63 protein-coding genes and 1 pseudogene (1 of these 64 cut by a window edge) are annotated in these 54,157 nt (G+C 71.9%); 29 read left to right on the top strand and 35 right to left on the bottom strand.

Features of this window, described 5'->3' with window-relative positions:
• From PH203_RS46940 to PH203_RS46905, 8 genes are all read right to left on the bottom strand, one after another.
• Positions 1–363: the 5' portion of a pyridoxamine 5'-phosphate oxidase family protein gene (locus tag PH203_RS46940; protein WP_289928831.1), read on the bottom strand. It extends 75 nt beyond the left edge of the window; the window shows 363 of its 438 coding nt (coding positions 1–363); the start codon lies at positions 361–363; its stop codon lies off the left edge, out of view.
• A 113-nt stretch (positions 364–476) separates the two neighbouring features.
• Positions 477–1,694, bottom strand: a complete 1,218-nt coding sequence (locus tag PH203_RS46935) for a beta-ketoacyl-[acyl-carrier-protein] synthase family protein (protein ID WP_289928830.1) — start codon at positions 1,692–1,694, stop codon at positions 477–479.
• Positions 1,694–1,960: an acyl carrier protein gene (locus tag PH203_RS46930; protein ID WP_289928829.1), complete on the bottom strand. Its 267-nt coding sequence runs from the start codon at positions 1,958–1,960 to the stop codon at positions 1,694–1,696. Before PH203_RS46930 ends, PH203_RS46935 begins: the two co-directional genes overlap by 1 nt.
• Positions 1,921–3,069 carry a beta-ketoacyl-ACP synthase III gene (locus PH203_RS46925; RefSeq protein WP_289928827.1) on the bottom strand — a complete coding sequence of 383 codons (1,149 nt, stop codon included), beginning with the start codon at positions 3,067–3,069 and terminating at the stop codon, positions 1,921–1,923. The genes PH203_RS46930 and PH203_RS46925 overlap by 40 nt, the downstream gene beginning before the upstream one ends.
• A 10-nt stretch (positions 3,070–3,079) precedes the next feature.
• Positions 3,080–3,922 carry an SDR family NAD(P)-dependent oxidoreductase gene (locus PH203_RS46920; protein WP_289928826.1) on the bottom strand — a complete coding sequence of 281 codons (843 nt, stop codon included), beginning with the start codon at positions 3,920–3,922 and terminating at the stop codon, positions 3,080–3,082.
• Positions 3,919–4,992, bottom strand: coding sequence for a ketoacyl-ACP synthase III (locus PH203_RS46915; RefSeq protein WP_289928843.1), 1,074 nt, complete (start codon positions 4,990–4,992; stop codon positions 3,919–3,921). Before PH203_RS46915 ends, PH203_RS46920 begins: the two co-directional genes overlap by 4 nt.
• Positions 4,989–6,824: an acyl-CoA dehydrogenase gene (locus PH203_RS46910; RefSeq protein WP_289928824.1), complete on the bottom strand. Its 1,836-nt coding sequence runs from the start codon at positions 6,822–6,824 to the stop codon at positions 4,989–4,991. Before PH203_RS46910 ends, PH203_RS46915 begins: the two co-directional genes overlap by 4 nt.
• A 25-nt stretch (positions 6,825–6,849) precedes the next feature.
• Positions 6,850–7,782 carry an acyltransferase domain-containing protein gene (locus PH203_RS46905; protein WP_289928822.1) on the bottom strand — a complete coding sequence of 311 codons (933 nt, stop codon included), beginning with the start codon at positions 7,780–7,782 and terminating at the stop codon, positions 6,850–6,852.
• 283 nt (positions 7,783–8,065) lie between these two features.
• On the opposite strand from PH203_RS46905, the gene PH203_RS46900 reads away from it, so the two are divergent.
• Both PH203_RS46900 and PH203_RS46895 read left to right on the top strand, forming a co-directional pair.
• Positions 8,066–9,430 carry a hypothetical protein gene (locus PH203_RS46900; RefSeq protein WP_289928821.1) on the top strand — a complete coding sequence of 455 codons (1,365 nt, stop codon included), beginning with the start codon at positions 8,066–8,068 and terminating at the stop codon, positions 9,428–9,430.
• A gap of 97 nt (positions 9,431–9,527) precedes the next feature.
• Positions 9,528–10,712 (top strand): 4-hydroxy-3-methylbut-2-enyl diphosphate reductase, encoded by a 1,185-nt coding sequence (locus PH203_RS46895; RefSeq protein WP_289928820.1) that lies wholly within the window; start codon positions 9,528–9,530, stop codon positions 10,710–10,712.
• A gap of 37 nt (positions 10,713–10,749) precedes the next feature.
• Here the strand turns inward: PH203_RS46895 and PH203_RS46890 are convergent, their stop codons facing one another.
• On the bottom strand, positions 10,750–11,325 hold the full coding sequence (locus tag PH203_RS46890; protein WP_289928818.1) for a DM13 domain-containing protein: 576 nt from the start codon (positions 11,323–11,325) through the stop codon (positions 10,750–10,752).
• A gap of 257 nt (positions 11,326–11,582) precedes the next feature.
• On the opposite strand from PH203_RS46890, the gene PH203_RS46885 reads away from it, so the two are divergent.
• Entirely contained in the window at positions 11,583–11,975 is a 393-nt protein-coding gene (locus PH203_RS46885; protein WP_289928817.1) for an STAS domain-containing protein, read from the top strand.
• Positions 11,976–11,994: 19 nt separating this feature from the next.
• On the opposite strand, the gene PH203_RS46880 is transcribed toward PH203_RS46885, so the two are convergent.
• Positions 11,995–12,996 carry a nitroreductase family protein gene (locus tag PH203_RS46880; RefSeq protein WP_289928816.1) on the bottom strand — a complete coding sequence of 334 codons (1,002 nt, stop codon included), beginning with the start codon at positions 12,994–12,996 and terminating at the stop codon, positions 11,995–11,997.
• Between the two features lie 307 nt (positions 12,997–13,303).
• Between PH203_RS46880 and PH203_RS46875 the strand changes: the two genes are divergently transcribed.
• The 3 genes from PH203_RS46875 (at position 13,304) to PH203_RS46865 (ending at position 15,845) form a co-directional block, all read left to right on the top strand.
• Entirely contained in the window at positions 13,304–13,873 is a 570-nt protein-coding gene (locus PH203_RS46875) for a hypothetical protein (RefSeq protein WP_289928815.1), read from the top strand.
• A 71-nt stretch (positions 13,874–13,944) separates the two neighbouring features.
• Complete coding sequence (locus tag PH203_RS46870; RefSeq protein WP_289928814.1) at positions 13,945–14,367, top strand: pyridoxamine 5'-phosphate oxidase family protein; 423 nt, start codon at positions 13,945–13,947, stop codon at positions 14,365–14,367.
• A 272-nt stretch (positions 14,368–14,639) separates the two neighbouring features.
• Positions 14,640–15,845 carry a globin domain-containing protein gene (locus PH203_RS46865; protein ID WP_289928813.1) on the top strand — a complete coding sequence of 402 codons (1,206 nt, stop codon included), beginning with the start codon at positions 14,640–14,642 and terminating at the stop codon, positions 15,843–15,845.
• A gap of 43 nt (positions 15,846–15,888) precedes the next feature.
• Here the strand turns inward: PH203_RS46865 and PH203_RS46860 are convergent, their stop codons facing one another.
• From PH203_RS46860 to PH203_RS46845, 4 genes are all read right to left on the bottom strand, one after another.
• Entirely contained in the window at positions 15,889–16,470 is a 582-nt protein-coding gene (locus PH203_RS46860; protein WP_289928811.1) for a hypothetical protein, read from the bottom strand.
• A 69-nt stretch (positions 16,471–16,539) separates the two neighbouring features.
• Positions 16,540–17,199, bottom strand: coding sequence for a YceI family protein (locus PH203_RS46855; protein ID WP_289928809.1), 660 nt, complete (start codon positions 17,197–17,199; stop codon positions 16,540–16,542).
• A gap of 82 nt (positions 17,200–17,281) precedes the next feature.
• Positions 17,282–18,886, bottom strand: a complete 1,605-nt coding sequence (locus PH203_RS46850; protein WP_289928807.1) for a cation acetate symporter — start codon at positions 18,884–18,886, stop codon at positions 17,282–17,284.
• Positions 18,880–19,287, bottom strand: a complete 408-nt coding sequence (locus PH203_RS46845) for a DUF485 domain-containing protein (RefSeq protein ID WP_289928841.1) — start codon at positions 19,285–19,287, stop codon at positions 18,880–18,882. Before PH203_RS46845 ends, PH203_RS46850 begins: the two co-directional genes overlap by 7 nt.
• A gap of 460 nt (positions 19,288–19,747) precedes the next feature.
• On the opposite strand from PH203_RS46845, the gene PH203_RS46840 reads away from it, so the two are divergent.
• Positions 19,748–20,473, top strand: a complete 726-nt coding sequence (locus PH203_RS46840; RefSeq protein WP_289928806.1) for a carbonic anhydrase — start codon at positions 19,748–19,750, stop codon at positions 20,471–20,473.
• 84 nt (positions 20,474–20,557) lie between these two features.
• On the opposite strand, the gene PH203_RS46835 is transcribed toward PH203_RS46840, so the two are convergent.
• The 7 genes from PH203_RS46835 to PH203_RS46805 are packed head-to-tail and all read right to left on the bottom strand — an operon-like array spanning position 20,558 to position 27,900.
• Positions 20,558–21,514 carry a sugar phosphate isomerase/epimerase gene (locus PH203_RS46835; RefSeq protein WP_289928804.1) on the bottom strand — a complete coding sequence of 319 codons (957 nt, stop codon included), beginning with the start codon at positions 21,512–21,514 and terminating at the stop codon, positions 20,558–20,560.
• Complete coding sequence (locus tag PH203_RS46830) at positions 21,511–22,119, bottom strand: nucleoside deaminase (RefSeq protein ID WP_289928803.1); 609 nt, start codon at positions 22,117–22,119, stop codon at positions 21,511–21,513. The genes PH203_RS46835 and PH203_RS46830 overlap by 4 nt, the downstream gene beginning before the upstream one ends.
• 17 nt (positions 22,120–22,136) lie before the next feature.
• Positions 22,137–23,657, bottom strand: coding sequence for a GMC oxidoreductase (locus PH203_RS46825; protein WP_289928802.1), 1,521 nt, complete (start codon positions 23,655–23,657; stop codon positions 22,137–22,139).
• A 2-nt stretch (positions 23,658–23,659) separates the two neighbouring features.
• The gene (locus PH203_RS46820) at positions 23,660–24,829 is read right to left on the bottom strand and encodes an ROK family transcriptional regulator (protein WP_289928801.1); all 1,170 of its coding nucleotides are present in this window, start codon (positions 24,827–24,829) and stop codon (positions 23,660–23,662) included.
• Positions 24,830–24,834: 5 nt separating this feature from the next.
• Entirely contained in the window at positions 24,835–25,656 is an 822-nt protein-coding gene (locus PH203_RS46815; protein WP_289928800.1) for a carbohydrate ABC transporter permease, read from the bottom strand.
• Positions 25,653–26,594, bottom strand: a complete 942-nt coding sequence (locus tag PH203_RS46810; protein WP_289928799.1) for a sugar ABC transporter permease — start codon at positions 26,592–26,594, stop codon at positions 25,653–25,655. Before PH203_RS46810 ends, PH203_RS46815 begins: the two co-directional genes overlap by 4 nt.
• Positions 26,595–26,601: 7 nt before the next feature.
• Entirely contained in the window at positions 26,602–27,900 is a 1,299-nt protein-coding gene (locus tag PH203_RS46805; RefSeq protein WP_289928797.1) for an extracellular solute-binding protein, read from the bottom strand.
• A gap of 267 nt (positions 27,901–28,167) precedes the next feature.
• On the opposite strand from PH203_RS46805, the gene PH203_RS46800 reads away from it, so the two are divergent.
• The 3 genes from PH203_RS46800 (at position 28,168) to PH203_RS46790 (ending at position 30,849) form a co-directional block, all read left to right on the top strand.
• Positions 28,168–28,794, top strand: coding sequence for a hypothetical protein (locus tag PH203_RS46800; protein WP_289928796.1), 627 nt, complete (start codon positions 28,168–28,170; stop codon positions 28,792–28,794).
• Between the two features lie 57 nt (positions 28,795–28,851).
• Positions 28,852–29,577: a DUF1775 domain-containing protein gene (locus tag PH203_RS46795; protein WP_289928795.1), complete on the top strand. Its 726-nt coding sequence runs from the start codon at positions 28,852–28,854 to the stop codon at positions 29,575–29,577.
• A 300-nt stretch (positions 29,578–29,877) separates the two neighbouring features.
• A complete protein-coding gene (locus tag PH203_RS46790; protein WP_289928793.1) occupies positions 29,878–30,849 on the top strand; it encodes an NAD(P)-dependent alcohol dehydrogenase in 972 nt (323 codons plus the stop codon).
• A gap of 31 nt (positions 30,850–30,880) precedes the next feature.
• Here PH203_RS46790 and PH203_RS46785 read toward each other — a convergent pair whose 3' ends face one another.
• On the bottom strand, positions 30,881–31,396 hold the full coding sequence (locus PH203_RS46785) for a MarR family transcriptional regulator (protein WP_289928792.1): 516 nt from the start codon (positions 31,394–31,396) through the stop codon (positions 30,881–30,883).
• A gap of 39 nt (positions 31,397–31,435) precedes the next feature.
• Between PH203_RS46785 and PH203_RS46780 the strand changes: the two genes are divergently transcribed.
• The 4 genes from PH203_RS46780 (at position 31,436) to PH203_RS46765 (ending at position 35,142) form a co-directional block, all read left to right on the top strand.
• Positions 31,436–32,350, top strand: a complete 915-nt coding sequence (locus PH203_RS46780; RefSeq protein WP_289928791.1) for an EamA family transporter — start codon at positions 31,436–31,438, stop codon at positions 32,348–32,350.
• Between the two features lie 20 nt (positions 32,351–32,370).
• Complete coding sequence (locus PH203_RS46775) at positions 32,371–33,174, top strand: class I SAM-dependent methyltransferase (protein ID WP_289928790.1); 804 nt, start codon at positions 32,371–32,373, stop codon at positions 33,172–33,174.
• A 108-nt stretch (positions 33,175–33,282) separates the two neighbouring features.
• A complete protein-coding gene (locus PH203_RS46770) occupies positions 33,283–34,392 on the top strand; it encodes a serine hydrolase domain-containing protein (protein ID WP_289928789.1) in 1,110 nt (369 codons plus the stop codon).
• A gap of 150 nt (positions 34,393–34,542) precedes the next feature.
• A complete protein-coding gene (locus PH203_RS46765) occupies positions 34,543–35,142 on the top strand; it encodes a DUF6058 family natural product biosynthesis protein (RefSeq protein ID WP_289928838.1) in 600 nt (199 codons plus the stop codon).
• Positions 35,143–35,338: 196 nt separating this feature from the next.
• On the opposite strand, the gene PH203_RS46760 is transcribed toward PH203_RS46765, so the two are convergent.
• Entirely contained in the window at positions 35,339–35,704 is a 366-nt protein-coding gene (locus PH203_RS46760) for a hypothetical protein (RefSeq protein ID WP_289928788.1), read from the bottom strand.
• On the bottom strand, positions 35,692–35,883 hold the full coding sequence (locus PH203_RS46755) for a response regulator (protein WP_289928787.1): 192 nt from the start codon (positions 35,881–35,883) through the stop codon (positions 35,692–35,694). Before PH203_RS46755 ends, PH203_RS46760 begins: the two co-directional genes overlap by 13 nt.
• Positions 35,884–36,080: 197 nt before the next feature.
• On the opposite strand from PH203_RS46755, the gene chrA reads away from it, so the two are divergent.
• From chrA to fetB, 3 genes are all read left to right on the top strand, one after another.
• Complete coding sequence (chrA, locus tag PH203_RS46750; RefSeq protein ID WP_289928786.1) at positions 36,081–37,289, top strand: chromate efflux transporter; 1,209 nt, start codon at positions 36,081–36,083, stop codon at positions 37,287–37,289.
• Between the two features lie 108 nt (positions 37,290–37,397).
• Positions 37,398–38,084: a phosphate ABC transporter ATP-binding protein gene (locus tag PH203_RS46745; protein WP_289928785.1), complete on the top strand. Its 687-nt coding sequence runs from the start codon at positions 37,398–37,400 to the stop codon at positions 38,082–38,084.
• Entirely contained in the window at positions 38,081–38,869 is a 789-nt protein-coding gene (gene fetB, locus PH203_RS46740; RefSeq protein ID WP_289928784.1) for an iron export ABC transporter permease subunit FetB, read from the top strand. Before PH203_RS46745 ends, fetB begins: the two co-directional genes overlap by 4 nt.
• 126 nt (positions 38,870–38,995) lie before the next feature.
• Here fetB and PH203_RS46735 read toward each other — a convergent pair whose 3' ends face one another.
• The 5 genes and pseudogenes from PH203_RS46735 to arsM all read right to left on the bottom strand — a co-directional run bounded on the left by PH203_RS46735 (position 38,996) and on the right by arsM (position 41,597).
• On the bottom strand, positions 38,996–39,154 hold the full coding sequence (locus PH203_RS46735) for a hypothetical protein (protein WP_289928783.1): 159 nt from the start codon (positions 39,152–39,154) through the stop codon (positions 38,996–38,998).
• A 176-nt stretch (positions 39,155–39,330) separates the two neighbouring features.
• Positions 39,331–39,732 (bottom strand): hypothetical protein, encoded by a 402-nt coding sequence (locus PH203_RS46730; RefSeq protein ID WP_289928781.1) that lies wholly within the window; start codon positions 39,730–39,732, stop codon positions 39,331–39,333.
• A gap of 21 nt (positions 39,733–39,753) precedes the next feature.
• On the bottom strand, positions 39,754–40,266 hold the full coding sequence (locus PH203_RS46725) for a hypothetical protein (RefSeq protein WP_289928780.1): 513 nt from the start codon (positions 40,264–40,266) through the stop codon (positions 39,754–39,756).
• 193 nt (positions 40,267–40,459) lie between these two features.
• Positions 40,460–40,618: pseudogene (locus PH203_RS49880) on the bottom strand (hypothetical protein); the annotation flags it as partial.
• 187 nt (positions 40,619–40,805) lie between these two features.
• The gene (gene arsM, locus PH203_RS46720; protein ID WP_289928779.1) at positions 40,806–41,597 is read right to left on the bottom strand and encodes an arsenite methyltransferase; all 792 of its coding nucleotides are present in this window, start codon (positions 41,595–41,597) and stop codon (positions 40,806–40,808) included.
• A gap of 106 nt (positions 41,598–41,703) precedes the next feature.
• Here arsM and PH203_RS46715 point away from each other — a divergent pair, with 106 nt between their 5' ends.
• From PH203_RS46715 to PH203_RS46700, 4 genes are all read left to right on the top strand, one after another.
• Positions 41,704–42,078, top strand: a complete 375-nt coding sequence (locus PH203_RS46715) for a metalloregulator ArsR/SmtB family transcription factor (RefSeq protein ID WP_289928778.1) — start codon at positions 41,704–41,706, stop codon at positions 42,076–42,078.
• Entirely contained in the window at positions 42,075–42,809 is a 735-nt protein-coding gene (locus PH203_RS46710; protein ID WP_289928777.1) for an aquaporin, read from the top strand. The genes PH203_RS46715 and PH203_RS46710 overlap by 4 nt, the downstream gene beginning before the upstream one ends.
• A gap of 31 nt (positions 42,810–42,840) precedes the next feature.
• Entirely contained in the window at positions 42,841–43,257 is a 417-nt protein-coding gene (locus tag PH203_RS46705; protein WP_289928776.1) for an arsenate reductase ArsC, read from the top strand.
• A gap of 71 nt (positions 43,258–43,328) precedes the next feature.
• Entirely contained in the window at positions 43,329–43,784 is a 456-nt protein-coding gene (locus PH203_RS46700) for a hypothetical protein (protein WP_354671323.1), read from the top strand.
• A gap of 36 nt (positions 43,785–43,820) precedes the next feature.
• Here the strand turns inward: PH203_RS46700 and PH203_RS46695 are convergent, their stop codons facing one another.
• The 3 genes from PH203_RS46695 to PH203_RS46685 form a co-directional block, all read right to left on the bottom strand.
• Positions 43,821–44,126, bottom strand: a complete 306-nt coding sequence (locus tag PH203_RS46695) for a PadR family transcriptional regulator (RefSeq protein ID WP_289928775.1) — start codon at positions 44,124–44,126, stop codon at positions 43,821–43,823.
• Positions 44,127–44,460: 334 nt separating this feature from the next.
• Positions 44,461–44,622, bottom strand: coding sequence for a hypothetical protein (locus PH203_RS46690; protein ID WP_289928774.1), 162 nt, complete (start codon positions 44,620–44,622; stop codon positions 44,461–44,463).
• A gap of 125 nt (positions 44,623–44,747) precedes the next feature.
• A complete protein-coding gene (locus PH203_RS46685; protein WP_289928773.1) occupies positions 44,748–44,972 on the bottom strand; it encodes a hypothetical protein in 225 nt (74 codons plus the stop codon).
• Positions 44,973–45,226: 254 nt separating this feature from the next.
• Between PH203_RS46685 and PH203_RS46680 the strand changes: the two genes are divergently transcribed.
• The 8 genes from PH203_RS46680 (at position 45,227) to PH203_RS46645 (ending at position 51,916) form a co-directional block, all read left to right on the top strand.
• The gene (locus PH203_RS46680; protein WP_289928771.1) at positions 45,227–45,556 is read left to right on the top strand and encodes a hypothetical protein; all 330 of its coding nucleotides are present in this window, start codon (positions 45,227–45,229) and stop codon (positions 45,554–45,556) included.
• Positions 45,557–45,742: 186 nt separating this feature from the next.
• On the top strand, positions 45,743–46,468 hold the full coding sequence (locus tag PH203_RS46675; RefSeq protein WP_289928770.1) for a DUF4142 domain-containing protein: 726 nt from the start codon (positions 45,743–45,745) through the stop codon (positions 46,466–46,468).
• Between the two features lie 354 nt (positions 46,469–46,822).
• Positions 46,823–47,683, top strand: coding sequence for a universal stress protein (locus PH203_RS46670; protein ID WP_289928769.1), 861 nt, complete (start codon positions 46,823–46,825; stop codon positions 47,681–47,683).
• 660 nt (positions 47,684–48,343) lie between these two features.
• Complete coding sequence (locus PH203_RS46665; protein WP_289928768.1) at positions 48,344–48,718, top strand: BlaI/MecI/CopY family transcriptional regulator; 375 nt, start codon at positions 48,344–48,346, stop codon at positions 48,716–48,718.
• Positions 48,715–49,626, top strand: a complete 912-nt coding sequence (locus tag PH203_RS46660) for a M56 family metallopeptidase (RefSeq protein ID WP_289928767.1) — start codon at positions 48,715–48,717, stop codon at positions 49,624–49,626. The genes PH203_RS46665 and PH203_RS46660 overlap by 4 nt, the downstream gene beginning before the upstream one ends.
• A gap of 156 nt (positions 49,627–49,782) precedes the next feature.
• Complete coding sequence (locus PH203_RS46655) at positions 49,783–50,808, top strand: C40 family peptidase (RefSeq protein WP_289928766.1); 1,026 nt, start codon at positions 49,783–49,785, stop codon at positions 50,806–50,808.
• A 51-nt stretch (positions 50,809–50,859) separates the two neighbouring features.
• Entirely contained in the window at positions 50,860–51,459 is a 600-nt protein-coding gene (locus PH203_RS46650; protein ID WP_289928765.1) for a TnsA-like heteromeric transposase endonuclease subunit, read from the top strand.
• Between the two features lie 94 nt (positions 51,460–51,553).
• Positions 51,554–51,916, top strand: a complete 363-nt coding sequence (locus PH203_RS46645; RefSeq protein ID WP_289928764.1) for a hypothetical protein — start codon at positions 51,554–51,556, stop codon at positions 51,914–51,916.
• Positions 51,917–52,067: 151 nt separating this feature from the next.
• Here PH203_RS46645 and PH203_RS46640 read toward each other — a convergent pair whose 3' ends face one another.
• From PH203_RS46640 to PH203_RS46630, 3 genes are all read right to left on the bottom strand, one after another.
• On the bottom strand, positions 52,068–52,661 hold the full coding sequence (locus tag PH203_RS46640) for a hypothetical protein (RefSeq protein WP_289928762.1): 594 nt from the start codon (positions 52,659–52,661) through the stop codon (positions 52,068–52,070).
• Between the two features lie 244 nt (positions 52,662–52,905).
• Entirely contained in the window at positions 52,906–53,412 is a 507-nt protein-coding gene (locus tag PH203_RS46635; RefSeq protein WP_289928761.1) for an NUDIX domain-containing protein, read from the bottom strand.
• 9 nt (positions 53,413–53,421) lie between these two features.
• Positions 53,422–53,967 carry an AAA family ATPase gene (locus PH203_RS46630; protein ID WP_289928759.1) on the bottom strand — a complete coding sequence of 182 codons (546 nt, stop codon included), beginning with the start codon at positions 53,965–53,967 and terminating at the stop codon, positions 53,422–53,424.
• Positions 53,968–54,157 lie beyond the last annotated feature (190 nt).

The following is a 54,157-nucleotide window of genomic DNA, read 5'->3' as shown; positions in this document are numbered from 1 at the left end:
GCGCACGAAGACCTCCATGGGTGAGGGCGCCCAGGAGCGCGGTCCCACCCGGCACAGCCGTGCGTGCTCGGCCGGATCGGTCACCACGGCCGCCCGGCCGGTGACGACCACGCTCCAGCCGGACCGGGCGACGGCGTCGACCTCGTCCGCCTCGAAGGCGACGACCACGCCGTCGATCGCGCGGACCAGCTCGGAGGCCGCCGCCGTCCGCAGCACGACGGCGCCGCCGTCGAGGCCGAAATTGACCGGCAGGACGGCGGGCAGGGCCTTGTGCGTGTGGACGATCCGGCCGACCGGCGGCCCGGCCAGCAGGTGCAGGCACTCGGTACGGTCGAGTTCGCGGAAACCGTCGTTGGCGTACATGGGACCGTCCTTCACCGGGTGCGGTGGTCTGCGTCCCATGCTCGGCGGGGCGGGCGCCCCGGGAGAGGGGCCATGGGTCCCTCCGGGCCGGAAAGCGGCCCTGGACGTCGGGCTCAGGCGGATGCGAAGGCGAGCACGGTGTTGTGTCCTCCGAAGCCGAGGGAGTGGCTGAGGGCCAGTCGTGGGTGCTGGGTGCGGCCGGTGCCGGTGACGACGTCGATGCCGGCGGTCGTGTCGTCGGGGGATTCGAAGTTGGCGGTCGGGGGGATCGTGCCGCGGGCGATGGTCAGGACGGTGAGGGCGGCCTCGATGGCCCCTGCGGCTCCCATGGTGTGCCCGAGGGCACCTTTGGCCGAGGTGACCGGTGGGTGCCGGGCCGCGAACAGGTCGCGGACGACGGCCGCTTCCGCCTTGTCGTTGAGCGGGGTGCTCGTGCCGTGGGCGTTGATGTGGTCGACGTCGCCGGGCCCGGCTCCGGCGTCGGTGAGAGCCGCCGCGATCGCCGCTCGCAGACCGGCTCCCCCGGGGTGCGGTGCGGTCGGGTGGTGGGCGTCGCTGGTGCTGCCGTGGCCGGCCAGGAGGGCGAGGGGTCTGACGCCCCGGGCCTCGGCGTGGCTGCGGCGTTCGAGGACCAGCAGGGCGCTGCCCTCGCCGAGGACGAATCCGTCGCGTTCCTTGTCGAAGGGCCGTGAGGCGCGGTCGGGTTCGTGCCGGCGGCGGGAGAGCGCCCCGATCTTGGCGAAGGCGGCGGCGCACAGCGGGGTGACCATCGCGTCGGTGCCGCCTGCGACGGCGATGTCGCAGGCCCCCGTGCGCAGGAGCAGGCAGGCGGTGATGAGGGCTGTCGCCCCGGAGGCGCAGGCCGTGGAGGTCTGCAGGGAGGGGCCGGTGGTGCCGAGTGCGAGGGCGAGGTGGCCTGCGGCCATGTTCGGCAGGAAGGCGGGCAGGGTCATGGGGGACACGGTGGTGTGTCCGGCGGTGAGCAGCTTGTGGTGCTGGGTCTCCAGGGTGCCGATGCCGCCCGCTGCGGTTCCGACGACCACGGCGACCCGGGCGGGGTCCCAGTCCCGCTCGGCCAGCCCCGCCGAGGCGAGGGCCTCCTCGGCCGCGAGCAGCAGGATCCGGGTGGCCCGGTCGTGGCGCCAGACTCTGCCCGGCCGTTCGTCGAGCGGTGGTACGCGGCAGGACATGTTCACGGGGAGGCCGTGCAGGGCGGGGTCGGTGCGCGCCGTCGGCCGTCCGGCACACACCGTCTCCCAGGTCGCCTCCGTGCCGATGCCGCCGGGGGTGACCAGGCCGATCCCGGTGACGGCGGGTTCCTCGCCGCGCATCACACCGCTCCGCGGTCGGACTCCCCGAGGAGCTCGGCCACCGCGCGGGTCACGTCGCCGACCGTGAGCTCGTCGGAGGCCGTGGAGTCGTCGAGGGGGATCTGCCATTCCTCCTGCAGGGTGACGTAGAGCTCCACCACGGCCAGGGAGTCCAGCTCCAGTTCCTGGAGCGTGGCGTCCTCGGTGATCCGGTCGGCGGGGACTTCGAACTTGTCGCCGAGGATGGTCACGAGGCGGGTGCGGATGCCGGAGTGGTCGTGATCCATGAGGGGCTCCTTGAGAGGTCGGCGGCCCGCGCGGACGCGCTGTCGGGCCGGCTCGGGGGCTGCGATCCGGGCGCTGTGTCAGGCCAGTTGAGGGCGACGGAGGCCCAGGTGAGGCCGCCGCCGAAGGCGGTGAGCAGGGTCCGTTCGCCGGGCTCGACGGCGGCGTGCACCGCGGGGTCGGCCATGACCAGGGGGATGGACGCGGCGGCGGTGTTGCCGGTGTCGTGGATGGTGCCGAAACGGCGGTCCGGCGCGATGCCGAGGCGTTCGGCGACGGCGTCTAGGATGCGCTGGTTGGCCTGGTGGCCGATGAAGGCCCCGAGCGTGCCGGGGTGCCAGCCGGCCTGGCCGAGGACGCGACGGGAGGACTCGGTCATCCGGCGCACGGCGTGCGCGTAGACCGTACGCCCCTGCATGCGGAAGCAGTACGGGTCCGGCTCCCCCTGGGGCGGCGGCCTGCGGGGGTGGCGGGATCCGCCGCCGGGCACGGTGATCAGGTCACTGCCGCTGCCGTCGGCTCCGAGGTCGGTGGCGATGACCGCTCCCGGGGCATCGGGGTGTCCGGGGCCGAGCAGGACCGCCGCGGCGCCGTCGCCGAAGATCGGGGCGGTCTCCCGGTCCCGGGGGTCGACGATCGTCGTGAACGTGTCGGCCCCGATCACCAGCGGAGTCGAGCAGGTGCCGGCACGGACCAGCGCGGTCGCGGTGGCGAGGGCGTACAGGAATCCCGAGCAGACCGCGGCGAGGTCGAACGCGGGGATCGTGCCCAGCCCCAGCCGGTGGGCGACGGCCGGGGCGGTCGCGGGACAGGGGTGGTCGGGGGTGGTCGTGGCCAGCACCAGCATGTCGGGGCGGTGGCCCGCGGCGGACGCGAGGGCTGCGCGGCCGGCGCCCACGGCGAGGTCGCCCGTGCTCGTGCCTGCCGCGGCGTGGCGGCGGCGCGCGATGCCGGTCCGGGTGCGGATCCAGGTGTCGTCGGTGCGCAGCGCGCCGCGCGCGATCACGGCGTCGTTGTCGACGACGTGTTCCGGCAGACAGGCCCCGATCCCCGTGATGACCGCGGTGCGGTCGCCGGAGCGTGAGGCATGGTTCTCGGCTGAAGACATCATGGGCGGACCCTCACGCGGCGAGGAACGGCGAGGCCGGCTTCGGGTATCCCGCCAGTCCCCCGTCCGGTACCGCAAGGCCGCCGTCGACGACCAGGGCGTGCCCGGTCACGAACGACGAGGCCGGGGAGGCGAGGAACAGGGCGGCGCCGACCACCTCGTCGGCGGTGGCCCAACGCCCCATCGGGACATGGCTGGTGAGCCACTCCGACACGGGCCCGGTGTCGGCGGCGAACGCGGTCATGTCGGTGCGGGTCCAGCCGGGGCACAGGGCGTTGACGCGGATGCCCTGGCGGGCCCATCCGACGGCGAGCGAGCGGGTCAGGGAGAGCTGCGCGGCCTTGGTGGCGGCGTACGCCTCCATCATCGGGGTGCCGGCGATTCCGGCGACGGACGACATCACCACGAGACTGGCCCGCCCGGAGGCGGCGAGGTGGGGATGGGCGGCGCGGCACAGGGCCGCCGTGGCATTGAGGTTGACCGCGACCACGGCGTCCCAGTCCTGCTGCCTGGCGTGTTGCAGGGGCGCAAGAAGCGGGGCGCCGTCCTCCGTGGTGGGGAGCGTGCCGGCGTTGTGGACGACCACGTCGAGGCCGCCCAGTGCGGCGGCGGCCCGGTCGACGAGGTCGGCGGCGACGCCCGCTTCGGCCAGGTCTCCGTCCAGGACCGCGGTCTTGCGGCCGCGGTCCTGGACCGACCGCGCGGTGTCCTCGAGGGCGGGCAGGGTGCGGGCCGTGAGCGCCAGGTCGCAGCCGGCGTCGGCCAGGGCCAGGGCGACGGCCTTGCCGATGCCCCGGGAGGCACCGGTCACCAGGGCGCGGGCGCCGTCCAGGCGGAAGAGGTCAACGGCGTTCATCGCGGGGCTCCTTCTGTCATGGGTGCTTCGAGTGGCGGGCAGGACGGGGAAGCCGCGGTGCGCGCGGGCGCCCCGCTCCAGGTGAGCAGCCCGCTGCCCCAGGTCATGCCGGCGCCGAACACGGCGAGCAGCACCCGGTCGCCGGCCCGCAGTCCGGGTGCGGCGGCGGCGAGGGCGTACGGCGTGCTGGCGGCGCCGATGTTGCCCACCTCGTCGCCGACGACGACCAACCGGTCGGCGGGGATGCCCAGTTCGGCTCCGATACGGCGCAGCAGTACCGGGTTGGGCTGGTGGGCGACGACGCGGTCGATGTCCTCGATGCGCAGGCCGGCCCGGTCGAGGGTGCCGGTGATCAGGCGTGGGAAGACCTCGGTGACGAAGCGGCTGATGGTGCGGCCGTCCATACGGATGCGGTGCTCGCCACGCGCCACGGTGGCCTCGGCGGCGGGCAGCCGGCTGCCGCCCGCCGGGATGAGCACACGGTCGGCCAGGGTGCCGTCGGAGCCGAGGGCGAGGTGCGCGAACCCCTGCGGGTGGGCCACCGGGGCGAGGACGGAGGCGGCGGCTCCGTCGGCGAACAGCACGGCGGTGCCCCGGTCGGCGGGGTCGAGGAACTTCGAGTACACCTCGACGCCGACGACCGCCGCGTACCGGATCTCCGGGGAGGCGAGGAGCCAGTCGTGCGCCACCTTCGCGGCGAACAGCCATCCGGAACAGGCGGCACCGACGTCCAGAGCGACCGCCCGGGAGGCGCCCAGCGCGGCCTGGATCCGGCAGGCGGTCGACGGGCCCAGCTCGTCGGGCGTGGAGGTCGCGCAGACGAGCAGACCGAGATCCCGTACGCCGATCCCCGCGGCGTCGGCCGCGGCGCGCACGGCATGCGCGGCCAGGTCGGAGGCGGCCTCGTCGGGAGCGGCGACATGGCGTTCCCGCACACCGGTGCGCAGGCTGATCCACTCGGCGGTGATTCCGGCGTCGCGGGCCACTTCGGCGTTGGTGCGCACCCGGGGCGGCAGAAACGTGCCCATGCCGAGGACACCGACACGACGGCGGTCGGCGGCCCCCGTCATGCCGCCCCTCCCGTCGTCCACGTCAGCGCGGCCTCCATCGCCGCGTTGTGGTCGGCGGCCGCGAGCGGGGCGCTGACGATGTCGTCGGGGAAGGCGAACGCATCGGTGAGCAGCGGGAGTTGGGGCAGGAGCTCATCACACAGCCGGTCGGCGGCGGTCGCGAGGGCGTCGATGTCCCCGGGCCGCAGCGTGCCGCGGGCGAGGAGGGAACCGGACCAGCGGCGGGCGGTGGTGACGCCGTGCAGGGCGGCGAGGGGGGAGAGTTCGGGCACCGGCGTGTGCGCGAGGGTGTGTGCCACGTCGTCGGCCATGAGCCGGGCCGCGTGCAGCTCACCGAGCAGGCCGGCGTCCTCCAGGAGGGGGTTCCACAGGTCGAGGGGGTCGCTGGTCTCCTCGGCGCGCAGGTCGAGCCGGTCCCGCAGGTGCTCGGCGAGGAGGTGCTCATGGCGCCGGGCGAGCGCGGGCCACCACAGCGGTGAGAGGGGGGTCAGACCGTCGGGTACGTCGGGTGCCGGGGCCGGGACATGCCGGTCCACGAGGGTACGGCCGACGTCGTAGAGGATGAGCTGGCTGTCCCCGCCGGCGGTGTCGAAGGCGTGGTGGAAGCCGTGGTGCCCGGCCAGGCCGTTGACGGCCAGGTGGCCGGAGAAGCCACAGCGTCGCTGGCATTCGGCGGCGACCCGTGCCGCCGTCCGCACGGCGAGGGCCTTGTAGGCGGCCAGGGGTGCGCTGACGGCGACCCACGGTGTGAACCCGAGGTCGGCTCCGGCCTCCTGGGCGCCAGGGGCCGCGAGGGATTCGGCCCACAGGGCGGTCGCCCGGCGGGCGGCGCAGGTCAGGGCGAAGCCGTCGGCGAGGGCCCCCAGCAGGGCGCGCTGCTGGCTGCGGTAACCGAGCAGCGGCGCGCCGGGGGCGAGGCCGCCCTGCGTGCGGCGCTGCCGTGCGTGGTTGAGGGCCTGGACGGCGGACTGGCGGCAGGTCGCCGCCGCGACCGACGGCATCGTCGCCCACAGTCCCTGGCCCACCCGCAGGGTGCGCTGCAGCCGCAGGCCGGGAGACGCGGCCGGATCGCGGAAGGTGCCGTCGCCGCCGATTCGGGCGCCGTCGCTGAGCCAGTGCGCGAAGGGCAGGCGGACGTCGCGGAAGCGGATGTGCACGTAGTCCAGGGGCAGGGCGCCCATGTCGAGCCCCGAGGACATCTCGACGCCCGGCAGCAGCCCGTGCTCGTCGGTGATGTCGGCCACGAACGCGAACACGCCCCGGTCGGCTCCTGAGACGAACAGCCGGGCGAGCACGACACCCGTCTGCGGGACGGACCGTGATCCGGCACTGCAGAACTTGGCGGCACCGGGGTCGGGTGTGCGCAGGACGAAGTCGCCGCGCTCCGCGTCGAATTCGGCGCGGGTGGCCGTGGCCAGGTGGCTGTTCGCCTGCCCCACCTCGGTGATCAGGTAGACGCCCTTGGCGCGGCCGGATTCCAGCGCCGCCATCCGCGTCTCCAAGGCAGCGGGATCATCGGAGAGCTGGGACATGGAACCGAGGCAGAGCAGGTAGTGGACCAGTGCCGTCAGGCACAGGGCGGGATCCGCCACCACCGTCCAGCCGTGCAGGGCGGCCAGCCGCGCGGGGTCGTCGAAGAGGCGGCGGGCGGGCGGCAGTTCCTCCCCGAGCGTCCGTAGCCGGCGCAGCAGCCGCGCGCCGCGGTCACCGTCCGTACCGGGGTCGGCGGCCAGTGCCTTGTGGAGGGCGGAGAGGTAGGAGGGATCACAGGGCCCGTCGACAAGCCGCCGTAAGGCTTCGTGGGCGGCCGCGGGCTGGGGCGTGGAGGGCATCAGCAGGCTCCGGGGGCGGGAAGGGTCATCGGTCGGAAGGAGAGACGGGGTCGGCGAGTGGGGCACGTACGAGCGCGGGGTGCCCGGCCAGAACCCGGCGGGCGCTGGAGGCAAGGGCGCTGCCGGTGCCGGCCTCGAAGACGACGTCCGGTGAGTGCAGGGCCGCCTGCCGCAGCACGGCGGGCACTCGCGCGGGCCGGACCAGGCAGTCGGCCACCAGCCGGGGCAGGTCGTCGTCGGCGGCGTAGGCACGGCCGGCCACGGCCGAGTACACGGGAAAGCGCCCCTCGCCCAGGTCATAGGCCCGTAACGCTGCTTCGAACATCTCCGACTGGGCTTGGAGCGCGGGGTGGTGCGAGGTGAACGGAAGGCGGAGGCGCACGGCGGTCACGTCCGCCTGTGCCGCCTCCTTCTCGACGCGGGCGAGCCCGGTCGTGGGCCCGGCGATCACTGCGGAGTCGTCGTCGTTGACCACGGCCACCACCACGGACTCCGCGCCCGCGCGGCCGATCAGGTCCTGTACGCACTTCTCCGGGCAGCCCAGGAGGGTCAGGCCCCCGGGACAGGAGGCCAGGACGCGGGCGAGGTCGTGCGCGACGCGAGCGCCGTCGGCCAGGGTGAGGAGGCCTGCGGCGGTGAGCGCGGCGATCTCCCCGAAACTCACCCCGACAGCGGCCGACGGCGTCCCGTGCGTCCGGCGCAGCGCCTGATGGACGGTCATGGAGGCGCCGAACAGGGCGAGTTGCGCCGTGCCGACGGCCGCGTCGGCCAGTTCCCTCGCGGTGGGCGGCGCCGACCCCAGCAACCAGGGCCCCAGCAGGGGAAGTCCGCGCTCCCCCGCCACCTCGTCGACCACCTCGAAAACCTGCTCGGCGGCCATGCGCAGCGCCGCTTCGGCACGGACCGCACCCACCAGGGCACTGACGGAGAAGTCGCCCTGCCCCGGAAACAGATGCACCGTTCTCCACCGGCCGGACGGACGGTCAGGAATCCGCGACGCGCTCGTGGTCATCTCCATCCCTCGCTCCGGCGTACGTCGATGCACGAAAAGGGCGCGCACATCCGCGGCGGTCACGCGGGGCGCTCATGGTGCGCCCTGCACACCGCCCTGGACGTGCCTCAAGCTGAGCTTGCCTCGCGCGCAAGGGCTTTCTCACCTGCGGGGGCGGCACAGAGCGTTGAACCTGCGCGGACGTTGAACGTCCGCGTCACCGGCCGTCACGAGAGGCGGAGCGACGACCGTGCGATCTGCCCGTACACCCAACCAGGACCTGCGAAGGCTCCTGGACCAGGCGGGATGGAGCGGCGCCCGGCTGGCACGGGAGGTCAACGCGCTCGGCGCCGAGCGGGGCGACGTCCTGCACTACGACCGCACGTCGGTGGCCCACTGGCTGGCGGGCAGCCGGCCACGGCAGCCCGTACCCTCCCTCGTCGCCGAAGCCCTCTCCCGGCATCTGGGCAGACGTCTCGAGCCGCAGGACACTGGACTGACCGCACACGAGGAGAATCCGGGCGTTCCGCAGGACGCCTCACCCGTCCCAGGGAGCGGAGTGGCCCACCTCGATCATCTGCTGAGTCTCAGCGACCGCCGGACGGCGGCATTGCTGGGCGCCTACTCGCTGGGCGCCCTGGTGGTGCCGCACTGGCCGCCGGCCGCCCGCCGGCATTCCCTTCCCCGCTCCGGCACCGGCCGTTCGGCCATCGGCATGGCCCACGTCGACGCGGCGCGCGAACTGCTCGCCGTACTCGCCCGCGGGGACGCCATTCTCGGCGCCGGGGCGATACGGCGCCCGCTGCGGCAGTATCTGGCGACCTCGCTGCTGCCCTGGCTCAAGGCGGACGTGAGGCCCGCTGTGCGGCGGGAGTTGTTCACCGTCGCCGCCCGCCTCACCTACCTGTACGCGTTCGCCCACTTCGACACCAACCGGCAGGCCGAGGCCCAGCACTTCTATCTCACCAGTGCCGCACTCGCCCGAGAGGCGGGAGACCGCGTGGGCTATGCCCTCGCCCTTCGCGGCCTGAGCGTCCAGGCCCACGCGCTCCGGCACCACACGGACGCCCACCGCCTCGCCGAACAGGCCGTGCACGTCGGGATCCGGCACACTCCCCCTCACCAACAGGCTTTTCTCCTCGGCCAGTTGGCGGTGACCGGAGCGGCCTCGATGCACCGCGGCCACACCCGCCATCTCATCCTGGCGGAGCGATGCCTGGAAGCCTCCTCGAACGGGACCTCGCCGGTCGGTTCCTTCCACCCGGGCTCCCTCGCCCTCCAGCACGCGGCCGTCGCCGGCGCCCAGGGCCGGCACCAGGACGCCGCGGAAGCACTCGGCCGCTCGCTGCGCCACCGTCCCGCCGAGGAGCGGCGGTCGCACGCCATCTCCCTCGCCGAACTCGCGGAGACCCAGTTGACGATCGGTCACCTCGACCGGGCATGCCACACCTGGCACGCCTTCCTCGACGTCCACCCGCGTATCTCGAGTGCACGTGCCGACGACCGGCTCCGTGTCCTGACCGCCCGAGTCCGTCCGCACGGCGCCAACCAGGCCGCGGCCCTGCTGCTGGAGCGTGTGCGGGAGATGCGGAAGAACCGCGGCGGGAACCACTGATCCATTGGGGTGGTGTTCCGGAACGCGGGCAGCAGCGAGCGGGCCGAGCCGCCTTGGATGGACCTGTCACCCGTCGCGACCAGCCATATCAGGAACGATGAACCGAAGCGTGCTCTCCGAAGTCCTCCACTCCACCACCCCTCCCCCCGCACCGGGAACCCTCGTGGTGGCCACCTCCTGGACACACCCGCTACGAGGTCCGATCGGCTGTCCCGCTCATCATCTGCTGACCGCGCACGCCCACCAGGCCGGGCACGAGGCCCACGCCCGGTCCCTGCCCCACCTGGTCCTGGAATCCGACGGCCCGGCCCCGACGACCGTCTTCGCGGTCTCCTACGAGCACACGGACGGCGGCCACCGCGGGCTGGCCATCGCGGTCGACGACTCGGACACCGCCACCGCCGCCTTCGCCCGCGAACAGATCGCGTCCTGGTCCGCCGTGCTGCGCACCCGCCGGGCGCTGTACGTGCTCCACGAGAGGCCTGAGCAGCCGGAGAGCCATCCGGACACCGCACAGGCACCCGGCACCCCGGTGCCGAGGCAGCAGTCCGGCCGCTTCCGGGGCGCCTGGCGGGCCTGCGGATGCCCCAGCATCTCCGCCTGCGGATCCGAGGAGAGCGCCGGGCGCTCCTTACGCCGCTTCATGGACCGGGGCGACGAGGTGATCGTCGTGGACACGCCGGACTCCCCCGGCTCCGGAACGGGGCCGGGCGCTCCCCTTCGCACACTCCACGCCCAGGTGCGCCGGATCGCGACACCGCAGCAGGCCGAGGCCCTCACGGTCACCGACCCCGACCGGCTGGCGTTCGTCGTCGCCCCCGGTACCGCCGTGACCGAGGCGACCCGGATCCTGAACGTGCTGCGCCGACGTTTTCCGCGCCTGAAGGGCCAGCATCCCCGCGAGTGGTGCTACACGATGGACGACCTGCACACCGCGGTCGGCTCGGTGCTGGCCCAGTCCGACATCCTCCTCGTCGCCGGCCAGGGAGACGGCCCACTGGTCAGAGCGGCGCTCCTCCACGCGACGCGGACGGACATCCGTGTCCGCGACGTCCCGACACTCGGTCGCCTGCACCCCCGGGACACCGACGCCGCCACCATCGCCGTGGTGGACGCCTCCGCCGACGAACGAATCCGCCGGCAGCTGACGCAGGCCCTCGACGGCCTGGGACCGGTCCACCATGTCCGCCGTCACGTGCGGTCAGCCACGCTGGCGGTCTCGGCGCCCGCCTTCGGACCGAGCCGTCCCGTCCCCGCCGAGGGCGACGAGCGCAGGCCCTGACCCCGCCGCTCCAGACTCAGGTGACCGTGGATCTCCTTCAGGCGCGGGCCAGTTCGGCCGCGCCGAAGGAGACGTCGAAGCGGTCGCACCAGATGCTGACGCTCGTGTAGCGGGAGAGGTCCACGTCTTCGGGCACCGTGTAGTTCTGACTGCCCTTGTTGCCCTTGAGCTTGCCGAGACTGACGTACTTCCCGTCGTCGAAGACCCGCCAGCCGTCCCGCCCCTCCTTCACCGGCGCGTCGGTCAACCACACCCGCAGGTCCGGGCCGTTGCTCGTGTCGAGGTCCTCGATCCGCACGACGTGGGCGCCGTCGGCGAGCCGCACCAGCTTCACCGTGCCCGAGGTGGCGTGCTCGTGGCTGAGCAGTTCGCCGCTCGCCAGCGTCCGGGGCCCGGCGGCCGCGGAGTCGGTGGCCGCCGAGCCGGTGGCGGAGGGTGCGGCTGCGGGAGGTACCGAGCCGGCCACGACACCGGGCAGTGCCTCGTCCACCGTCTTGTCCTGCCACAGCTTCCACGGCTGGAACCAGTACAGCCCGAACCCCACCACAGCGATGGCCGCCACCAGCCCGCCGATGAACAGCCGCCCACGCAACGTCTTCTGCGTCCGCCCCATTACCGCCCTGCCTTCCAGGAACTTCCCGTCACCTCCCATTCAACGAAAAGGACGGCTCGTACAGGGCCCATGAAAGATGACGGAAGTCTTACGCCCGGACACAGGCCGGCCTCACCGCCGCGGCGGAGCGGAGCCGCGTGCCCCGGCCGCACCTCAGCCGGGCCCCCGAACCCCGCCGGACAAGGCCGTTCGGTTCCGCGCGAACGGGCCCGAACGGCCCTTCTGCACCGCCCGTGCCCGCCGGTTTCCTCTTACCCATGTCCACACACCGCACAAGGCCCGCGCCCTGCCCCACGGAAGTCGTCGTCGGCAGCGCGACCGTGGCCGAACTGCGCGGTGAACTCGATGTCGTGGCGGCGCTGAGGCTCTCGGCCCGCCTGGACGCGCTCACCGCCGGCCCGTCCCCCGACCTGGTGCTGGACCTGCGGGGCGTGTCCTTCATCGACTGCAGCGGGCTGGGTCTGCTGTGCCGGGCGCGCAATCGGGTCCTGGCCCGGCGGGGCCGGCTGCGACTGGTCTCCGACAGCGCGGCCTTCCGGCGCATCCTGCGATACGCGCTCCTGTCCGGTGTCTTCGAGGTCCATCCCGATCTGCCCGCGGCCCTGTCGGCGGGCTCCGACGGGGACCCGGCGGTCACCGCGGTCGCCTGAGGCGCGCGAGCCCGACGCCTCACCGCCTCGGCGGCTCCCTGTCGAGCACCGCCGCCGGGGCGCGCCGCGGGGTCGCGGGACCCTCCGGGCCGTAGCCGAGACGGACGAGTATCTGAGCGTGTCCGGTGTGCTCGGGGTCGGGGCTCAGCTCACGCCGCAGGTCGGGCCATTCCATCGGCTGGTGCAGCAAGGAGGTGCGCAGCCCGTGGGCCGTGGCCACCAGCAGCACGTGTTCGAGCGCCTGTCCGGCGCGCAGCCAGTCGGTGCGGCGGTCGTGCCGCGTCGTCAGCAGGGCGATGACCGGGCCGGACTCGAAGTCCTGGGCGGACAGCTGCTCGGTATGACGTTGCGCGGTGAAGTCGCGCATCGGGAGGTGTTCGCGCGCGTCCTGGGGGCCGAGTACCGTCTGCGGGAGTCCGAGGTCGGCCCGGTCGTCGGGGTCCTTGTGCACCCAGCGGCGGCTTTCCTGGCCGCGGTCGGCGTCGAGGCGGTTGCGCTGCTCCGCCTCCGCGGTCACGCGCAGCAGCCGGGTGGTCTCCTCCGGCGCGGGAAAGGTGAGTGAGGCTCCCTCCGTGTGGGCGGCCTCGGCGATCTCGACCCGGGCGTTCTGCGGCAGCGGCCGCGCGGAGAAAGGGAATCTGCTGCTGTGCCGGCGCCAGATGGCGGGATAGAGATCGGTGCGGTGCGGCGTGGTGTGCCGGCTCTGGGACTCCGTGAGCCTGAGCGTCGCCAGCAGGGCCGAGTCCTCGGGCCGCGGCAGCAGCCGTACGACGGGTGACCAGCCGAAGTGGGCCACGGCGACCCGGAGGTTGAACACGGACGCGCCCACCGACAGGTGCAGGGCCCGGGCCACGGGGTCCGCGTGCCGCAGGCTCCGTTCCGGAGCGGCGCGCACCTCGAATACGCCCGCCCCGGGGTCGAGGCGATAGCGCCACGGCTGGGTGTTGAAGAACGAGGGCGCGGCCACGGCAGCCGAGATGCAGGACTCCAGGGTCGAGGCGTCGAGAGGTGCCGTTCGCATGGTGTCCTCCTTCTGTCCGGTTGTGGGACGGGTACCGATGTCCTACGAGCATGGGAGCGGGGCCCGGACGCGGTGAGGGGCCGTTGGTCCCGGGTCGGGAGCCGGCAGGGCACCGTGACGGCCGACGGGGCGCGGCGGCCGCGGCCGGGGTCCGTGCCCGGGGGCCCTTGAGGTCACGGGGCTGAACGGCCCCTCGGCGCCCCGGAGTCGGTCCCGGTCGGCCCTGCCGAGTGCTCTGTTCGGCCCATGCCACGCCGGGTCCCCGGCTGTCACCTTGCTGCCAGTGACGACGAGGAGGTGCACGACGATGTCTGGCGGCAGGCGTACGAAGAAGACACTGTGGCGGTGGCGGAGCAACCCGCTGCGTCGGCGCGACGACGTACTGGAGGCATGGGTCGTGCTGGCCGTCTGGGTGCTCATCGCGGTCGGCGGCACGTTCGCGGGCGTGGTGACGGCCCGTGCGGCGGGTGATGTCTTCGACCGGCAGCGCGCCGAGCGGGAACCCGTGCGTGCCGTCCTCCTCATGGACACCCCACAGGCCGCGGCGAACGCCTACCGGTCGATGGCGAAGGTCCGCTGGATCGCCGGTGACGGCTCCTCCCACACCGGCAAGGCCCTGGTGGAGTCCGGGAAGAAGGCCGGTTCCCGCGTCACGCTGTGGACGGACCCGTGGGGCGACCTGGTCACCGCTCCGCCCAGCCCGACCGAGGCGGCCGTCGAGGCCGGCCTCCTGGGCACGGCCGCCGCCCTCGCCGCGTCGGGGCTGGCGTTCGGCGCCGGCGGCCTCGCCCGGTGGCGGCTGGAGCGGCGGCGCATCGCGCAGTGGGGCCGGGAGTGGGATCTGGTCGGTCCGCAGTGGGGCCACCGGACGCGGTGACCCCACGGGCCCGGCACACAAGGGCCGACCGGCCCTAACGATGCCCCGGCGGCCGGGTGGACCATGGGCCGATGGTCCACAACGACGGCTTTCGCGCCCTCGACCGGCAGGAGTGCCTGCGGCTTCTGGCCAAGGTGCCGGTCGGTCGGGTCGTGTACACCTCCAAGGCGCTGCCCGCGATACTCCCGGTCAACTTCTGTCTGGGTACGGACTTCTCCGTGCTGCTGCGCACCTCGTCCGGCTCGGACCTGGTGCACGCCGTCGACGGGGTGGTGGTCGCTTTCGAGGCGGACGAGTTCGACGCCGCCGCGCGGTCCGGCTGGAGCGTGGTCGTCACCGGCCGCGCCACCGTGGTGACCGATCCCTCCGCGCACGAAGCGCTCGCGCGGACCGGCCCGCGTTCCTGGCTGCCCCTGCACGACGCGGTCCTCGTGCGCATCGAGCCCGAGCTGGTCACCGGGCGGGAACTGGGCCGGGCACGCGCCGCGGACTGAAGCGCCGCACGGCGCCCGCCGGTCGGCCGGGCCGCCTCGCCCGGTGCGCCCCGTCGGCGTCGAGGGACGAGTGGAGACCGTCGCGGTGCCGGCCGGCCCACTTCCGGTCGGGACCCATGGGGACCATGGGCCCCGACCGGTGGGCCATTGGTCCCTGATGCGTCCGGCGCCGCCGCTCGCGGACCGCATCCGGGCCGATGGCTGGTACACAGAAAGTCGGCCGCCCGGACGACGCGGCCCTTTCCCACCCCACCCCTTGCCCGGGAGGCTTCATGCTGTCCGCAGAGTCCGCCGCCGTGGTCCGCGCCACCCTGCCCGCCGTGGCCGGAGCACTGGACGAGATCACGACCCGCTTCTACGGCGCGATGTTCCGCGACCGGCCGGAGCTGCTCGACGGCATGTTCAACCGCGGCAACCAGGCCGACGGCACCCAGCGCCGGGCGCTGGCCGCTTCCATCGCCGCCTTCGCCACCGCCCTGCTGGAACACCCGGACACCCGGCCCGACGCGTTGCTGAGCCGCATAGCGCACAAGCACACCGCCGTCGGGGTCACCGACGACCAGTACACGATCGTGCACAAGTACCTGTTCGGGGCGATAGCCGAGGTCCTCGGCGACGCCGTCACCCCCGAGGTGGCGGCCGCCTGGGACGAGGTGTACTGGCTGATGGCGGGCGCGCTCATCGCCCAGGAGGCCCGGCTCTACCAGGAGGCGGGGGTGCGGCCCGGCCAGGCGTGGCGGCAGTGGACGGTCGTGGAGCGCCGTACCGAGACGCCGGACGTGGTGTCGTTCCTGCTGCGCCCGGCCGATGGAGCACCGGCGCCGCGCGCACGGGCGGGTCAGTACGTCAGCGTGCGCGTCGAAATGCCCGACGGGGTACGTCAGTTGCGCCAGTACACCCTGTCCTCGGCCCCGGACGCCGGACTGCGCCGCATCACCGTCAAACGCGTCACCGGCACGCCTGACGGCGAGGTCTCCGGCCTCCTGCACGACAAGGTTCAGGTGGGCGACGAACTCTCCCTGTCCGCGCCGTTCGGCGACGTCGTCCTCGACGACCCGGCCGACGCACGCACTCCCCTGGTACTGGTCTCGGCGGGAATCGGCTGCACCCCCATGGCAGGCATCCTGGCCCACCTGGCGGCCGTCGGCTCGCCCCGCCCCGTACTGGTCCTGCACGCGGACCGCTCCCCCGCCGACCACGCCCTGCGCGGCGAGACCGAGCAGCTCGTCGCCCGGCTTCCCCACGCGCGGGCCGTGTTCTGGTACGAACGGCCGGGCCCTGAGGAAACCGCCGCACGCGAAGGCCTGATGGACCTCGACGGCATCGAACTCCCCGACGGCGCAACGGTGTTCCTCTGCGGCCCGCTGCCCTTCATGCGCCACGTCCGCGGCCGGCTGCTGAGCGCCGGGGTCCCGGCCCGGCAGATCCGGTACGAGGTGTTCGGCCCCGATCTCTGGCTGGCCGACGCCACGTCCTGAGCCAGGCCGGTGGCCCTCCCCCGGGTGCTGCCCCGAAGGAGGCTCAGCCGGTCTTGCCGCCCCGTCGGGTGTCGATCCGCTCCCACTCCTCGTCCCACTGTGCGAGTCGCCGCTGTTCCATCCGCAGGCGCAGGACCCATGCGGCGCCCAGCACCGTCGCGCCCAGGCCAGAGGCCGCCAGCGCACCGCCCGCGAGGCCGTGCAGGCGGCTCTCGGCCGGCGAGAGGGGCTCGGACGTGATCCGGCCGGCGCCGTCCGTCCACAGCGGGACCGTGCTGCCGGCCCGGGTCCCGTAGGGCACCCGGGCCTGGTCCTCGTGCGCCGGACCTCCCGGCACGGTCCAGCGCACGGTGACCCACACCCGGTGATCGGGCGCCACCCGCGCGGGCCCGCGGTTCTCCGCGTCCTCGACGAGCACCGCGGACACCTCGCGCACCTCCGCCCGCTGCCGGTCGGCCAGCTCCTCGATCGCCCGGGCCGTCACGACACCCGCGATCAGCCCGCCGACCAGGGCGAGCAGCCACGCGGTGAGCAGGACCCAGGCCTCGGCGAGGTCGCCGGGCCGCCGGAGCGGGTTGCGCCGCCACCGCCACAGGCGCACCTTCGGACACTGTGACGCCGCCATCGGCCACACCCCCTAGCGAGCACCGACAGCACACCTCCAGTGTGCGCCCGCCGGGGGCCGCGGCGCGTGTCAGCCCATAGGAGCCGTCCGGATCGCGGCGATGTCGAACTGGAGGCGCACCTTCTCGCTCACCATGGCTCCGCCCTCGGCCAGTCGGGAGTTGTAGTTCAGGCCCCATTCGGTGCGGTTGATCGTGGTGGTGCCGTCGAAGCCGGCCCGCTGGTAGCCGAAGGGGTCGGTGACATGGCCGATGTAGGTCAGCTCCAGGACCACGGGGCGGGTCGTGGTCTTGATGGTGAGGTCGCCGGTCATGCGGTAGACATCGTTGCCAACCATCTCCACGGCGGTACTGGTGAAGCGCATCCGCGGATGGTTCGCGGCGTCCAGGAAGTCGCGGCCCAGCAGATGGGCGTCGCGCTGTTCCACGCCGGTGTCGACGCTCGCGGTCGACAGCACGATCTCCGCCTGCGAGCGGGAGGGGTCGCGGCCGTCGAAGTAGAGGCGGCTCTGGTACTCCGTGAACGCTCCACGGACCGTGGTCACCATGGCGTGCCGTACCGAAAAACCGATCCTGCTGTGGGCGGGGTCGATGACCCATTCGCCCGTCAGGGGCGCCAGCGCGGGGTCCGGAAGGAACCCGGTGCCGGCCGCCGGTGACATCGTGGAGGGCTGGGGCGTGACGGTCCGCTCCGAGCGGCGGAACGATGTGTCACGGCTGAACAATTTCATGATTCACCTAATTACTGCAAGGGAGTTGCGGCCGCAAGCCCTCCTCGACGGTGAACGAACTCTCCACAATTCCGCCATCCGTTCACCCGGTTCCCTGGTCTGCTCCGATGAGCGTGCGGACCTCGAAGTCCTCGTAGGTTTCCGGTGCTTCGGGCCTGCTCAGCACCGAGCCCAGCCAACCCAGGAGGAATCCGGCCGGAATGGAGACGATGCCGGGGTTTTGGAGAGGAAACAGGGCGAAGTCGGCGTCCGGGTAGAGCGAGGAGGAAGTGGAGGACACCACGGGCGAGAAGACGACGAGAAGCACGGAAGTCAGCAGGCCGCCGCAGAGGCTGAGAAGGGCGCCCTGCGCGGTGAAGCGCCGCCAGAACAGGGTGTAGACGAGCGTCGGCAGCAGCGCGGACGCGGCGATCGCGAAGGCGAGGAACGCCAGGGTGGCGGTGTTCGCACCCCAGGAGACGAGGGCGAGCAGCATGCCGAGGACCCCGATGACGGCCGCCGAGAGCCGGGCCACGGTCAGCTCTTCCGTCTCCTTCGCCCTGCCCTTGCGGATGACCTCGCCGTAGAGGTCATGGGCGAGGGAGGAGGCGGCGGCCAGGGTGAGTCCCGCCGCCACGGCGAGGAGGGTGACGAAGGCCAGACAGGACAGCAGGGCGGTCAGCAGGCCGCCGCCGAGGTTCTGGGCGAGCAGCAGGACGGCGGCGTCGCCCTTGCGGTCGGTCTGTGCGATGGTGTCTCGGCCCACGATGGCGGTGGCGCCCAGGCCGAGGATGCCGGCGGCCAGACAGACGAGGCTGACCAGGCCCATCGCCCACACCACCGAGGAGCGCAGCACGTCGACCTGCTTGGGTGCGAGCAGCCGCATCATCACGTGCGGGAGTGCGGCGAGCCCCAGCACGATGGCCAACTGCAGGCTGAGGAAGTCCAGTTTGCTGGTGGTGCTGGCGCCGTAGCGCAGCCCGGGTTCGAGGAAGCGCTGCCCCTGGCCGCTGTTGTCGGCGGCCGCGGCGAGCAGGGCGTCGATGTTCCAGTCGAAGCGGTGCAGCACCATCACGGCGGTCACGGTGACGCCGGAGATCAGCATCACGGCCTTGACGACCTGGATGAAGGTGGCGCCCGGCATGCCGCCGATGGCGGCGTACACGATCACGACGGTGCCGATGACGACCACGCACAGGGTGCGGGTGGTGGCACTGGGCTCGCCGGTGAACTGGGTCAGCAGGGCGACGCTGCCGACGAGTTGGGCGACCAGGTAGAGGGTGGCGATGACCACCGTACAGACGGCCAGGGCGAGCCGTACCGGCCGCTGTGTGCGCGGCAGCCGGTACGCCAGGGTGTCACCCAGGGTGAACCTGCCCGCGTTGCGCAGGGGTTCGGCGATGATCAGCAGCACCATCACCCAGGCGACCGCGGTGCCGCCGAGGTACAGCAGCCCGTCGTATCCGTTCAGGGCGACCAGACCGGTGCTGCCGAGCAGGGTCGCGGCCGAGAGATAGTCCCCGCACATCGCCAGCCCGTTGCGCAGCGGGGACATCAGACGGTTGCCGAGGTAGAACTCGCTGATCTCGTCGCCCTGCGGTGCGGTCAGCAGCGCGGTGAAAAGGGTGACCACGACCACGGACAGAAAGAGCACGAGCGTCAGTTGCAGGCTGAAGCGGTCGGCGACCGCGGCGCCGGTCGTCACCATGGCCGCTGCCCCTGCGCACGGGGATCGCCGGTCGGCCGGACCCTGGCCGCACTCTCCTGCTGGCGGGCGAGGCCGCGCAGGCCGCGGACCACCGGCGTGACGTGGTTGCGATGGTGCAGGAGACAGCGCCGGACGATGATGCCCATCACGACGAACTGCCCGAGCCCCAGGGCCAGTCCGACGGTGAGATGTCCGCTCAGCGAACGGTTCATCAGTGCAGGCGCGAAACTCGACAGCAGGACATACAAAAGGAATCCGCCGACGGCCACGGCCGTCGCCTTCACTCCGAATTTCCGGTGGGTCCGACGGAGTGTCCGATATGCGGGATCATGCGCCACCGATGGCCGCTGCGGGGATACGTGGGGGGTTTCGGAGTGCGGCGGCGGCGCGCCGAACGGCATGGAGTGCCGTGACACAATGCACCTTCTTCGCTGCGTTGCGCGGAGGCATGCCAGAGCAACGCTCTGTGCGGATTTCATGGGGGGTTTGTGAATCAGGAATTCGCCCGGTTCGAATTCCGCGAGCGGGGTTGGGGAGGGGGATTCTCGCAGCGCGTACGTTGAACTATCAACAGGCCGAACACGGCGGATTCTCGTCCTGACTCATTCGCGCACTCCGGCCTCCGTGACGGCCCCCGAACAGCCTGCGAAAAGGGCGTTCCCTGAAATAGGTCTGAACCTGCTCCGCCGTCAGGTTGTCCGAAATGCAGTGCACAGCGAGGCGGGCCCGGAGGCCGCCGAGCCAAGAGAGGCACCGGAACAGACCAAGAGTCGTCCAAGATCGCGTCACGCTTTCCTTTCGCTTCGCCATGGTTCGGCAAGGTGAGACATCCACGGCAGGCCCGGTCATACGTTCGTCTCCGTGAACTCTCAAGACACCCCCAACAGAGCCGGGCGCCGCGCACTGCTGCGCGCCGGACTGACCGGCGCCGCAGCCCTCGGTGCCGGTCTCACCCTCGGCTCGTCCCCCGCCTCCGCGACCCCCACCGCCACGCGCCCCCGGCCCAGCACCCCCGGAGCGGCACTGCGCGAACTGGCGGCGGGCAATCTGCGCTGGCGTACCTTCCGGGAGCAGCACCCGGACGAGACATCCGCCACCCGGCAGGCCCTGACGACGGGTCAGCACCCCTTCGCCCTCGTTCTCGGCTGCATCGACTCCCGCGTCCCGCCGGAGCTCGTCTTCGACCAGGGCCTCGGCGACCTGATGACCGTGCGCAGCGGCGGCGAGGTGCTGGACGAGGCGGTGCTGGGCAGCGTCGCGTACGGCGTGCTCGAACTCGGCATACCGCTGGTGCTGGTGCTCGGCCACCAGTCCTGCGGCGCCGTGAAGGCGGCCGTCGAGGCCGACATCTCCGGGGCCCGGCTCCCCGCGCACATCCAGTACCTGGCCGACCAGATACGGCCGAACATCGACCGCACCAAGGAGGGCGACGCCCGCGTCGACGCGACCATCGACGCCAACGTCCGTGCGATCCGCGCCCGCATCGCCGCCGAGCCCGACATCGCCGCGAAGGTGGCCGCCGGTGAGGTCGCGGTCGTCGGCGCCCGGTACGAGCTGACCACCCAGGGCGTCCACCGCCTCGTCTGACCGGACACGGGGTCGCCGACGGTGAGTCGACCGTCGGCGACCCCGTGTTCGACGGGCTCGTGCGCGGAGATCAGCGGTTCGGGGTCACGAGGAGAGCCGTTCGGTGGCGTTCAGGGCGAGGGCGGCCTTGGCGACGGCCGTTCCCGCTCGTAGCGCGGCCACCGGGTCCGCGGCCTCGTCCAGCTCGATGAGCACCGTCGCGGCGCCCGGGGTGCGCGACATCGCCGACGCCCAGGCCGGCCAGTCCACGATGCCCTGGCCCAGCTCGGTCATGTACGGCTGCTGCTGGGCGTACACGGTGTCGTCGACGGTCAGGTGGACGTCGATCGGTCGCACCGCGTCCTTCCAGTGGGCCAGCGCGATCCGCGGGGCATGACGGCGGGCGACGGCCACCGGGTCGCCGCCACCGAGCGTGATGTGGCAGGAGTCGGGGCACAGCCAGACGTAGTGCGGGTCGGTGAGGGCCATGAACAGGTCGATGTCCCGCTCGTACCACAGGGTGCTGTTGGACTCCGTGTGGAAGGCGAGCCGCACTCCGTGCCGTGCCACGGCCTCGCCCACCGTGTGCGCGATGTCGGCCATGCGGGTCATGTAGGCGGCGTCCACGAAGAACGGCGGGCGGGTGCCGTACGTGGTCCGCATCGGCAGGCCCGTCACCAGCAGCTCCGCACCCAGCTCCGCCAGCACCGCCGCGCGTCGTTCGGCGTCGGCGACGATCGCGGGCAGGTTGTCGCCGGCCCGCCAGTCCGGGGCGTCGCTGTCGGCTATGAAGGCGCTCACCACGGACACGCCACGGGCGGCCAGGGCTTCGCGGAACGCTGTCGCGCCGCCGTACGCGCGCAGGGCCGAGTCGATGTCGCCGGGTGCGAAGGTCAGCTCGACACCGGTGATCTCGGTCTCGGCGAGAGCGTCCGTCAGCCGCTCCCAGAAGCGGCGCGGCTGCACCGAGGCCCAGTCGCGCACCGCCTGCGCGGAGCTCAGGCCCCAGAACTGCGGGTGGTAGAAGGTGATGACGTCCGTCGCGAAACGGGGCGCTGTCATTCGCCACCGCCGCGGGCGTTGTAGACGACGACATCACCGGCGTCGACGGCCGCCCGGTAGCTGCGGAACACCTCCAGCGCCTCGTCCCGAAGCACGTCCTGTACGACCTCGATGCCGCGCGCCTCGAACTGCTCGGCCCAGTCCGCACCCAGCGGTCCCTCGTCGAACGTGGTGATCTCCTCCAGTTCGGGCCCCGCGCCGGCCACGGCCAGAGAACGCACCCCGGACCACATCGTGGCGCCGTAACACTGGATGCAGGGGCGCCAGTTGACGACCAGTTCGTGCGCCGGCGTGCCGTCCCCGCCCAGGTCCCAGCCGCCCGTGGCGGTCTGGGCGAGCCCGAGGGCGACGACCTCGGCGTGGGCGCTGGAGACTCCGGAGGCGAGGACCACGTTCACGCCGACCGAGACGATCCGGCCGCTGTCCTGCTCGGCGACGAGGGCCGCGAACGGACCGCCATTGCCCTCACGCCAGTTACGGTCGGCGAGGCGGTGCACGAGACGCATCCGGTCCTTGCGGTCGGGGACGACGGCGGGGACGTCCGACAGTGCGTCGTCGATCCACGCCGGCAGTGCCACGCGGTATTCCCTCGCGATGTCGATCACTGTTGCTCCAGTCCTCTTCAGCGGGCGGCGAGTTGCCGTGCGGCGACGGCACGGGCGGCACGTACGGCGGTCACCAGGCCGGTGAGGGTGACGTTCGCCGCCATCGGGGTGGGGATCACCCCGTTACCTGCAAGGTAGAGGTTGTCGAAGCCCCACACCCTGCCGTCCGGGTCGCACACGCTCGTGTCGTCGTCGGCCGTCCCGGCGCGGACCGTGCCGGTCAGGTGCAGGGACGAGCCGGGCGGCAGCAGGGCCCGTTCGGTCGCGGGGTCGAAGGGGCCGAACTCCTCGGCCAGGGACCGCACCTCGTCGAGCGCCCGCCCGATCAGCTCACGGTCCGCGGGGCTGTAGCCGAACTCGATGCCGATGCGGGGCATTCCGGCGAGGTCGGTGCCGGTCGGCGAGAACACGAGCCGGTTCTCCGGGCGGGACTCGACGGGGACGTACAGCGACAGGCCCACCGAGTGGGCGAGGGGACGGTCGCGCTCGTCCACGTACGTGCGGTTCATGATCTGCCCGTGGAAGGGCTGGGCCTCTCCGTTGTGCGGCAGCCACAGGGAGTCCGTGCAGAACTCTCCGGGGCGGCTGCGCGGCAGGTCGTCGACGTCGAGGCCGAAGCGGTCGAGGTCGAGGAGGACCCGGGCGGTGACGAAGGCGTGTTCGTTGAGGTGGCGGCCCAGGGCCGGGGGCCGGATGCCCGAGGCGTACAGCAGCTGCGGTGTACGCAGGGCGTCGGCGCACACCACCACGGTGTCCGCGCGCAGTTCGGACTGTGCGCCGTCGGCGACGCGACGCAGGCGTACGCCCGTGACGCGGTCGCCCGTGACGACGAGAGAGGTCGCGAGGGTGCCGGTGCGGAGAGTGAAGGCGGGGTCGGTACCCGTGGCGAGGGCCGGGAAGATCGTGGCCGGGCCGGTGCGGGGCATGGGGCCCGACGGTGTGGCCGTCACGGCCATGGGCATCGGCTGCGGCCGTCGGTCGTACGGTCCGGCCGCGCCGTAGCGGCCGGACAGGACGTCGAGCACGAGTCGGCCGGTCCCGGTCGGGCCGATCGGTGACGGCGTGACGGCGAGCAGTCCGCGCGCGGTGTCGAGGTCCGCCGCCCAGCCCGCCGGATCGCCGAAGTCGAAGACCTCGTCGCCGGCGGGCCAGGGGGTCGCGGCGGTCCAGTGGACGCCCATGCCCCCGGTGTTCCAGGCGAGCGCCGCCTGCGGCATGGCCTCGGCGTCCTGGCCGAAGGCGAGGGCGTGGAACATGCCCGGCGGCAGGTCGGTGAGGCGGCCGGGGACCTCGCGGACCACCTCGGCGCCGGTGTACATGCCCTGGATGCCGGTGGCGACCTGTTCGTTGTACCGCGCCCACAGGGCGGGGTCGTCGAGGTCGTGCAGATGCAGTCCGGGGGTGGCGCCGATCGGGCTGCCACCGTCGACCATGGTGATGTCCAGGGCGGGGTCGGCGTCGCGGAGCAGTCGTGCCATGGCTGATCCCATGATGCCGCTGCCCACGATCAGGACATCGGTGCGGGGGGTGTGGGGCACAGTCAGACTCCGTGGGGGGCGGGGGCGAGGGGGCCGAAGAGTTCGGTGTCCATGCGGTCGAGGGCGAGTTTCACCGCGCCGACGAGCGGGGCGTCGCGGCCGAGGCCGGTGGCACGGAGTTCGACGGCGGGGGTGCGGGCGGTGCGCAGCGCCTCGCGCACCCGGGGCAGCAGGACGTCCGCCGCGTCCTCCAGACCGCCGCCGAGCACGATGAGCGAGGGTGCGACCGTCCAGGAGAGGGTGGTGAGGATCGAGGCGATGTTCTCCACGAACTCGTCGACCTCGGCGAGCGCGGTGGTGTCACCGGCCCGGGCCGCCTCGAAGCGGGCGAGTGCGACCCGGCGTTGGGCGGGTTTTGGTGAGGTGAGCCAGGCGACGGGACGGTGCTCGACCGAGCCGGCCGGCATCGACACCGCTTCGACGATCTCACCGGCGGCGCCGTCGAGACCGCGGTGCACCGCTCCTCGTATAAGGATGCCGAGGCCGGTGCGATTGCCGAGCATCGCCCATACGACGTTGTCGTGGTCGCCCGCCACCCCGCGCCAACGCTCCGCGAGGGCACCGAGGTTGGTGTCGTTGTCGGCGAACCAGGGCATCGGGATGCGGCGGGTGAGTTCCTCGGGCAGGTGGACGCCTTCCCAGCGGGTGGTGTGCACCAGGCGCCGTACGACGCCTTCGTCATCGATGGCGCCGCCGCCCGCGAGCACCCCGGCGCGCAGCCGCTCGGGGGATCCGCCGGCGTCGGCGAGGGCCTCCAGGACGAGTGCCGCCGCGTCGTCGAGGGTGGTCTGCGGGTCCTGGTAGGCGCGCAGGGGGCGGTCGGCGCGGCCCAGGATGTGGCCGCGTACATCGGCGACGACCGCGGAGGCGTCGACGGTGGTGAGGCGCACGGCGGCCAACAGGGCGTGCTCGGCGCGCAGTTGGTAGCGGCGGGCGGGGCGTCCGGCGCAGCCGTTGGTCGGTACGCGGTCGAGTTCGGTCACCCAGCCCGCCTCGACGAGGGCGTCCAGGACGATCTCGATCGTGCGGCGGGACAGGCCGGTCCGTTCGGCGAGGGCGCTCAGTTTCATCGGGTCGGCCGACACCGCCAACGCACGCAGGATGACGGAGGTGTTGACCCGTCGGACGGCGCTCTGGTTCATGCCCGACAGCGGCGTCTGCGCGGGGGCCATGGCTCTCACCGCATTCCCGTTCCGGCGATGCCCCGCACGAAGTGGCGCTGCAGGAACAGGAAGAGGACCAGCACCGGCAGCATCACCACGATCGCCCCGGCGAGCATCAGGCCGTAGTCGGTGACGTGCGAGGCCGCCTGGCTGGTCGCGGCGAGGCCCACCGGCAGGGTGTAGGTGTCCATGCTCTGGGCGACGATCAGCGGCCAGATGAAGTTGTTCCAGGACGAGAGGAACGACATGATCGTGATCGTGGCGACGGCGGGGCCGGCCAGCGGGAGGAAGATCCGGAAGAAGATGCGGAACTCCCCCGCGCCGTCGATCCGGGCGGCCTCCAGCAGTTCGTCGGGGATCGACAGCGCGTACTGCCGCATGATGAACACCGACAGCGGCAGCGCCGCGCTGGGCAGGGCGATCCCGGTGAGGGTGTCGGCGAGGCCCATGTCGACGGTGATCACTAGCTGCGGCACGAACAGCGCCGTCAGCGGCACCATCAGCGCCGCCATCACCGCGCCGAACGCGAGCCGTCTGCCCGCGAAGTCGAGCTTGGCGAGCGCGTAGCCCGCTGCCGACGCCGCCACGATGTTGCCCAGCACCACGACGGCGGCGACCACGATGCTGTTGGTCAGGAACCGGCCGAAGCCCTCGGTGGCGAACAGCCGGGTGAAGTTCTCGAAGGTCAGGTCGTGCGGGAGCCAGGCGCCGGGGTCGGCGCGGATCTCGTCGAGGCTGCGCAGCGAGCCGCTGACCACCCATATGAAGGGCAGCATCGTGAGCAGGGCGCAGAGGATCAGGGCCCCGTAGAGGAGGGGGCGGCGCGGGGCGGTCATGTGCGGGACCTCAGCATCCGGAACTGGACGGCGCTCACCACGGCGACGAGCACGAGCATGACGAAGGACGCGGCCGACGACATGCCCAGCTCCCCCGCCCCGAACTGGCGGTAGGTGTACAGCGCCACGGACTCCGTGGAGCCCAGCGGACCGCCGCCCGTGAGCAGATAGGGCTCGTCGAAGACCTGCAGGTAGAAAACGCTCAGCAGCACCGACACCATCAGGGTGGTGGGCAGCAGCAACGGCAGGGTGATGTGGCGCAGTTGACGCCAGCGTCCGGCCCCGTCGAGCGCGGCGGCCTCGTACACGTCCTGCGGTACGGCCTGCAGTCCGGCGAGGAACAGCACCATCGCGGTACCGAAGTTGCGCCAGACGCCGAGCAGGATCACCACGGGCATGGCGAGGTTCGGGTCGTCCAGCCAGTTCGGTCCGGCGAAGCCGAGGGCGCCGAGCACCTTGTTGACCGTGCCGTCCGCGTTGAAGGCGTACTGCCAGATCAGGGCGACCGCGACGACGTTGGTCACCACCGGCGCGAAGAACACCGAGCGCAGCACACCGCGCAGCCGCCGGACGCCGGAGTTCAGCGCGAGTGCCAGGGCGAGGCCGATGCCCATGGTCAGCGGGACTCCGGCGGCCACGAAGAGGGCGGTGTTGCCGAGGTCCCGCAGGAAGGTCTCGTCCTGGAACAGCCGGACGTAGTTCTCCAGGCCCGTGAAGTTCACCGCGAACGGGTGCCGCAGATCCGACCCGCGCAGATCGGTGAGGCCGAAGCCGAACGCGGCGACCGCGGGGATCGCCGTGTAGAGCAGGAACACGACGGCGAACGGGGCGAGGAACACCCACGCGACGGCCGTACGACGGCCGCGGCGCGCCTTGCGCGAAGTGGCCGGGGCGCCCCGGGGAACCGCCGGGGCCTCCCGTACGAGAGTGGTCGTCATCGGTGGCTCACTCCGCCCCGGTGCCGACGCTCTCGGCGTACGCCTGGATGTCGGCGGCGGCCTTCGCGGCACTCGTCCTGCCCTTGGCGACCGCCTCCGTCTCCTTGCCGATCCGGGTCGCGACCTGCTGCCAGGTGCTCACCTGCGGGAAGGCCCGGGTGTTCTTCAGCTGGGTGAAGAAGGCGTCCAGGAGGGGCTGGCCGGCGATGGCCGGGTCGTCCCAGGCGGAGATGACGGCGGGCAGGGAGCCGTACGCCTTGTACTGGGCGACCTGGGTGCTCGGCTCGGCGAGGTGCCTGATGAGCTTCCAGGCCGCGTCCGGGTTGCCGCTGTCGGCCAGTACGCCCCAGCTGCCGCCGGCCGAGAAGGAGACGCTGCCCGCGGACCCGGCCGGGAGGGGTGCGGTGGCGACGTGGGACGCCGTCCAGCCGTCCTTCTTCGCGGCGGCGTCGAGCTGGCCGACGACCCACGGGCCGGTGATCATGGCGCCGGTCTTTCCGGAGACGAAGTAGGGCTGTGCGTCGAGGAAGGTGGGGGTGCTGGTGTCGGCGGTCTTCGCGGTGAAGAAGGACGCGTTGTATGTCAGCGCGTCGGCCATCGCGGGGGTGTCGAGGGTCCACTTGCCGTCGGCGGAGAGGAGCGAGCCGCCGGCCTGCCAGGCGTACATCGCGACGTCCTGGCCGTTGAAGATGTCCCAGCCGATGTCGGCGCCGAGCCCGTGCCGTGCGCCCGCTCCCTGGAGCGCCTTGAGGAAGGGCACCATGGCGTCCCAGGTCCCCGGCGCTTCGGCCCCCGCCTTTCTGGCCAGGTCGGAGCGGTAGACGAGCGCGTACGTGTACGCGTACCAGGGCACCGTGTAGGCCACGTCCTTCGCCACCCCGGCCTGCCACAGGCTCGTGAAGAAGCCGTCCGGGTCGACGACTCCGTCCGGCACGGCTCTGAGGATCGACGGGTCGACGAACTGTGCCTGGGACTCCGGGAAGAACTGGGCCATGTCGGGTCCCTTGCCGGCCGCGATCGCCGACTGGAGCTTCGTGTAGTACTCGCCGTTCGGGATCAGCGTGGTCTTCACGACGAGATCGGGGTTGTCGGCCTTGAACCCCTTGATGACCTTGTCGAGCACATCGGCGTCGCCCTGCGCCGCCCATACGCTGACGGTGCCCTTGGCCGGGGTGTCGTCGACGCGGTCGGTGCCGCCGGCCGCCGGGCCGTCTTCATCGCGCCCGCAGCCCGCGAGCGGGAGGACGCAGCCGAGAGCCATACCCGCGGTCAGCCGCAAGGCGCCGCGTCGGGAGAGGTGGGGCACAGTGGGCTCCTGTCTCGGGGCAGCGCGGGGCACGCTGCGGACAGCGGTGGGTTTTTCGGGGGAAGTAGCCAATTCGGCGCGAGGGGTCCCCGTGGGGTGGATGGGGTCCGTGCCGTTGAGAGCGACGCTACGAACGGCGTGTTTCGGCCACGTGGCGAGGCAGGCCCTGAATAATTTCGGAACTTGTAGCGAAATCGGCGATGCGTTCGTCTCTTTGTCCGGGGCGGGCTGCGCGTCATGCCGCCCATGGCCCAAGATGATCGGGTCATGCACCGTCCCGCCGCGCACCGTCCAGCGCCTCTGCCCGTTCTGCGGGCCGCGGTGTTCGCCGTCGTCGGCACGGTGCTGGGGGTGAGCGCCCATCACCTGGTCGCCGAGGGAGCCGTCCCGTGGGCGCAGGGTGCGGCCGTGGCCGCCGGGCTCTTCGGTCTGGGGCTGGTCGGGGTCCGCCGTCCCCGGCACGTCGGTACGGTCGTCGCCTGCAGTGTCGTGGGCCAGTCGGGGCTGCATGTGTGGCTGACGGTCACCGCGCACCCGCGGCCCTCCGCCCATCGACATGGCCTGCATGCCCATGGCTCCCCCATGGACTCGTACGACTCCGCGGTCATGGCGACGGTCCATGCACTGGCCGCCGCCCTGGTCGCCGTACTGCTGCACCGCGCGGACCGGGCCTGCTGGACGCTCGCCCGGGGCCTGGCCTCGGTGCTCGACGCGGTGCGGGCCCATGTCGCCGCCGCGCGGACCCTGTGCACACCGCCCCGGGCCGTCGTACGCCCCGGGGAGCCGGCTCCCGTACACGTGGAGAGCAGGCGGGCGACGGCCGCAGGACCGCTGCTCGCTCACGCGGTGGTGCGGCGCGGGCCTCCCGCGGCCGGGTCGGCTCTCGTCATCTGACCTCGCGGGGAAGGCCGTCACGGCCGCCCCGGTAGACCCCCCTGCCTGGAGACACCCATGTCCCGCACCATCCGCCGCCTCACGCTCGCCGCCGCGGCCGCGGCAACCGCCGTTGTGCTGACCGCCGTTCCGGCCGCCGCCCACGTGGAGGTCGAGTCCGGCAACGCCCGGGCCCTCGCCCAGAACGTCGAACTCACCTTCACCGCCGAGTCGGAGTCCGCGACCGCCGGCATCACCCAGCTCCGGATCGTGCTGCCCCAAGGCATCAGCCCGTCCGACGTGACGTACGGCGAGGGCCCCGAGGGCTGGAAGTTCAGCACCACCGACGACGGCTACACCGTCAAGGGCCCGGCTGTGAAGGTCGGCGGCGACGCCGAGCACTCGGTCGTGATCCGTCAGCTTCCCGACGCGAAGGAGCTGGCGTTCAAGACGCTCCAGACCTACAGCGACGGCAAGGTCGACCGCTGGATCGAACTGGGCGACTCCGACGACGGCCACGGGCACGGCCACGGCAACGAGGCCCCGGTCCTCAAGCTCAAGGCGGCGGCCGAGGGCGCCGCGTCGGTGAGCCCCGTTCCCAGCGCCTCGACCGACCCCGTCGCGAGCGCCACTCCCACCGGCGAGGAGACGAGCGTCTCCCCCACTCCGCAGGCGGCCGACACCGACGAGGACACGGACAGCGGCCTGTCCACGGGAGCGTGGCTCGGCATCGCCGCGGCCGTCCTCGTCGTGCTCGCGGCCGTCGCGTTCGTGGTACGCCGCCGCGGCGGCGCCCAGCGGTAACCGGGCAACGCCCGTCCGGAAATGGGCCCCGCACCCACGACAGTCCCGGATGCGGGGCCTTCGTCAGCAGTTCCTGACGCGCCCCACCGCCGGCCACGGCCCGACCAGCTGGACGGCCCGGGCGGGAATCCTGCGCATCGCGTCCGTCCCCTCCTACGACACCTGACCGAGTCCTCCCCACGGCACTGGCCGACGGCACCGTTCCCGGCGACGATCCGAGGGAGCCCCGGCACGCCGGCGGCCGAGGTCAAGCTCACGGGCAAGGTCAAGGCACAGGTCAGGCCCAGTTCAAGGAGAGCGATGAAGGCCATCGTCCAGAACGCCTACGGCTCCACCGACACACTGCACCTGCGGGACATCGACCGTCCCGCCCCCCGGCCCGACGAAGTCCTCGTCGAGGTGCGGGCAGCCGGCGTCGACCCGAGCGTCTGGCACCTGATGACGGGACGCCCCTACATCGCACGGCTCAGCCCGCAGCTCGGGCTCCGACGCCCCGCCCACACGGTGCGCGGCTGGGACGCCGCCGGGCGGGTCGAGGCGGTCGGGGCCGAGGTGACGGATTTCAAGCCGGGCGACGAGGTCTTCGGCCAGTGCGACGGCTCCTTCGCCGAGTACGCGTGCGGCAAGGCCGTACAACTGGCCGCCAAGCCTGCCGCCCTCTCCTTCGAACAGGCCGCGGCCCTGCCCGTCTCCGGCATCACCGCCCTCCAGGCCCTCGACGTGGCACGCCCGCAGGCCGGCCAGCAGGTACTGGTCATCGGGGCGTCGGGCGGGGTGGGATCGTACGCCGTCCAGCTGGCCACGCATTACGGCGCGCAGGTCACCGCCGTCTGCGGCCCCACGGCCGAGGAACTGGTCCGCTCGCTCGGTGCCGTGGACGTCATCGACTACACCCACGAGGACGTCACCGCCCGCGGCGTCCGCTACGACTTCATCCTCGACGCCGCCGGCAACCGCTCGCTGTCCCGGCTACGCCGCGTCCTCGCCCCGCGCGGCACCGTCGTCTTCGTCGGCGGCGAGGACGCGGGTCCCGTGCTCGGCGGTCTGGACCGCTGGGTCCGCGGGCTGGTGCTCTCCGCCTTCGTGGGGCAGCGCTTCCGCCCGCTGTTCGCGGCCGTCCGTCAGCAAGATCTCCTCAGGCTCAAGGAGCTCGCGGAGACAGGCGCGATCGTCCCGGTCGTCGACCGCACCTACCCACTGGCCGAGGCCCCCGCCGCCGTACGCCATCTGGAGAAGGGGCATCCGCGGGGGAAGCTGGTCGTCACCCTCTGAGGGGCTTCCTCACCAGGAGGTATTCGGCCGGTCATGCGCCCGTGTGCGGTCCGGGGGACTCCATCCGGGCGAGCCAGGTGGTCAGGAGTGTTTCGAGGGCCTCGGCCTCCGCGGGTTCCAGCAGGTCGAGAAGTCGGTGTTCGTTGCTGATGTGCTCGGTGAACGCCCGGTCGATCAGGTCGTACCCGGGGCGGGTGAGGGCGACGATGCGGCCCCGCTGGTCGTCGGCGGACCGTCGCCGGGTGACGAGTCCGGCCCGCTCCAGGCGGTCGATGCGCTTCGTCATCGCGCCGGTGGTGACCATGGTGTGGGCGGCGAGCTCCCCGGGGGCCCGTTCGTACGGCTCACCGGCGCGGCGCAGTGCGCACAGGACGTCGAACTCCCCCTCGCCCAGCCCGTAGCGGCCGTAGACGAGGCACAGCTCCTCGGTGAGCCGGTCGGCCAGACGGTGCAGGCGGCCGATCACTCCTTGCGGGCTCACATCGAGGTCCGGCCGTTCGCGGCGCCAGTCGGCCTGGATGCGGGCCACACGGTCCAGTTCTTCCATGGGGCCACAATACCTTCCCTGGAAGTTATATTGGCTTCCATGGAAGCTAATCGTGGATGGGTGGCCCTGACCGCGGTCGCGCCGGTGGCCTGGGGCACGAACTACTTCGTCACCCACGAGTACTTGCCCGCGGACAGTCCGCTGTACGGGGCGGCCCTGCGGGCGCTCCCGGCCGGGCTGGTCCTGCTGCTGCTCTGCCGCCGCCTGCCGCGCGGCGCGTGGTGGTGGCGGTCCGCGGTGCTGGGACTGCTCAATGTGAGCGTGTTCTTCGTGCTCGTCTACGCCGCTTCCCAGCTGCTCCCGACGAGCGTCGCCTCGAGCGTCATGGCGGTGTCCCCGCTGACGATGATGCTCATCGCCTGGTCCCTGGTGGCCGAGCGCCCCTCCGGCGCGCACCTCGCGGGCGCCGCGGTCGGTCTCGGCGGGGTCTGTCTGATGCTGCTGACGGGGGCGGACGGGGTGAGCGTCCCGGGGATCCTCGCCTCGGCCGGAGCCATGCTGGTGTCGTCCTTCGGGCACATCCTCACCAAGCGGTGGGGTGCCCATACGGACGTGCTCGCCTCGACCGCCTGGCAGCTCACGGCGGGAGCCCTGTTCCTGGTCCCGGCCGCCGCGGTGGCGGAGGGTCCGCCGCCCGCGCTGTCCGCATCGGCGCTGCTCGCGTTCGGCTATGTCTCGCTGGTCGCCACCGCGGTGGCCTTCGTCGCCTGGTTCGCCGGGCTGCGGCATCTGCCGGCGGGCACGGTGGGGCTCATCGGGCTGCTCAACCCCGTGACCGGGGTGCTGCTCGGCACGGTGGTCGCCGGCGAGGTGCTGACGGGGCGGCAGCTGTGCGGGCTGGCGCTCGTCCTGGCCGGCGTCGTGCTCGGCAGGCCCGCACACCCGCGCAAGGACTCCGGTCCGCGAGCCCTCGTACCTCCGGCGCCGGAGCACACCGCCTGCGATCGCCGGTGAGACCGGTGCAAGGTGGAGGGGTGACCGAACGAGGCTTCGACGTATGGGCCGCCGGGGACGCGTACGAGCGGTACATGGGCCGATGGAGCCGGCTCGTGGCCGACGAGTTTCTGCGGTGGCTCTCCTGGCCGCCCGGCGCACGGTGGCTGGACATCGGATGCGGCTCGGGCGCGCTGGCCTCCACGGCGGCCGTCCGCTGCCGCCCCCGGACGCTGCTCGGGCTCGACGGGTCCGCGGGGTTCGTGACGACGGCCCGGGCCTCGACTCCTGATCCGGCGCGCTTCGCCATGGCGGACGCACAGGCCCTGCCGGTGCGGGACGCCTGCTTCGACGTGGCCGTCAGCGGACTGGTCCTCAACTTCCTTCCCGCGCCCGGTGCCGCGCTCACCGAGGCGGTGCGCGTGGTGCGGCCCGGCGGCCTGGTCGCTGCCTATGTGTGGGACTACGCCGAGGGCATGGAGTTCCTGCGCCGCTTCTGGGACGCCGCGACGGCGGTCGATCCGTCGGCCGCCGCCCACGACGAGGGCCGCCGCTTCCCGGTCTGCGAGAAGTCCGCCCTGCGCCGGCTGTGGAGCGAGGCCGGGCTGACCGGGGTGACGGTCGCACCGCTCGGGATCACGACCCGTTTCCCCCGCTTCGACGACCTGTGGGACCCGTTCCTGTCCGGCCAGGGCCCCGCCCCCGGTTACCTGGCCGCGCTCCCGCCGGCCACCCGGGAGCGGCTGCGGCAGGCGCTGCGCGAGCGGGTGCCGGGCGGGACGGACGGGGCGATCACGCTGAGGGCGCGCGCGTGGGCCGTGAAGGGCCGCAGGAAGGACTGCTGAGGGGCGCCCCGAGGCCGGATCCACTATTGCCCCGTATACCCTCCGGGGGTATTTTCATCGAAGTGACGTCCACAGGAACTTCCGCGCGAGGCAAGGAGGGTGAACGACATGTCCGAGAACCCTGCGACCGTCGACGGCTTCACGGAAGACGGGTACGACGAGGTGCGGCAGGTCTTCCAGCAACTCGCCGACGAGGGAGCGGAGACCGGGGCCGGGCTGTCGGTCTGGCGGGACGGGCGGGAGGTCGTACGGCTGAGCGCCGGCTGGGCCGATGCCGGCCGAACCCGGCCGTGGCGCGAGGACACACTGGTCATGCCGTACTCCCTGTCGAAGACCTTCGTGACCCTCGCAGCCCTGGTGGCGGTACGGGAGGGAGCGGTGACGCTCGACGAGCCGGTCGCCAACCACTGGAAGGCGTACGGAGACAACGGCAAGGAATCGACCACCCTCCGCCAGATCCTCACCCATCGAGCCGGCCAGCCCCGCTTCCCCGCCGAGGCCGCGGAGCTCGACCTGCTGGACGACGCCGGGTTACGCGACAGCCTGGCGCGGGCGGCGCCGGAGTACGTCCCCGGCACCTCGCTCGGCGAGCACGCGCTGACCTACGGCCATCTCGTCGACGGCGTCCTGCGCGCCGCCGCGGGGACGACCCTGGGCTCGATGTTCAACGACGTCGTACGGCCCGCACTGGGACTCGACGCCTGGTTCGGCGTACCGGACGACGCGCTGGACCGGGTCGCCGACCTCGAGTACGCGCACCCCGACTGGCCCGAACAGCTGCCCGCCGCGCCCTGGTTGCGGATCCCCGACGGTGCGCTGGACACGGAGCGGACCAACGCCCGCGACTGGCGGCAGTCGGTGTTCGGGGCGGTCAATCTGCAGACGACGGCCACGTCCACGGCGGCCTTCTTCTCCCGCCTCACCGACGAGACCGGGCCGGTGCGTCAACTCCTGGGGCCGCAGCTGCACTCGGAACTCCTCGCCGCCCAGGTCACCGGCCACGACGATGTCTTCGGCACCCGCATCACCTGGACCCTCGGCCTCATCCGGGACAAGGGGAAGATCGCGAAGGGCGGCATCGGGGGCTCCGCCGCGTGGTGGTCGCTGCGGCACGGGCACGCCTGCGCGTATCTGACCCGTCGCCTGGACGATCACGCGCGGGCGGCGCGGATCGCCGTGGCACTGGGGGACGATCTGGCGGTCGTCGGCGAGGACTGAACCTGGGCCCGTACCAACGGAGTTCGGCGGTGGCGCCATAGCGTTCGAGGAGCTGGGCAATCGATGGTTCGGTGAGTGCCGAACCTTCCGGCTTGTAGCGTGCGAAGTCCTGTGCGGGAGATGCCCGCACTGAACATGCTTGGGGCCCCTGTGCCGAAGACGGACCTGAAGCAGCAACTCGTCGAACGGTTCCTGGAGGTCAACGGCGACCATCCGATGACCGATGCGGATGACGCGTATGTCAGCGCGCAGTTCGTTGTCCTGGAAGAACTGTGCGCAGGGCTCGGCCGTGAAGCCGATGCGGTCCGCCGGCTGATGCTGGGGCAGCGTCTGCCGCTTCCGGGATACCTGCGCTCCGACGGCGCCGAGATGGTACCGGCCGACCTGTGCGTTCTCGCCGACGAGGCCGGCGGCACAGACCTGCTCGAAGCGTGGTTCACCGCTCACTGGGCCGACCCGATCACCGGGAAGGCGGAGTGGAACGCGTATCTCAGCGGACAGTACGTGTGTCTGCACTCGGTGACCCCGGCCACCATTCAGCGCAAGGATCACCTGACGACCGCGATCGACGCCGCAGTGAACGAGCCGGACGCCGGTTCGGTGCGGTGGTCCGAGCGGCTGCACGCTCTGGTCGACGAACTCGACACCCTGGAACCGGCGTTCACGGCCTACGACCGCCTTCGGTTCGGCGGCCCCACGTCCCGGGACACCTGCATCGACGCCGTGCGCGCCCGCTTCCCGCGCCCGTGATCCGGAGCCGGGGGCGGCGTTCCGCGGAGGGGGCAGGTGCGGGGCCGGGTTGCCGTGGTGAGCCGGGACAGGGCCCGGCTGGTGTCGGCGATTCGCCCCGCCTTCCGGACCCGGCCCCGGCCCCGGCCCCGGCCGGAGTCCGTATCGACGGCCCCGGTTCCCTGCTCCCTGCTGCTCACTGCTTCTTCGCTGCCCCCTACTTCTTCGGCCGTGCGGCGAAGGCACTGACGATCGCGGCCAGCGCGAACAGGGCGGCAACGATGACGACGGCGGTCGGCCAGTTCATGGCATCCTCCCGGCTGCTTTCACATCTCCTCGATTCCACTCGACTCCGGTGGGCCGGAGGCTGCCAGGTACCGATCGGCCCCTGGCGCGGCCCGAACAGCCTGCCGACGGACAGGAGGGGCAGGGCCTTCGAGATCGTCCGCTGGAACTTCAGGAGGCCCTCGAAGAGGAAGATCGCTCCGGCGTGGCGGCCGATACGGATTCCGGCTGGACCATGCCGACGGCGCCCGGCATGTGCCCCCGCGTCCACGGCGTCGCAGGCCGTCAGGAACAGCACGCACACCCGGGCAGCGGGGCGCGGATCCGGCTTGCCACCTCCAGCCCGTCGCTGTCGGGCAGCAGCAGGTCCATGACCACCGCGTCCGGCCGGAACCGTTCGGCGTGGGCCATGGTCTCGACGCCGTCGGCGGCGCTGCGGACCCGCCGGCCGTGATGGCGCAGCACGGCGCTGACCACGTACGCCCCGTCCGGAATCTCCTGAGCCTGTGCATCGGTCCCGCGCCACACGTCTGCCTCTGCTGCCGACCGCCGAAGGGACCGCTGTGCTCCTGTCACTGCTGACGCGGCGTCCCGCGCGATGACAGCGGTCATCTATCGTGTGCCGATATCGATGACCGTAATTCAAGACGGCGGGGGCGGGCAGGAGCGGGCAGATGGCGGACGAGGCACAAGCCGACGCGGTGGACGACGCACGAGGGGCGGCGCCGCCGCGGGTGGGGCTGGCGACGATCGCCCGGGAGTGGGGCCGGATCGGCTGTATCGGCTTCGGCGGGCCGCCCACGCATATCGCGTTGCTGCGGCAGCTGTGCGTGACGCGGCGGGGATGGATCTCGGAGACCGAGTTCGAGCACGGGATCGCCGCCTGCAATCTGCTGCCGGGGCCGGCCTCCACCCAGCTGGCGATCTTCACCGCGTGGCGGCTGCGCGGCCGGCTCGGCGCGGTGGTCGGCGGGGTGTGTTTCATCGTGCCGGGTCTGGTGCTGATCCTGGCGCTGGCGGCGCTGTTCCTGGCCGGTGATCCGCCGCTGTGGGTGCGCGGTGCCGCGGCCGGCGCCGGAGCGGCGGTGGCCGCGGTGGCGGTGCAGGCCGCGGTCGGACTGGTGCCGGCGAGCTGGAAGCGGGGCGGGCAGCGGCGGGCGGCGCGGGCACGGTGGATCGGCTACGCGCTGGCGGGCGCCGCTGCCGCCGTCCTGACCGGGCCGTGGCTGGTGCTCGTGCTCGTCGCCGCCGGTCTGGTGGAGGTGGCCGTCAAGGCGGGGCCCGGCGGGACACACGAGCGGCGGGCCTCCGCATGGCCGGTGCCGCTGGCTGTGGCCGCGCCGGCGGCAGGTGGCCTGGGCGCGCTGGCCTGGGTCGCGTTCAAGGTGGGGGCGCTGTCGTACGGCGGCGGCTTCGTGATCATTCCGCTGATGCAGGCCGACGCGGTCGACCACTACCACTGGATGAGTGACGGGCAGTTCCTCAACGCCGTCGCGCTGGGGCAGATCACGCCCGGGCCGGTGGTGCAGACGGTCGCCGTCGTCGGCTACGCGGCGGCCGGGATCGGCGGCGGCCTGCTGGCCGCGTTCGCCGCCTTCGCCCCGTCGTTCGCGATGGTCATCGCCGGAGCGCCGCGCTTCGACCGGCTGCGGTCAGACCCGCGCGTGCAGGCGTTCTTCGGCGGTGCCGGGCCCGCGGTCATCGGCGCGATCGCCGGCTCGGCGCTTCCGCTGGCGCTGGCCCTGCAGCACGGGTGGCAGTACGCGGTGCTGGGCCTGGCGGCGCTGTGGCTGCTGGCCGCGCGCAGGGGTGTGGTCAGCGCCCTGGTCGGCGCGGGGGTACTGGGTGTGGTGGCCGGACTGGTGGGCTGGCCCGTGGGCTGACTCGTCGCTCGGGCCACGGTCCTGAACCGATCGGATGCATTGATATCGAACTACGATATCGATGGGCGATATGATGGTTTCGTGGGGTCACCGTGCTGGGGAGGCGTCGTGAACTCGGACGGCGGCGGTTTCGCATTCGACCAGGTGGTGGTGGAACGCGGCGGTGTCCGGGCACTGGATCACTTCTCGGCCACCGTGCCCGGGCGGGGCGTGACCGCCGTGTCCGGGCCTTCCGGGTCGGGCAAGTCCACGCTGCTGCGGCTGTGCAACCGACTGGAGGTTCCGGCATCAGGCCGGGTGCTCCTTGACGGTCACGATGTGGCCGGACTGGATCCGCTGCGGCTGCGCCGACGAGTGGGCATGGTCTTCCAGAAGCCCACCCCCTTCCCCGGCACCGTCGCGGACAACCTGCGCACCGCCGCCCCCGACGCCGGTCCGGGACGGATGGACGAGGCACTGCGCCGGGTCGCGCTGGACGGCTCGTGGCTGAACCGGGATGCCACCGGCCTGTCCGGAGGCGAGGCGCAGCGGGTGTGCGTGGCCCGCACCCTCATCACCCGCCCGGAGGTGCTGCTGCTGGACGAGCCCACCTCCGCGCTGGACACCGACGCGGCGCGCGTGCTCGAAGACGCCGTGCGCCGGCTCGCCGCCGACGGGGTGGCGGTGCTGTGGGTCAGCCACGACATGGCACAGGTGGAACGCGTCGCGGACCGGGTGCTGCGCATCGACCGCGGCCGCTGCGCGGGCCTCCAGCCCATCACGCGCCCGTCGCAGCCCGAGGAGATGACCGGATGAAGGACATGGTGAACATCGCCGGGCTGGCCGTCTCCTTGGCCCTGGTGGGCGTGGCGGCGGCGGTGTCGCTGTGGCGGCGGCTGGGCCTGGAGCGGCAGATCGTGTGGGCGGCGGCCCGCGCCCTGGTCCAACTGCTCCTGGTGGGCGGGGCGTTGGCGCTGCTGGTCGAGCCCGGCCGGTCGTTGTGGTGGTCCGTGCTGTGGGTGGTCGCCATGGTCGCCTACGCCGGTGACGTCGCCCGTAGACGCGCGCCCGAGGTACCGCGCATCGCGCTGCTGGTGATCGCCGCGTTCGGTGTCGCCGCGGCGATCACCCTGGGCGTCGTGTTCGGGCTGGGTGTCCTGCCGCTTCAGGGGCGCACGCTGGTGCCGGTCGCCGGGATGATGGTCGGCAACTCCATGACCGCCACGGTGCTCGCCGCGCGCCGCCTGGTGGAGGAGCTGCGCGACAAGCGTGACGAGGTCGAGGCCCGCCTGGCCCTCGGCCAGCCCTCCCGGCAGGCGGCCGCCGGCTACGTGCGGGCGGCGCTGCGCTCGGCGCTGCTGCCGCAGATCGAGACGACCAAGGCCACCGGCCTGGTGTTCCTGCCCGGCGCGATGACCGGCCTGATCCTGGCCGGAGTGGACCCGGTGCAGGCGGTGCTCGTGCAGGCCGTGGTGATGTTCCTCGTCCTGGCCTCGGTCGCCACCACCACCGTCGTGGTGGCCCTCGGTCTGGTGCGCCGCCTCTTCACCCCCGACCACCGGCTGCTGACGCTGCCCCGTCCCGCGGACACGACGCCCTGACCCACGGCCGCCGATTCGGGGCGGCGCGGGACAGGGACACGGTCACGGTGCAGGCCGCCGAGCGTCCAGGGCTCGGACGAGCAAGGAGTCCAAGGAGTCCTGGGTCGCTTCCGACCGCTCCGGGATCTACGCCGGGACCGGGAGGCCCAGCCGTACGTCGTGGTCCCCGCCGTTCGGGGGCAGCAGCCGGGTCAGCAGCTCGATCATGTCCCGGCGCCCGTCGGTGAGGGGGCACAGCAGCTGGCCTCCATGGCGGCGAGCGGGTGGAGCCGGGACACTGCGCACGCGGCCGCCTCCACCGTAAGTGTCTGTGAGCCCGTCACCAGTTCCGCGCTCGAACAGCGAGGCCCGCCACCGGCTCTCGACCCGGCCACCGGGCCGTCCGGGACGAGGAACTGACGCCCCGCCAGCCGTCCTGCGGGCCGATGCCACCTCCCCGGAGCCCGGATCGGCCCAACCGGCTACTCGGGGGCGAAGAGCTGGAAGAACGTCGGGAAGGTACCCAGGACTCCGAGCCCGAGCAGCACCAGCGCCACCGTCAGAGCACGGCCGGTCTCGCGTTCCTTGTTCCTGAGGGCGAGGTGCAGCACCGCCCAGGACACCAGCCAGACGACCACCGCCATGACGGTCTTGCCCGACAGCGGGCCGACGCGGTCGCTCCACTGCAGCCAGTCCGCCACGCCCTTGCTGCCCTCCGCCAACGTCGTGAACAGCCCCAGAGCCGCCGCACCCGCGCCGGCGGCGATGATCGCGGCCGAGATCGCGCCTTCCGGCCGGTCTCCGTCCACCGCGGTGCTCTCGCCCGGGAGGCCCGGGCCGGTCCGCTCCTGGACGTGCGGCGCGCGTTCCTCGTGCTGGGTCATGTCGCTCACTCCCTCTCCGGCCTACTCGACCGGTGCGACCTTGGTGATGAAGGCGCCGAACGCCCCGGCGATCGCGGCGAAGGCGAAGGCGAGCACGAACAGCAACAGGGTGGTGCGCCGTACCCGCTCGTGACGGATGAGGGTGTTGCCGTAGTACAGGACGATGAAGGCGACCACGGTGGCCAGGATCGGGCTGATCCAGGCGATGTGCTCCTTCCACTCCATGCCGAACTCGTGCCAGTCGGCGGTGTCCGGATCGGCCAGCAGCTGCGACTTCGCGCTGTCCGCCCCCTTGTCCCGGTACCACGGGTAGACGACCCAGGTGCCGGTGATCACTGTCCCCCAGGCAGCCACCGCCATCGCCGTCGCACCGATCTTCAGCCGCCGCATCCGCTCGACGACGCCGGTGCCGGTGACCAGCGCCGTCCGCAGCCCGTAGAGGTCGGCCAGCCCGCCCGCGAACGCCAGCAGGAACACCGCCCCCAGAACCATGCCGTGGATCAGCCCCCACACCTCGCGGTTCGTGAAGCTCATCGCCCACCTCCCTGTGGGTCTCCTGTGTGTCCGACTGGCCGAAAAGGTAGGGACCGGCGTCGGCGCGGGACAGGGGCCGAACAGCCCATGTTCTGGCCTGAAGAGTCCCGCATGACGTCGCACGCACCAGGCCGTGCTTCCGCTCACGACGTGGCGTCGCCCGGGCGTGGAAGGTGACGTCGCCGGTGGCGCCGTCGACGGTGACGCGAGGCCCGTCGTGCAGGGTGGTGGTGTGATGGGTGCCGAGCACGGCGGGGATGCCGTATTCGCGGGTGAGGCGAGTGGGACGACCAGGGCGTCGCCGGGGTACAGCCGTGTGAATTCGGCGGGGCCGCGGATCGGGATCGAGCACGTGCTCGCCGACGGCTCGCTGCCGCTGGTCCGTGCCTACGGCGCCGACCTCGAACCACCCCTCGGTGAGGACCTTTCCGGCCGGGCCGTCCAGGACTTCCTGGGGCGCCTTCCGCAGGGCCTGGACGGACGGTCCTCCCGGGGGCAAGCAGCGTGGCGCGAGGCGGGATTCGACAACTCGGTGCAGCTCAGCGCCGGTGCTGCTGACGTACGGGAACAGCAGGCGTGGCGATGGCGGGCTTGGCGGCGCGGACGACAGCGGAGTGCATGCCGTCGGCCACCGGGTGGGTCGGGGTGATCTCGATGTCCGTGAACCCGGCCGCCTCCAGACCCTCGCGGTATTCGGCGAAGGACAGTGCGCCCGCGATGCAGCCGACGTAGTCGCCACGCTCGGCCCTCTGTTCGACGGTGAGGACGTCGTCGGCGACGACGTCGGAAACACCGATCCGGCCGCCGGGCTTGAGCACGCGGAAGGTCTCGGCGAAGACCGCGGGCTTGTCGATGGACAGGTTGATCACACAGTTGGAGATCACCACGTCGATGGTGTTCGCAGGCAGCGGGATCGCCTCGATCGTGCCCTTGAGGAACTCGACGTTCGTCGCGCCGGCCTGTGCCGCGTTGGCGAGGGCCAGGGCCAGCATCTCCTCGGTCATGTCCAGGCCGTACGCCTTGCCCGTCGGGCCGACGCGGCGGGCCGAGAGCAGGACGTCGATGCCGCCGCCGGAGCCGAGGTCCAGGACACGCTCGCCTTCTCGGAGTTCGGCCACGGCGGTGGGGTTGCCGCAGCCGAGGGAGGCGGCGACGGCCTCAGCCGGCAGGGCTTCGCGCTCGTCGGCGGCGTACAGGGTGGAACCGAAGTTCTCGTCGTCCTCGACCGGCTGCGGCCCGCAACAGGTGCTACCGCCCTCGGTGACCTTCACGGCCGCCGCCGCGTACCGCCGGCGGACGGTCTCGCGCAGGTCGGTGGACTGCTCGCTCATGACTGACTCCCAGGTGACTGGCCCACGGCACGTGGCCGGAGCGGCCTGTATTGACGTTCATTGATACAAGCTTGCGCCTTGAATCGAAAAACGTCAACATAGAGGCATGTCGAAACAAGTGCTTCAGGTGCTGGGCCAGGACGCCGCCTGCTGCCCGGGCCTGTCCGCCGCGCCGCTGGACGAGAACCAGGCCGCCGAGCTGGCGAAGGTCTTCAAGGCCCTGGGCGACCCGGTCCGGCTGCGCCTGATGTCGATGATCGCCTCGCGCGGACAGGGCGGGGAGGTCTGCGTGTGCGAGCTGACCCCGGCCTTCGACCTGTCCCAGCCGACGATCTCCCACCACCTCAAGCTCTTGCGCCAGGCCGGCCTCATCGACTGCGAGCGCCGCGGGACCTGGGTCTACTACTGGGTGCTGCCTGGTGTCCTGGACCAGCTCGCCGCGTTCCTCACCACCACGCAGCCTGCCGGAGTCGGCGCGTGAACGCGCCGCTCGGCCGCCGGGTCGCCGCCGAGGCGATCGGCACCGGCCTGCTGGTGGCGGTGGTGGTCGGCTCCGGCATCCAGGCCGGCGAGCTGTCCCGCGACGTCGGCCTGCAACTGCTCGCCAACTCCCTCGCCACCGTCTTCGGCCTGGGCGCGCTCATCCTGCTGCTCGGGCCGGTCTCCGGCGCGCACTTCAACCCGGCCGTCACCCTCGCCGCCTGGTTCACCAGTCGCCGCACCACGGACGGTCTCAGCCGGCGGGACGTCGCCGCGTACGTGCCCGCGCAGATCATGGGCGCGATCGGCGGCGCGGTCCTTGCCGACGCCATGTTCGCCAAGCCGCTGGTGAAGTTCTCCGTGCACGACCGGTCGGCCGGTCACCTGCTGCTGGGCGAGGTCGTCGCGACGGCCGGTCTGATCCTGCTGATCTTCGGCCTGAGCCGGATCGGCCGGGCGGCGCTCGCCCCGGCCGCGGTGGCCTCCTACATCGGGGCCGCGTACTGGTTCACCTCCTCCACCTCCTTTGCGAACCCGGCGGTGACCATCGGCAGGGCGTTCACCGACACCTTCGCCGGCATCGCCCCCGCCTCCGTCGCCCCGTTCATCGCGGCCCAATTGTTCGGAGCCGTGCTCGGGCTGGGAGCCGTCGCCGTGCTCTACGGCCGCATCGACGCCGTCCCCGGTGAGGTCGTCGATCCGCACGGCGAGACGGAACCCGCCCTCTCCTGACCGCTCCGCCCTCCCGAGAAAGCCCCTGTTCATGAGCTCCTCCGCCACGCCACGTCCATCGGTGCTGTTCGTCTGCGTCCACAACGCCGGCCGGTCCCAGATGGCCGCCGCCTTCCTCACCCACCTCGCGGGCGACCGCGTCGACGTCCGCTCCGCCGGCTCCGCTCCCGCGGACACCGTCAACCCGGCCGTCGTCGAAGCGATGCGCGAGGTCGGCATCGACATCTCCGCCCAGACACCGAAGATCCTCACAGTGACGGCCGTTCAGGCATCCGACGTGGTCATCACCATGGGGTGCGGTGACACCTGCCCCGTCTTCCCCGGCAAGCGGTACCTCGACTGGAAGCTCGACGACCCGGCCGGACAGGGCGTCGAGGCCGTGCGCCCCATCCGCGACGCGATCGAGACCCGCGTCCGGCTGCTGCTCTCGGAAGTGGCGCCCGGCTGACGGGGCAGCGTCCCGGGCATCAGCGCATCGCGCCGCCCGCGTGCTGAGGCAGCCGAGAAACAGGAAGAACCATGTCCGAGCCGGAGTCACGGCCCACCGTGCTGTCGGTGTGCGCGCACAACGCCGGCCGCTCGCAGATCGCCGCCGCCTTCCTGCGGGACCTGGCCGGCGACCGGGTCCATGTGCAGTCGGCGGGCCCCGAGCCGGGCCAGCGGGTGAACCCGCTGGCGGTACAGGCGATGGCAAAGTTCGGCATCGACCTGGCCGACTGCACCCCGCAGCAGCTTCACCGACCAGACGGTGCAGACCAGCGACCTGGTGGTCACCACCAGCGGAGCCGACGCCCGCGTCACCCTGCCCGGGCAGGGGGCACGAGGACTGGCCTGTCCAGGATGCCAAGGGTCAGGACCTGGAGGGGGTCCGTGCCATCCGGGACGGCATCCGGGCCCGCGGCGAACGTCTCACCGCCGATCTGCTCGGGCACCCAGGAGGCGACGCGCACACCGACCGGCGGGACCGGCCGCTGACGCAAGGCTGCGCGTCGTGCCCTCCTGGGCAGTGCGCTACAGGGCGTCGTTGCCGAGGATCTCGCGGGCCAGCTCGGCCAGCGCCTTCCGGTCCTCGGCCAGTGCCCGCCTCCCCGACTCCGTGGCCGTGTAGACGCGCCGGGTGCGGCCGTCGACGATGCGCTGTTCGGACACCAGCAGACCGTCGGCCTCCAGCCGGTGCAGCGTCGGATACAGGGTCCCGGGGCTGATGGCGTAGCCGTGGTGGGCCAGTTCCTCCGTCATCCACGCCCCGTGGATCTCCCCCTCGGCCGCGTGGTGCAGGATGTGCAGCCGCACCGCACCGCGCTGGAACTCCCGCACTCCACCCACCTCCGGACCGCCGTCCCCCGGCAGTGACGAAACCGATATCGGCTGTCGAGTCTACGTCCTCGCAGGGTCCGGACCGGGAAGGCCGGGGGCTCAGACTGCGGGGCTCGCGGAGCTCCCGCTCCGCGCGTCCGTGCCGCAGTCGGCCCGCGGCCGGCGACGGAAACTTGTCGTACTCCAAACCTCGAGCGTGCCGGGTACGGCCCGAACGCAGTCAGGAATGCGCAGCTCACGTGCCACAGCCCGCACTGCTGACGCCCCCGCCCGATCCCCGCCCACCTTCCGGACGGCAGTCAGGGCCGGTGACATCGGCCACCTGTCCCGCGGGTCACCGAGCCGTGTTCCGGGAGCCCGGCGAACCGGAACCGAACATGGAAGGGACCGCACGAGCGGCGAAGTGGGTACCGACCACGAAGCGCAGCACCCGTGCGACCGCCGCGCACGGCGCCGGCGCCAGAAACGGCAGGGCGTCGACGTCGATGCGCTCCATCACGTCGATCCAGGGCCTTGCCCGGCGAGGCGGAGCCAGCGGCAGCGGGCCGGCGGTGACGAGCTGGGCGGCGGCGGAGAACGGCCGACGCCGCGGACGGCGCCGATGCGGTCCTCGACCCGGGTTCACCGGCGGGGGCGAAGCTCGATGGCGGCGATCGCCTCGCCTGCGGTCTCGGTGGCGAAGGAGGTCAGCCCGATGCCATCGGCGCCCGTAAAGCGCAATCGGGCGCCGGGGCGCGGCTGTTCCATGGGCACGATCAGCCGCAGCCCTGTCATCCGGCCCGGCAGGCAGTCCTCGGCGGGTCCGGCCACCCGGGCGCCGTCGCAGACATCGCCTTCGGATTCCACAGCCGGTGTCCAAGCCTAGGCCGGGACGTTCAGGGCGGCCTGGTGGAGCCGGTGCCGGTCATGCCGTCCGACTGCGACCGCCACCTCGGCAGCGTGGTGCTCCCTGCCGGAACGTCTTCGACATCGAGTCCTGACGGTCCCCGAACCTCTCCGTCATGCGTGCCACAGCACGGAGGCGTTACTCGTGCGTGCTCCGGGGGGAGGCTGGAGCCGGGAGGCGGCACGTTCCTGGCTCGGGGGACCTGATGGAGATCATGATCGTACGGACACGCGTGCTCGCCGAGGCTCCGGGACGGGTGTGGATCGCGGTCGGCGGAACGCTCGGCCTGGCCACCGAGCCCCGCCTTCGGCAAGAGCTGCGCGCCTGCGACGACGGTCAGCGAACCGAGTTCTTCCTCGATCTGACGGAACTCCGTTACAAGGACGAGCTTTCGGACGACACCCTTCGCGGGCTGTTCGCGCTCGACCACGACGTGCGCTTCCATCTCATCGGCGCTCCCGCCGAGATCCGCCGCCGCGTCGCAGGCGATCCACGCTTCACATCGCACCACGGCGTGGAGTCGGCCTGGGCTGTGTGGACCTGACGTTCGAGGAGTCTTCGACGTGAGGTGTCCCGGCGAGTGCCACGCCGGAGTGGGCAATTCGCCTTCCGCGGGACGCTCGCGCACTGTTCGATTTTGCGGACCCTTTGCGAGTACGAGAGATTCCGCAGGGTCTCCCATCCGTACTCCTGTGCGCGCGGGATCCCGTAGACCGGAGCAGGAGACACAGTGCTCGTTTCACGGAAAGCGGCGGGAGCTCTCTTCGTCGGCGGTGGGATCGCCCTCACCCTCGGCTCCCTCCTCTACCCCGCCATGCTCGGGGTCCAGAAGGTCAACACCTCGCCCGACCGGATCATCGCCCGCCCGGCGACCGGACCGTTGACGGAAGCCGACCGGGACTTCGTCGTCCAGGTACGTGCGTCCGGGCTGTGGGAGTACCCCGTCGCTCAGATGGCGTTGCAGAAGGGCACCACCAAGGCCGTCAAGACCGCCGGGGAGCATCTGCTCGACGGGCATGCATCGCTGGACGCCGCCTGCCGCGCAGCCGCCGTCCGGCTGGCCATCACGCTGCCCGACCAGCCCTCGCCCCAACAGCAGGGCTTCATGGCCCAGTTGAACGCGGACAGCGGCAAGCGGTTCGACACGGACATGGCCACCATCCTGCACGCGACGAACGGCCGGCTCCTCTCCACCATCGCGAACATCCGTACCACCACGAAGAACTCGCTGATCCGCACCCTGGCCGACCAGGCCAACGACACCGTCATGGACCACATCACGCAGCTGGAGAAGACCGGCCGGGTCGACTTCGACCAGGCCGCCCTCCGGGAGACCGCCCCACCCGGTCTCCCGGCACGGAACCTGACCCCGCCGCCCCCGGCCCCGGGCCGCCCGCAGGTCGTCCTCACCCCACCGGCCAACAGCACGAGCTCGCCGAACCCGTCCGCGGGATGAGGCTCAGGCAGAACTTCCCGCGGCCGCCGGGCCACGGACCCCGTCCTCCACCGCCGTACCGGAGAGGCGCTCAGGGTGCCCGGGCACTCTGCCGACTCCGGAATGCGGGCCCCCGCTCCTTCGCCGCTCCCCCGACCGTTCACTTCAGGTCAGGGGCCGCTACAGCGCCTTTCGTCCGGGCAATCGCACCGTTCCAGCCGGTCCCGGGCTGCCAAGGGGCCGGTCGGCCCGACGGTGGGAGCCGAGCAGTACTCCCTTCCCACCGCTCTCCCACATCAGGATGGAAGACCCCACAGCCTCGCCCGGCTCCTGCCGGGGACTTCGTCTGCCCGGTCCCCTCGGAGGTGCGTGATCATGCCCCGCCCTGTCACCGTCGGCATCGACGGCAGCGCCGCCAGTCTCGCCGCCGCCGCCTGGGCCGCCCGAGAAGCCGAACTTCGCGACACTTCCCTCCATCTGATCGCCGCCTGGCCTCCGCCGGACGGCCACGCCCCCGAACCTCCGGACGCGATCGTGCACCGCCATTGGGCGGTCCGCTCGCTGGACCTGGCCCGGGACCGGCTGCGCGGCCGTCACCCGTGCCTCGACATCCACGCCCGGCTGCTGGGTCTGCCGAACCGAGAGGCACTTCTCACCGCCGGGCTCGCCGCGGACCTGCTGGTCCTCGGCGCCTGCGGCCTGGACGCCACGTCCCCCCGCCAACTCGGCTCCACCGGGGCGGACACCGCCGCACAGGCAGGCTTCCCCCTCGCCCTCGTCCGCGCCGTGCCCCACCCGGCGGATCCGCCGTCCGGACCGGTGCTGCTCGCGCTCGACGTCCGGACCGTTTGGGATGACGTCATCGCCGTCGCCTTCGAGGAGGCCGCGATGCGTGAGGTGCCGTTGCGCGCCCTGTTCGCCTGGATGTCCACCGGCCCCGTGCGCCCCCGCCCCATCACGCCGTGGCCCTGCGGCCGCTCACCCCACGCCCGTCACGCCGAGCAGCGGCTCACCGAAGCCCTGCTGCCCTGGCGACAGAAGTACCCGGACGTACGAGTGGAAGAGGTCTGCCTGGAGGACATCCCCGCCGACGCCGTCACGGCCGCCACGCACCATGCCGCCCTTGCCGTACTCGGCCACCGTGTCCAGGCCACGACCGGACCTCGTCTCGGCGCCGTCGCCCGTGCCGCCGTGCATCAGGCGACCTGCCCGGTGCTCCTCGTCCCGCACGGGTGACACAACCACCGCCCTCCTCGCGGCTGCGGACGACCCGGCTTGCGCGCCCCGTCCGACACCGGCCCGGGGAAACAAGGCGGCCGGCTACGCGTGGACGTGCGTGTCGGACCGCTGCGAAGTGATGGGACGCCGGGCCCGCGGACCGATCGGGGATCAGCGGGCGGCCGGGCAGCTCGTCGAGGGTGGCCATGCCGGTGAGACGGCCCGTGGCCAGGTTCTGTCGTCGCGTCAGCTCTTGGTCTCAGCTCTTGCCGGGCATCTGGTTCATCTGCTCGTTCTCGGCCGTCCGAGCCGCGATCACGTCGTCCGCCGGCCTCACGGCAGGGCTGGAACCGGCGTCGGACCCCGTCGAGGACATGTCGTGCCCGCCTCCGCAGGCGGACGTGATGCGCGCGGCCGCACCGGCCGTTGAAGAACGTGCGCAGGCACGACCCCGCACCGGACGGGCATGCGGCGGCGCGCGGGCCGCTCCAGATCCGCATGGTCCGTGTGGCCCGTACAGCTGCCTTCGCCGTGATCCCACATGCCCGGTATCGGCCCCAGGCCGTGCACACCGATCAGACCTGGCAGCTCGGCGGCTCCGGCCTTCGCCCCGGGAACCCCGCAGGACAGGCGACTACTATGGCTTTGCGTATTCGGTGGCGAAAGGGAGTCAGGGGCATGCGACGGCTGGGGGATCTCGAGGCAGAGATCATGGACCGTTTCTGGACGTGGAACCGTCCCGCGACGGTGCGCGAGATAGTCGATGACATCAACAAGACCCGCCCGATCGCGTACACCACGGTGATGACCGTCACGAACATCCTGTACGGCAAGGGCTGGCTGCTACGGGGCAAGCAGGGCCGGGCCTGGCTCTACTCACCGGTCCGCAGCCGTGAGGCGTACGCCGCCGCGCTCATGGAGGACGGCCTGGGAGAGAGCAAGGACCGCCCGGCCGCACTGGTCCACTTCGTGGAGAACATGTCCGAGGACGAACTCGGCGCTCTCCGCAAGGCCCTGCGCAACGCGAGCCGGCAGGCCAAGGCGGAGTCGTGAACGCGGCGCCCGCCCTGGCCGGTTACACGGCAGCCGTGGGCTTCGCCGCCCCGCAACTGCTCCTGCGCGCCGCCTGGCCGCACCGGGCCCCGGCCCTGGCCGCGGCGGTGTGGCACGCCCTGGCGGTCTCGTTCTCGATCGCGGCCGCTCTCACCGCGTACAGCCTGGCCATGCCCGCCGAACATCTGCACGCCGGCCTGGTGGGCCTCCTGCACACCTGCGGACTCGACGTGGGCGCGGGCCGGCCCGACCCCGACACCGCGGACCGGCTGGCCGTCGGCGTTCCGGCCGTCATCGGGACCGCCCTGGTCGCGAGCTTCGCCTTCCACGTCCTACGAGCCCGCCGGGCGCGCAGCCAACACCGGGAAGCCGTCGACCTGGTGGGCCACCGCTCGGCCCGGCTGCGGGCCACGGTCCTGCCGTACGGCGTCCCCGCCGCCTACTGTCTGCCCGGCCGTCATCCTCGGATCGTCGTCAGCGACGCGGCCGTGCGCCGGCTGACGCCCGAGCAACTCGCCGCCGTGGTGGAACACGAGCAGGCCCATATCGCGGGCCGCCATCATCTGGTTCTGGCCGCCGCGGAGGCCTTCCACTCGGTCTTCCGGTGGGTTCCGCTGACCCGTCACGCCCGGGAACAGACGGCGCTGCTGCTGGAGATGATCGCGGACGACCGCGCGCTGCGCAGCCACTCCGACGAGGTGCTGGCCACCGCGATGTACGAGATGGCCGCGGCCCGCACTCCGAAGGGGGCGCTGGCGGTCGGCGGCCCGAATGCCCTGATCCGTCTGAAACGAGTCCTCGGTCCGCGGAAGGCTCCGCATCCCGTCCTGTGGGGTTCCGTCGCCGCCGTGACCGTCACGGTTCCGCTGCTGCCGCTGCTGGTGGCCTGTCCGCCCGGCCTCGGCTGACCCTGCCGGGCGAGGCTCGTGTCACTCGGACTGGCTTGCGATACTTACTACGAAGCTACTAAGTTCTAACGCGCTTGACCGGCCGACGCCGTGGCGCCGGTCCGACGGCCCCAGGCCGTCGCTCGGTACACAGACGCGCTAAGGAGTCAGCCCAGGATGGCGAAGCACCGTAGGCCGAAGCCGCCCAGCCGTACCCGGATAGTCACCCTCGGGATGGCGGCCGGCACGGTGAGCCTCCTGCCGACGCAGAGCCAGGCGGCGCCCGAGCGCACGGTGGACGAGGTTCGCAAGCAGGTGGAGCAGCTCTACGAGGAGGCCGAGGCACCCACCGAGGAGTACAACGGCATCCGCGAGAAGCAGCAGGAACTGCAGCGCGAGGTCGACGCCGCCCAGGACCGGCTGGCCCGCAAGCAGCAGGAGATCAACGAACTGCGCGAGAAGACGGGCCCGTTGGCGGCGGAGCAGTACCGCACCGGTGCCGTCGATCCGAGCGTGCAGTTGTTCCTCTCCAGCGATCCGGACGACTATCTGGAGAAGGCCGAGGTCATCGGCCGTACCAGCGACCGGCAGGCGGCCGCATTGCGGGCACTGGAGAACAAGCAGCGGGAGATCGCACAGGAACGCGCCGACGCCACCCAGCAGTTGGAGTCCCTTGCGGAAACCCGGGCGAAGGCCAAGGAGAAGAAGGACGAGGTCCAGGCCAAGCTCGCCGAGGCCCGCAAGCTCCTCAACAGCCTGACCGCCGCCCAGCGCGCCAAGATGGAGGCCGCCCAGGAGCGCGACGACGCCTCCGCGGGCGCCAGCGACTCCGCGGCGACGTACGACGGGCCGGCCAGCGGCCGCGCCAAGACCGCCCTCGACTTCGCGTACGCCCAACTCGGCAAGCCCTATGAATGGGGCTCCACCGGACCCGACTCCTACGACTGCTCGGGCCTGGTGGGCGCCTCCTGGCGCGCGGCGGGGGTCTCGCTGCCGCGCACCGTCCAGCAGATGTACGACGCCGGACGCAAGGTGGCCAAGTCCGATCTGCAGCCGGGCGACATCATCTACTGGTACAACGACAGCCAGCACAACGGCATGTACGTCGGCAACGGCAAGGCCATCCACGCGCCGCGCACCGGCAAGAACATCGAGATCGTCCCGCTGGATTCCATGCCGTTCTTCGCCGCCAGCAGACCTTGAGCACCGGCCTCGGCGCCGGTGTAGGTTCCGAAAAGAGATGACGGCGTCCAAGTGATCTGTCGTCAATGTGTCGGTCGGCGCTCTTTCGGCTGGGACCAGTTACTGGTGGACGAGGTGGCGGATGGGCTGCCGGTGCGCGAGTTCCGCTGGTACCGCGGCCGGAAGCACTATTCGGGCTGGTACCACGCGTCGACGGCGGGACGGCTGGTGGCCTGCGAGAGCCGCCTGGAGCTGGCCCGGATTCTGCTCGCGGACTTCGACCGGAGCGTCGTGCGCATCGCGGCTCAGCCATTCCAGCCGGTCGGACGGGACGGGGACCGCATCCGCCGCCACGTTCCTGACCTGTTCCTGGTCCACACCGCTGGTCTGGCGACCGTCGTGGACGTCAAAGCCCCCTCACGCATGAAGGACCCCAAGGTGATCGCTCAGTTCGACTGGACACGCCGTCTGTGTTCGGACCGCGACTGGGCCTATGAGACCTGGTCGGGGGCCGAACCGGTGGTTGTGGAGAACGTGAGGTTCCTGGACGGCTACCGGCGCCGTCTGCTGCTGGAGAAGAGGTGTTGGCCGAGGTGCTGGAAGCGGCCGGTCGTCAGTCGACGATCGGCGGTGTCGAGGCGGCCTTGGCGAGCCGCTGTCCGGGCGAGGTGATCCGGCCCGCCGTCCTGCACCTGGTGTGGTGCGGTGGTCTCACGGCGGACCTGCGCCAGCCGCTGGCCGGGACGACCGCCATTCGGGCGGCGGCGTGAGCGGGCAGGCAGTGCCGGTCATGCCGGGAGGCCGTCTGTTCTTCGGAGGCGACGTCGGCGAGGTCATGGAGCTCGACGGGCTGCAGGTGACGGTGCGCAATGAGCGCACGGACGGCTTCAGTGTGATTCCGCTGGGTCGCCGCCGCATCGTCATCGCCGAGCAGCGAGCCCCCGGCGACGCCGCCCGAGAACTGAACACCACCCTCGCCCACATCCGATTCGCCCTGGAACACGTCGCGACCGAACCGCAGGTTTTGGACAGGCAAAGCCTCACCGCTGGCCGCCTGGCGCCTGCGCGAACGAGCCCGCCGGATCTTCACCAGCGACTTCCTGCACCGCGAATACACCGAAGGCGGTAAACCCCTCACGCAGATCGCCCGCGCGACCGGCTTCCCCCGTTATGCCGTGGTCGAACACGTGCAGGCTCACGGCATCACCATCTACCGGACCCGCCGCCCGACCCTCATCGACGAGAACTGGCTGCGCGAGCAATACCTCACCCGCAAACGCTCAACCGGCGGCATCGCCCGGGAGGTCGGCGTCGAGGACGAGACGATTCGCCGCCGGCTCCGACAACTCGACGTCCCCCTGCGTCCGCAGGGCGTTCACAGCCGCACCGTGATGCTGGATCCGCTCGACACCGCCCTGCCCCACGACATCCGCCGAGCGGTCGTAGGCACACTGCACGGCTGGCACCGACTGCACCGCTTCCACATCGCGATGGCCTTTCCGTCTCTGGAAACGGCGGCGAGCTACCTCGAGGCCGAACGCAGCGCCCTCGTGACCCAGTTCCAGCGACTCGAACGCGACCTCGACACCGACCTCTTCCACCGATCCGCCTTCAACAAGCCCCAACGCCCCAGCGCACGCGGCCAAGTGCTGCTGCGTGACCTCGCGCGCGAACGGGTCCACAAACTCATGCGCACCGCCCTCACCAGCGACCAGTTCTTCGCCATGCCCGACGAAGGCACGCTCGCCCGGGCGTTGGAGAGCCTCCGCACCCGTCGGCCACCCAGCCCTCTCCGGCCCTACGACAACATCCCGGTCCCACGCATCCGGATCCGAGCCGAAACGCTCACACTCCTGCGGGATCTCGTCGACCACGCACCCACCGAATTCTTCGGATCCCAGGTCAGCGCAAGGACCGGTCTCAACCAAGGCAGCATCTCGGACCGACTCCGCCAACTCCAACAGGCCGGCTGGCTCGCCAGCAGGCCCGAAGACGACGCCAGCTGGCTCAGCCGCGCAACTCCAGGACGCGGCGCGGGACGACGCCGCACCTACTACACGCTCACCGCCGCGGGACGCCGAGCCGCGGAGCACGAACTCCAGCAACGTGCACCGCAGCTCACGCCTCTCCCTGCCGCACGGGCAGAGCGCGATATCGGTCGAACGCCTCGCGAGCATCAGGAACGAACTCCCGATGCCGGACCAGGTCGGCCAGTTCGGACTCAGTCAGCCAGTCATGCCAGGCGACCTCCGAAGGGTCGGGCTGGATCGGCTCCGTGACGACGACCTCATGCAGACCAAGCCAATACGGGCTGATCACGCCCTCACACAAGAACTTGAACAGGAAACGAGGACGGGCATGAACACCCAGCTCTTCCACCAACTCCCGCGCAGCAGCATCCTCATACGACTCGGCCACGTCCACCGCGCCTCCGAGCATCCAGTTGATCTGCCCCGGAAAAAGCGCGACATCGTCTGGACGGCGGTGAACAAGGAACCGTCCCGCACTGTTGCGGCACACGATCGTCGATATTCGGTGCAGCCACCGACGACGGATCGCCTCGCCCCTCTCCACAACAGCCAGAACCTCGTCACGCGCGTCAACGCGCTCAACAAGTTCACCCACGATCCAGCCCTACCGGCTCGCAGCCGCGCCGACACGGGCCAGCACCAGGTCGGCCAACTCCTGCGGGGTCAGCTCGCCGTCCAGAAACACGGTGTCGCCGGGCAGGGTGTCGGCAGCGGCCACGCACGGCGCGATCTTGTCCTTGCACCAGCGCCGAACCTTCTCGTCCTGCTCAGGGTTGTCCGGGGTGAAGCTCCGACCGTCGATCCTCCGCTCCAGAACCTCTCGGGAGACCTTGAGGAAGAAGTGGTGGACGTCGATGCCCGCATCCGTCAACGCGCCGAAGATCTCACCGACATAGCCTGGGTTGACCAAGGTCATGGGGACCAGAACCGGACGTCGGTACTCCTCAACCAACCCCACCGCCAGGTCGGCGACCTGCCGCCGCCACAGTCGAAGGTCCTGGAAGTCGCCGGTCGGTACCTCCACGATCTCCCGCAGCACATAGCCGACCATCTCGGGGTCATAGATCAGGGCCTCGGGCCATCGCGGACGCAGCTCGTCCACCAGCGTGCTCTTCCCGCTGCCGAACGCACCATTCACCCAGACGATCAACGCGATCCCCCCGCCCCGGTTGCCAGGCCCGCGCATCGAGCCCCGCACGTCGGATCAGCATGCCGCGCGAATTGGACGAGGACGAACACCATTGCAGATGGTCACGTCCGCCGAAGTGGTGTATTGACGGCCACTCGGTGATCTCGGTTTTGAGGCTATGCGGTGAGTTCGGTGGGCAGGGCGGGTTCGT

Origin of the sequence: Streptomyces sp. S.PB5 (genome assembly GCF_030403745.1) — a bacterium.
GTDB lineage: Bacteria > Actinomycetota > Actinomycetes > Streptomycetales > Streptomycetaceae > Streptomyces.
This window is presented reverse-complemented; position numbering and strand designations above follow the sequence as displayed.

Excerpts from the sequence above, each read along its gene's own strand:
- PH203_RS46910 (WP_289928824.1), bottom strand. The coding sequence starts at position 6,824 with ATGCCCTCCACGCCCCAGCCCGCGGCCGCCCACGAAGCCTTACGGCGG.
- PH203_RS46770 (WP_289928789.1), top strand. The coding sequence starts at position 33,283 with ATGTCCGAGAACCCTGCGACCGTCGACGGCTTCACGGAAGACGGGTAC.
- PH203_RS46855 (WP_289928809.1), bottom strand. The coding sequence starts at position 17,199 with ATGAAATTGTTCAGCCGTGACACATCGTTCCGCCGCTCGGAGCGGACC.
- PH203_RS46785 (WP_289928792.1), bottom strand. The coding sequence starts at position 31,396 with ATGGAAGAACTGGACCGTGTGGCCCGCATCCAGGCCGACTGGCGCCGC.
- PH203_RS46705 (WP_289928776.1), top strand. The coding sequence starts at position 42,841 with ATGAGCTCCTCCGCCACGCCACGTCCATCGGTGCTGTTCGTCTGCGTC.
- PH203_RS46680 (WP_289928771.1), top strand. The coding sequence starts at position 45,227 with ATGATCGTACGGACACGCGTGCTCGCCGAGGCTCCGGGACGGGTGTGG.
- arsM (WP_289928779.1), bottom strand. The coding sequence starts at position 41,597 with ATGAGCGAGCAGTCCACCGACCTGCGCGAGACCGTCCGCCGGCGGTAC.
- PH203_RS46875 (WP_289928815.1), top strand. The coding sequence starts at position 13,304 with ATGTCTGGCGGCAGGCGTACGAAGAAGACACTGTGGCGGTGGCGGAGC.
- PH203_RS46860 (WP_289928811.1), bottom strand. The coding sequence starts at position 16,470 with ATGGCGGCGTCACAGTGTCCGAAGGTGCGCCTGTGGCGGTGGCGGCGC.
- chrA (WP_289928786.1), top strand. The coding sequence starts at position 36,081 with ATGGCGGACGAGGCACAAGCCGACGCGGTGGACGACGCACGAGGGGCG.
- PH203_RS46780 (WP_289928791.1), top strand. The coding sequence starts at position 31,436 with ATGGAAGCTAATCGTGGATGGGTGGCCCTGACCGCGGTCGCGCCGGTG.
- PH203_RS46895 (WP_289928820.1), top strand. The coding sequence starts at position 9,528 with ATGAACCGAAGCGTGCTCTCCGAAGTCCTCCACTCCACCACCCCTCCC.
- PH203_RS46835 (WP_289928804.1), bottom strand. The coding sequence starts at position 21,514 with ATGACAGCGCCCCGTTTCGCGACGGACGTCATCACCTTCTACCACCCG.
- PH203_RS46920 (WP_289928826.1), bottom strand. The coding sequence starts at position 3,922 with ATGAACGCCGTTGACCTCTTCCGCCTGGACGGCGCCCGCGCCCTGGTG.
- PH203_RS46890 (WP_289928818.1), bottom strand. The coding sequence starts at position 11,325 with ATGGGGCGGACGCAGAAGACGTTGCGTGGGCGGCTGTTCATCGGCGGG.
- PH203_RS46935 (WP_289928830.1), bottom strand. The coding sequence starts at position 1,694 with ATGCGCGGCGAGGAACCCGCCGTCACCGGGATCGGCCTGGTCACCCCC.
- PH203_RS46815 (WP_289928800.1), bottom strand. The coding sequence starts at position 25,656 with ATGACCGCCCCGCGCCGCCCCCTCCTCTACGGGGCCCTGATCCTCTGC.
- PH203_RS46885 (WP_289928817.1), top strand. The coding sequence starts at position 11,583 with ATGTCCACACACCGCACAAGGCCCGCGCCCTGCCCCACGGAAGTCGTC.
- PH203_RS46700 (WP_354671323.1), top strand. The coding sequence starts at position 43,329 with ATGTCCGAGCCGGAGTCACGGCCCACCGTGCTGTCGGTGTGCGCGCAC.
- PH203_RS46725 (WP_289928780.1), bottom strand. The coding sequence starts at position 40,266 with ATGAGCTTCACGAACCGCGAGGTGTGGGGGCTGATCCACGGCATGGTT.
- PH203_RS46795 (WP_289928795.1), top strand. The coding sequence starts at position 28,852 with ATGTCCCGCACCATCCGCCGCCTCACGCTCGCCGCCGCGGCCGCGGCA.
- PH203_RS46730 (WP_289928781.1), bottom strand. The coding sequence starts at position 39,732 with ATGACCCAGCACGAGGAACGCGCGCCGCACGTCCAGGAGCGGACCGGC.
- PH203_RS46845 (WP_289928841.1), bottom strand. The coding sequence starts at position 19,287 with ATGCCGTTCGGCGCGCCGCCGCCGCACTCCGAAACCCCCCACGTATCC.
- PH203_RS46790 (WP_289928793.1), top strand. The coding sequence starts at position 29,878 with ATGAAGGCCATCGTCCAGAACGCCTACGGCTCCACCGACACACTGCAC.
- fetB (WP_289928784.1), top strand. The coding sequence starts at position 38,081 with ATGAAGGACATGGTGAACATCGCCGGGCTGGCCGTCTCCTTGGCCCTG.
- PH203_RS46870 (WP_289928814.1), top strand. The coding sequence starts at position 13,945 with ATGGTCCACAACGACGGCTTTCGCGCCCTCGACCGGCAGGAGTGCCTG.
- PH203_RS46665 (WP_289928768.1), top strand. The coding sequence starts at position 48,344 with ATGCGACGGCTGGGGGATCTCGAGGCAGAGATCATGGACCGTTTCTGG.
- PH203_RS46820 (WP_289928801.1), bottom strand. The coding sequence starts at position 24,829 with ATGGCCCCCGCGCAGACGCCGCTGTCGGGCATGAACCAGAGCGCCGTC.
- PH203_RS46810 (WP_289928799.1), bottom strand. The coding sequence starts at position 26,594 with ATGACGACCACTCTCGTACGGGAGGCCCCGGCGGTTCCCCGGGGCGCC.
- PH203_RS46715 (WP_289928778.1), top strand. The coding sequence starts at position 41,704 with ATGTCGAAACAAGTGCTTCAGGTGCTGGGCCAGGACGCCGCCTGCTGC.
- PH203_RS46800 (WP_289928796.1), top strand. The coding sequence starts at position 28,168 with ATGCACCGTCCCGCCGCGCACCGTCCAGCGCCTCTGCCCGTTCTGCGG.
- PH203_RS46865 (WP_289928813.1), top strand. The coding sequence starts at position 14,640 with ATGCTGTCCGCAGAGTCCGCCGCCGTGGTCCGCGCCACCCTGCCCGCC.
- PH203_RS46915 (WP_289928843.1), bottom strand. The coding sequence starts at position 4,992 with ATGACGGGGGCCGCCGACCGCCGTCGTGTCGGTGTCCTCGGCATGGGC.
- PH203_RS46850 (WP_289928807.1), bottom strand. The coding sequence starts at position 18,886 with ATGGTGACGACCGGCGCCGCGGTCGCCGACCGCTTCAGCCTGCAACTG.
- PH203_RS46925 (WP_289928827.1), bottom strand. The coding sequence starts at position 3,069 with ATGATGTCTTCAGCCGAGAACCATGCCTCACGCTCCGGCGACCGCACC.
- PH203_RS46690 (WP_289928774.1), bottom strand. The coding sequence starts at position 44,622 with ATGGAGCGCATCGACGTCGACGCCCTGCCGTTTCTGGCGCCGGCGCCG.
- PH203_RS46880 (WP_289928816.1), bottom strand. The coding sequence starts at position 12,996 with ATGCGAACGGCACCTCTCGACGCCTCGACCCTGGAGTCCTGCATCTCG.
- PH203_RS46670 (WP_289928769.1), top strand. The coding sequence starts at position 46,823 with ATGCCCCGCCCTGTCACCGTCGGCATCGACGGCAGCGCCGCCAGTCTC.
- PH203_RS46930 (WP_289928829.1), bottom strand. The coding sequence starts at position 1,960 with ATGGATCACGACCACTCCGGCATCCGCACCCGCCTCGTGACCATCCTC.
- PH203_RS46655 (WP_289928766.1), top strand. The coding sequence starts at position 49,783 with ATGGCGAAGCACCGTAGGCCGAAGCCGCCCAGCCGTACCCGGATAGTC.